Here is a 56,213-nt window from a genome sequence, read left to right on the forward strand (position 1 = left end):
GGACGTCGCCAAGCAACTAAACACGAGTCAAATGACTCGTGTTTTTTCGTGTTTTCTTTTATAATCCATAGTAATTAAAAAAATGTGCTTAAATAATTACTATTTTGATTAAATGCAGGGGAATGTGGCTAGGATAGTGAATAAGCAAAAGAGTTGCAAATTTTATTAATACGTATATAATTAAAGTCAAAGATAGTCAAAGTCAATAAAGGTGGCGGATAAATGAGAAATATATCTGATATCATTGAGCAATATCTAAAGCAAGTTATTGACTTAAGTAATAATAATGTGATTGAAATCAAAAGAAATGAGATTGCGGATCGATTCGAGTGCGTACCATCTCAAATCAATTATGTAATCAATACCCGTTTTACATTAGAAAGAGGATTTATAGTAGAAAGTAAACGTGGTGGAGGAGGTTACATTCGCATTATAAAAGTCAAACTGCATGATGATATAGACATTATTGATCAAATGCTTCATATGATTGATCATAGCGTTGCACAAGGGAATGCAGAGAGTATGATTATACGTTTATTAGAAGAGGGAATCATAACAGGCCGTGAAGCAAAACTAATGTTAAGTGTACTAGATCGTTCTGTATTATCAATGGATATTCCTTCTCGAGATGAACTTAGGGCTCGAATATTATGCGCAATGTTAAGAACACTGAAATATAAATAAATACAGCTTTTGTAAAAGAATGATAATTAAGATAGGGCAGTTAAATATTGTAGAAGTTTTGAAAAAGAGCATGTACTTTTATCTAAATGGATTAAGGAAAGAGGACAATCTAGTAATGTATGAAAAGTATCATGAGGTAGATCGTTCCTGTTGTAAAGGTGGGGATATTGATGACTTGTCAAAACTGTAATATAAGACCAGCAACTTTACATTATACAAAAGTAATCAACGAGAAGAAGGCGGAAGTTCATCTTTGTGAGCAATGTGCAGAGCAAAGTGGCTATACGTCTTTCTTTCAATCATCACAGTCTAACTTTTCATTTCATGATGTATTTGCTGGTTTATTACACGGTGAATCAACAATGTTTGGAGAAGGAAAAAACGGGTTTTCAAATACAAATACAATAAGATGTCCAGGTTGTAAGATGACATACGAACATTTTACAAAGGTGGGACGCCTTGGTTGTGCTTCTTGTTACGATACATTTAAAGGACACTTAAACCCATTGTTAAAACGACTTCATGGTGGACATACAGAACATTGTGGAAAAATTCCGGAACGAATGGAAGGAAATATCCACTTAAAGAAAGAATTAGATGAACTAAAACTTATTCTGAAACAATATGTACAGAATGAGGAGTTTGAGAAAGCTGCTGAGGTAAGAGATGAAATTCGAGGGCTTGAAACTCAGCTTAGTGAGCATAGAGAGGGGGAGTAGTTCTATGTCACTGGACAAAATTATGAATGAAGCGATTAGTCCATGGATGAAGGGGGATGGCCCTGATTCTGATATTGTTTTAAGTAGTCGAATTCGTTTGGCTCGTAATTTTAAGCAATATCAATTTTCTACTATGCAAAACGAAGAGGAAGCTCAAAAGGTTCAAGAATTATTTAAAAAGAAATTTATAAATAAAGCGGTAGAGCCCTTTGGGAAGTTTGGACTATTAAAAATGAATGAATTAACGCCTCTTCAAAGGAGAGTTTTAGTCGAAAAGCATTTAATTAGTCCAAATCTAGCAGGGACTGAATATGGAGCATGTCTGTTATCAGAAAGCGAACACATTAGTGTGATGCTTAATGAGGAAGACCACATTAGGATTCAGTGCCTATTTCCAGGACTACAGTTATCAAAGGCGCTTCAAAGCGCCAATCAAATAGATAATTGGATTGAGAAAGAGGTTGAATATGCTTTTGATGAATCACTTGGATATATTACGAGTTGTCCTACTAACGTTGGTACAGGATTAAGAGCTTCTGTAATGATTCATTTACCAGGGCTGGTTTTAACAAAAAGAATTAGCCGTATTATACAAGTAATTCAAAAATTAGGTTTAGTAGTAAGAGGAATATACGGTGAAGGTAGCGAAGCGTTAGGTAATATATTTCAAGTATCAAATCAAATGACGCTAGGGAAATCCGAAGAAGATATTATTGCAGATTTAAAGAGTGTCATGCAGCAAATTATACAACAAGAAAAATTGGCCAGAGAATTAATTGTACAAAATTCGAGTATTGAGCTTGAAGATAAGGTTTATCGTTCTTACGGTATACTAGCAAATAGTCGTTTAATTCAATCTGCAGAAGCGGCAACTTGCTTATCGGATGTACGACTTGGTATTGATCTAGGATATATAAAAGGTATATCGAGAAATATTTTGACTGAGCTAATGGTTCTTACGCAACCTGGTATTTTACAACAATACGCAGGAGGACCTTTAGGACCAGAAGAAAGAGATTATCGAAGAGCAACCTTAATCCGTGAGCGATTACGTATTGAAAAAAACTAAGCGCAAGTAGGAGGCGATTTCTATGATGTTTGGAAGATTTACAGAAAGAGCACAGAAAGTATTAGCTTTATCTCAAGAGGAAGCAATTCGCATTGGGCATAATAACATTGGAACAGAACATATTTTACTTGGGCTTGTACGCGAAGGTGAAGGAATTGCAGCAAAAGCGTTAATTGCTCTTGGATTGAGCCCGGAGAAAGTGCAAAAAGAGGTAGAAGCGTTAATTGGACGTGGAACAGAAGCTTCTCAAACTGTACATTATACACCTCGTGCTAAAAAAGTTATTGAATTGTCTATGGATGAAGCGCGTAAGCTAGGACATTCTTACGTTGGAACAGAACATATTTTACTTGGCTTAATCCGTGAAGGTGAAGGTGTAGCGGCACGTGTTTTAAATAATTTAGGCGTAAGCCTCAACAAAGCAAGACAACAAGTGTTACAACTTCTTGGAAGTAACGAAGCAAGTTCAGGTCACCAAGGTGGTTCATCGACAAATGCAAATACACCGACACTAGACAGTTTAGCGCGCGACTTAACAGTTGTTGCACGTGAGAATCGTTTGGATCCTGTTATTGGACGTAGTAAAGAAATTCAACGTGTAATTGAAGTGTTAAGCCGTAGAACAAAAAACAATCCAGTGTTAATTGGAGAGCCTGGTGTAGGTAAAACAGCAATTGCTGAAGGGTTAGCACAGCAAATCGTAAATAATGAAGTTCCTGAAACGTTAAGAGATAAGCGTGTTATGACACTGGATATGGGAACAGTGGTAGCTGGGACGAAATATCGTGGTGAGTTTGAAGATCGTTTAAAGAAAGTAATGGATGAAATACGTCAAGCAGGGAATATTATTCTATTTATTGATGAACTTCATACATTAATCGGTGCAGGTGGAGCAGAAGGTGCAATCGATGCATCAAATATTTTAAAACCATCTTTAGCACGCGGAGAATTACAATGTATTGGTGCGACAACTTTAGATGAGTATCGTAAATATATTGAAAAGGATGCAGCTTTAGAGAGACGTTTCCAGCCAATTCATGTTGATGAGCCGAGTCTAGAAGAATCAACTCAAATCTTGAAAGGTTTACGCGATCGTTATGAGGCCCATCACCGTGTGTCTATTACAGATGATGCAATTGATGCAGCTGTGAAACTTTCAGATCGTTATATTACAGATCGTTTCTTACCAGATAAAGCAATTGATTTAATTGATGAAGCTGCTTCAAAGGTTCGCTTACGTTCTTATACAACACCACCAAACTTAAAAGAGCTTGAAGTGAAGCTTGAGGAAATTCGAAAAGAAAAAGATGCGGCTGTACAAAGTCAAGAGTTTGAAAAGGCTGCTTCCTTACGTGATATGGAACAACGCTTACGTGAGAAATTGGAAGATACAAAGCGTCAGTGGAAAGAACAACAAGGAAAAGAAAATTCAGAGGTTACGGTAGAAGATATTGCAAATGTCGTTTCTACATGGACACGTATCCCTGTTTCTAAACTTGCACAAACAGAGACTGATAAATTATTAAACTTAGAATCCATTCTTCATGATCGTGTCATCGGCCAGGATGAAGCGGTAGTGGCTGTAGCGAAAGCTGTTCGTCGTGCAAGAGCAGGACTGAAAGATCCGAAACGTCCAATTGGTTCATTTATTTTCTTAGGACCAACAGGTGTAGGTAAAACAGAATTAGCAAGAGCGTTGGCAGAATCTATGTTCGGTGATGAGGATGCAATGATTCGCATTGATATGTCTGAGTATATGGAGAAACATTCAACTTCTCGCTTAGTTGGTTCTCCTCCAGGATATGTTGGGTATGAAGAAGGCGGACAATTAACAGAGAAGGTTCGTCGTAAGCCGTATTCAGTTGTCCTATTAGATGAAGTAGAGAAGGCGCATCCTGATGTATTTAATATTTTACTACAGGTATTGGAAGATGGTCGTTTAACTGATTCTAAAGGACGTACAGTTGACTTCCGTAATACGATTGTTATTATGACGTCTAACGTTGGTGCTGAGGCGTTAAAACGTAACAAACATCTTGGATTTAACGTACAAGATGAAAGCCGTGATTATTCGGATATGAAAGGTAAAGTAATGGATGAGCTGAAAAAGGCATTTCGTCCAGAATTCTTAAACCGTATTGATGAAATTATCGTATTCCATATGCTTGAGAAAAAACATATTCAAGAAATTGTGACTCTTATGGTAAATCAGTTAGTGAATCGCTTAAAAGAACAAGAAATTGAATTGCAATTAACAGAAGGGGCGATTGCAGCTATTGCTGATAAAGGGTTTGATCGTGAATATGGTGCTCGTCCACTACGTAGAGCAATTCAGAAGCATGTAGAAGATAGACTATCGGAAGAACTTTTAAAAGGTGCTATTGAGAAAGGACAAAAAGTTATCTTTGATGTAGAAGGGGAAACATTTGTCATTCATAGTGCTGAAAAGGTAAAATAAGTATAGACAAACTAAGAGGGCTACGAGATAGCCCTCTTTCTTGTACGAGAAGGTCAAATGTTTATAGATGAAAGCGAAGTGAAATATAAAAAGATATGGCTAAAAAGAAAACAAAATTCACATGTCAAGAGTGTGGTTATCAATCACCAAAATATATGGGTAAATGTCCAGGGTGTGGTCAATGGAATTCGCTTGTTGAAGAGATGGAACCCGTTGTATCATCCAGACGCCTAAATTATGCAAATGCAATTCAAACAGAAGTAACAAAACCAAGACGTCTTACAGAAGTAGAAACAAAGTCTGAGGCACGTATTGAAACAAAATTTCAGGAGTTTAACCGTGTACTAGGTGGCGGAATTGTAGATGGATCTTTAGTACTTATTGGTGGGGACCCTGGGATTGGAAAATCAACGTTATTATTACAGATTTCCTCGCAATTAGCAGATGCTTCATATGATGTATTGTATATATCAGGTGAGGAGTCAGCAAAGCAGATTAAACTTCGTGCAGATCGTTTACATGTAAATGGTAGTAATCTATTTGTTGTATCAGAGACAGATTTACAGCGTATTGCAGCACATATTGAAGAGATGAATCCTGCTTTTGTTGTTATTGATTCTATTCAAACGATACATTTACCTGAAGTGACATCAGCTCCTGGTAGTGTGGCGCAAGTACGTGAATGTACAGCAGAATTAATGAAACTTGCAAAAACAAAGGGAATCCCAATTTTCATCGTAGGGCATGTGACAAAAGAAGGTGCAATTGCGGGACCGCGTATGCTAGAACATATGGTCGATGCAGTTCTTTACTTTGAAGGAGATCGACACCATACATATCGTATTTTACGAGCTGTAAAGAATCGTTTTGGTTCTACGAATGAAATGGGTATCTTTGAAATGAAAGAACTTGGCCTTGCAGAAGTCTTAAATCCTTCTGAAATTTTCCTTGAGGAAAGACCAGTTGGAGTTGCAGGTTCAACAGTAGTTGCCTCAATGGAAGGAACAAGACCAGTTTTAGTAGAAATACAGGCATTAATTTCCCCTACTAGTTTTGGAAATCCTCGAAGAATGGCGACAGGAATTGATCATAATCGTGTCTCGCTTATTATGGCGGTACTAGAGAAAAGAACAGGTTTACTATTACAAAATCAAGATGCGTATTTAAAAGTAGCTGGTGGTTTGAAATTAGATGAACCGGCAATTGATTTAGCTGTTGCCTTAAGTATAGCTTCAAGTTTTAGAGATAAATCTACGGCACCAACTGATGCGGTAATAGGAGAAGTTGGATTAACTGGAGAAATAAGAAGAGTATCAAGAATCGAACAACGTGTACAAGAAGCAGCTAAATTAGGATTTCAACGTGCTATCATTCCTAGAAAAAATTTAGGGGGGTGGACAATTCCAGAGGGGATTGAGGTTGTAGGTGTTTCTAATTTAGGAGAAGCGCTTCGTTTGACATTAGGAGGCTAGGCTATGGAAGAAAATAAGCAACGTGTCAAAAGTATAATTAATATTTTACAGCTCGTGGCCCCGGGAACACCACTGCGCGAAGGGATAGATAATGTACTTCGTGCACAAACAGGGGGACTAATTGTTCTTGGGTATAATGAGCAGATTAAAAGCATTGTTGATGGTGGTTTTCATATTAATTGCGCATTCTCTCCTGCTAGTTTATATGAATTAGCAAAAATGGATGGAGCACTTATTTTAAATGAAACTGGAAGTAAAATTTTAATTGCAAACGCACAGTTAGTTCCGGATTCATCTATTGATTCTATTGAAACAGGTATGCGTCACCGAACAGCAGAGCGTGTAGCAAAGCAGACGGGCAGCCTTGTTGTGGCCATTTCACAAAGACGTAATGTAATTACGCTATATCAAGGGAACTTACGTTATACATTAAAAGATATAGGTGTCATTTTAACAAAAGCAAATCAAGCAATTCAAACGCTAGAAAAATATAAGGCTGTATGGAATGACGGCATTACGAATTTGGGTATTCTAGAATTTGAAGAGGTCGTTACAATGTCCGAGGTGGTTCACGTTTTACATAGTGTTGAAATGGTGCTGCGTATAAAAAATGAAATATTGAGCTATATTCATGAGTTAGGAACAGAAGGTAGGTTAATTCGTTTACAGCTTACAGAATTACTAGCTGATTTAGAGGCAGAGGCAGCATTGTTAATTAAAGATTATCACCAGGAGAAAACACAAGACCATCATCAAATCTTGAAAAAGTTACAAGATCTTGCAAATACACAACTTTTAGAGGATAGTGATTTAGTTAAATTACTTGGCTATCCAGGACAAACAAGCTTAGAAGAAAGTGTGACACCTAGAGGGTACCGAATCACAAGCAAGATTTCTCGTGTTCCGCCACTTATTATCGAGAATTTAATTAATCGATTTAAAACATTGCAAGGTGTTTGCCGAGCAACTATTAATGAATTGGATGATGTGGAAGGAATTGGAGAAGTGAGAGCGAAGAAAATACGAGAAGGTCTAAAAAGAATTCAAGAGCATCTCTATATGAGTAGACACAATTAAGAATATTACATTGATTCTATAATATAACGACACTAGAACATTTTTGGTATATGATATGATATATTGGTAAATAAAACTATTTACAAAAAAACACGTCCGCTTTTGCATTCGGCGTTTTGATTAGCGAAACAATGGTTAATAATGAGTAGGAGGTGGTTGGATGTTAAAACGGATTGTACAGCTCTTCTTTTTAGTGATCGGGGGAGCGTTAGGGATTTACTTAATCCCAAAAATTATTAATGTATTAGATATCGGTGCGGTTCCTTTGTTGGAAGGATCGTATGTTCGTGCAATTATTGGTGCAATTATTTTATTTTTAACAACATTTTGGCTTGTAGATTATATTGTTCAACTTATTAAGCATATTGAAGAGGCTCTTGTAAAGGCGCCTGTAGCAGATGTTTTATTTGGTACATTAGGATTAATCTCTGGTCTTATTGTTGCATATTTAATTTTGATACCAATTCGTGAATTTACAATTCCAGTTATTAGTACGGTGTTGCAAGTGTTCTTCACCCTTTTACTTGGATATTTAGGATTCCAAGTAGGATTTAAAAAGAGGAATGAATTGCTAGGATTATTTACATTACCCCAACGCGGAGGTAAGAAGAAAAACAATAGTGAGAATGAAGAGGTAGAGGTCGAAGCAGAAAAATCTACGACTCATTGGAAAATTCTCGATACGAGTGTAATTATTGACGGACGTATTGCAGATATTTGCCAAACAAAGTTTTTAGAAGGAACAATTGTCATTCCGCAATTCGTATTAGAAGAGCTTCAGCATATTGCCGATTCTTCAGATGCTTTAAAGCGTAATCGTGGCCGCAGAGGGCTAGACATTTTAAATCGTATTCAAAAGGAGATGCCAATTCCGGTAGAAATTTATGAAGGCGATTTCGATGATATCCAAGAAGTAGATAGCAAGCTTGTAAAGTTGGCAAAAATCACTGGTGGAACTGTAGTAACAAACGATTTCAATTTAAACAAAGTTTCTGAATTACAAGGGGTTACGGTGTTAAACATTAATGATTTAGCTAATGCGATTAAACCAGTCGTACTCCCTGGTGAAGAATTAAGTGTTTATGTTGTGAAAGATGGTAAAGAACAAAATCAAGGTGTTGCATACTTAGATGATGGTACGATGATTGTAGTAGAAGATGGTAGAGAGTATGTGGGTTCACAACTTGACGTACTTGTTACTAGCGTATTACAAACATCGGCTGGTCGTATGATTTTTGCAAAACGTAAATTGCTAGAAAAAGCATTATAAGTAGAGGATTATTAATATGTATACATTAATTATTCCGGCAGCGGGCCAAGGAAAACGAATGGGTGCTGGTAAAAATAAGTTATTTTTACTTATAGATGAAGTACCAATTATTGTGCACACATTGCGTGCTTTTGAAAAAGATAAAGCGTGCAAAAGTATTATTATGGCAATTAACGAAGAAGAACGCCCGTATTTTGAAGAGTTAATGCAGAAGTACCAGATTGAAAAGCACGTACAATTTATTCAGGGTGGAGCCGAAAGACAAGATAGCGTATATAACGCACTTCAGTATGCGAGTGGTGTCGAATATGTTCTTGTGCATGACGGGGCGCGCCCGTTCGTAACGAATAAAGTGATTCGCGATGTATTAATTGCAGCAGAAAAATATGGAGCTTCCATTTGTGCAGTGCCAGTAAAAGATACTGTTAAGAAAGTAGAGCAGGGTGTTGTTGTAGAAACGGTAGAGCGATCTCAACTTAACGCTGTACAAACACCACAAGGATTCTCTGTTTCTCTTTTGCTAGAAGCTCATAGAAGCGCAAAGCAAAGTTGTTTTCTTGGCACAGATGATGCAAGTCTCGTAGAACGTGTTGGGAAGCAAGTAGGTGTAGTAGAGGGGAGTTACTATAATATTAAAGTGACGACTCCGGAAGATCTATTAATTGCTGAAAGTTTCCTACGTGTTCAGAAGAAATAATGTTGATGATGTGTTAATAAAGAAAAGCTCGGCAACAGCCGGGCTTTTCTTTATAAGGATAGCGATATAATATAGAGTCATAAAGCTCAGTAGTTTAGCTTAAGGAGGAAGTAAGGATGTTTCGAATTGGACAAGGTTTTGATGTACATGAATTTGCGGAAGGGCGCCCGTTGATTATCGGTGGAATTACAATTCCACACGAGAAAGGATTAATCGGTCATTCAGATGCAGATGTATTGTTACATACGATTGCTGATGCATGTTTAGGTGCGATTGCAGCAGGAGATATCGGAAAGCACTTTCCTGATACAGACCCAGCTTTTAAAGATGCAGATTCAGCTGTATTGTTACAAAAAGTTTGGGAATTTGTGCGTGAACAAGGTTACGAGTTAGGAAATTTAGATTGTACAATTATTGCTCAACAACCAAAAATGGCACCACATATTGAGAGCATGCGTAAGCGCATTAGTGAACTGTTAGAAACGTCTATCGATAACATTAATGTAAAGGCAACAACAACAGAAAAATTAGGATTTACAGGTAGAGAAGAAGGGATTGCTTCTCAAGCGGTTGTTTTATTACAGAAAAAATGATGGTTTTTAATTCGTAAGATGGATAATCACATTTTTTTGGTGTACAATTATAGAATGTGTTGACATTAAGGATGGAAGGTGTACCAATTATGGAAAAGCAAGTGAGAGTACGCTACGCGCCAAGTCCAACAGGACACTTACATATCGGAAATGCGCGTACGGCATTATTTAATTATTTATTTGCTCGTCATTTAGATGGCAAATTTATTATTCGTATTGAAGATACTGATGTAAAACGTAACGTGGCTGGTGGAGAAGAAAGCCAATTAAAATACTTGAAATGGCTCGGTATGGACTGGGATGAAGGTGTTGATGTTGGTGGTGAATTTGGACCATATCGCCAAACAGAGCGTTTAGATATTTATAAAAAATTATATGAAGATTTATTAGAGCGTGGTCTAGCTTATAAATGTTATATGACAGAAGAAGAGCTAGAAGCAGAGCGTGAAGGACAAATCGCTCGCGGTGAAACACCTCGTTACGCAGGTAACCACCGTGAATTAACTGAAGAACAAGTGAAAGAATTTGAAGCTGAGGGACGTATTCCAAGTATTCGTTTCCGTGTACCAGCTGATCGTGACTACACATTCAAAGATATTGTAAAAGATGAAGTTGCGTTCCATTCAAATGATTTCGGTGATTTTGTTATTGTGAAAAAAGATGGAATTCCAACTTATAACTTTGCAGTAGCAGTAGATGATCATCTAATGGAAATTACACATGTACTTCGTGGTGATGATCATATTTCAAATACACCGAAACAAATGATGATTTATGAAGCTTTCGGCTGGGATATTCCACAATTCGGTCATATGACTCTAATTGTTAATGAAAGTCGTAAAAAGTTAAGTAAGCGTGATGAATCTATTATTCAATTTATTGAGCAATATAAAGAGCTTGGGTATCTTCCAGAAGCAATCTTTAACTTTATTGCACTACTAGGTTGGTCTCCGGTAGGAGAAGAAGAAATCTTCTCTAAAGATGAGTTTATCAAAATGTTCGATGCAGCTCGTTTATCAAAATCACCTGCATTATTTGATTCTCAAAAACTAAAATGGATGAACAACCAGTATATGAAAAAGCAAGATTTAGATACGGTTGTAGAGTTAAGCTTACCGCATTTAGTGAAAGCTGGACGTGTGGGAGAAACTTTAAGCGAACAAGACCAAGCTTGGATTCGTGATGTAATTGCTTTATACCATGAACAAATGAGTTTTGGAGCTGAAATTGTAGAGCTTTCTGAAATGTTCTTTAAAGATCATGTTGATTATGAAGAAGAAGGACAAGAAGTATTAAATGGTGAACAAGTACCTGAAGTACTTCGTGCATTTGCTGGTCAAATAGAAGCTCTAGAAGCAATGGAGCCAGCAGCAATTAAGGCAGCGATTAAAGCAGTTCAAAAGGAAACAGGACATAAAGGTAAAAATTTATTTATGCCAATCCGTGTTGCAACTACAGGACAAACGCATGGTCCAGAGCTTCCGAATGCTATTGCACTTCTTGGAAAAGAAAAAGTTTTAAATCGTCTTCAAAAAGTAATTGGTTAACATTTTCTAGGTTTAGAAATATAATAAGTATACCTAAAACCTAATAAGGAAAAGCGACGAGAAGGAGAAGTAGAAAATCAGGCTTTTTACAGAGAGAACCACCTTTAGGCTGGGAGTGGTTTATAAGCGGATTTTTGAAATGCCCCTTCGAGTCTTCTGCTGAACAGCGAATTGCTTCGTGGGATGTCTTAGGCCGCAAAGTAAGCAGAAGCGGTGTACACCGTTATCATGGATGAGTTTGAGGCTTTTTTAAGCCTAAACAGAGTGGAACCGCGCTTAAAAGGCGTCTCTGTCAATATGACAGAGACGCCTTTTTTTTTATACCGTGTAAATAGGTATGAATATAGAATTTATCTCCTTATATAAAGAATTAGGGGAGAAGTGATGAGTTAGGGGAGTTAGTTCGTTCGACAAAAAAGCAGCCCATAAAGGGGAGGGAACACCGATGTTTAAGAGGCTTCGGGAAGATATTGAAGTCGTTTTTGAACAGGATCCAGCGGCAAGAGGTTATTTCGAAGTCATTTTAACTTACTCTGGATTACATGCAGTTTGGGCCCATCGAATTGCACATGCTTTTTATAAAAGAAATTTTTTCTTTCTTGCACGTTTTGTTTCACAAGTGAGCCGCTTTTTTACTGGCATTGAGATCCATCCAGGAGCAACTATTGGTCGACGCTTTTTTATAGATCATGGAATGGGAGTTGTAATTGGAGAAACTTGTGAAATTGGTGATAATGTAACGATTTATCAAGGGGTTACATTAGGTGGTACAGGAAAAGAAAAAGGGAAGAGGCACCCAACAATTCAGGATAATGTATTAATTGCGACGGGTGCTAAAGTTCTTGGGTCTATTACTGTGGGAGAGAATTCTAAAATCGGAGCAGGGTCTGTCGTATTAAAAGAAGTTCCTGCACATTCTACAGTTGTAGGTATACCTGGCCGTGTCGTTATTCAAAATGGAGTAAAGATTGGTCAAGAATTAAATCACTCTGACCTTCCAGATCCGATTTTTGATAAATTAAAGGCTATGGAAGTAGAACTTGATAAATTGAAGAAACAATTGGAATTAAAGGTAGAAAGGAAGGATAAAAATGACTATTCACATTTATAATACGTTAACACGTCAAAAAGAAGAGTTTGTTCCATTAGAAGAAAATAAGGTAAAGATGTATGTATGCGGACCTACAGTTTATAACTACATTCATATTGGGAATGCAAGACCTCCTATGGTATTCGATACAGTGCGTCGTTATTTAGAATACAAAGGATACGATGTGCAGTATGTATCTAACTTTACGGACGTAGATGATAAATTAATTAAAGCGGCAAATGAATTAGGTGAAGATGTACCAACGATTGCTGATCGTTTTGTTGAAGCGTACTTTGAAGATGTAACAGCACTAGGTTGCAAACACGCAACAGTTCATCCTCGTGTAACAGAAAATATGGATATCATTATTGAATTTATTCAAGAACTTGTGAATAAAGGGTATGCATATGAATCAGAGGGTGATGTGTACTTTAAGACGAAGGAATTCGAAGGTTACGGTAAATTATCACATCAACCAATCGCAGATTTACGTCACGGTGCTCGTATTGAGGTAGGGGAAAAGAAACAAGACCCTCTTGATTTTGCTTTATGGAAAGCTGCGAAAGAAGGAGAAATCTTCTGGGAAAGCCCTTGGGGGCAAGGACGTCCAGGATGGCATATTGAATGCTCAGCAATGGCGCGTAAGTACTTAGGGGATACAATTGACATTCATGCTGGTGGGCAAGACTTGGCGTTCCCGCATCATGAAAATGAAATTGCGCAGTCAGAGGCATTGACTGGAAAAACGTTTGCACGTTACTGGATGCATAATGGATATATTAATATTAACAATGAGAAGATGTCTAAATCGCTGGGTAACTTTATTTTAGTTCACGATATTATTAAGCAATACGACCCGCAGTTAATTAGATTCTTTATGTTATCAGTACACTATCGTCACCCGATTAACTTTAGTGAAGAGTTATTACAAAGTACGAATAATGGGCTGGAAAGAATTAAAACAGCTTATGGAAACTTAAAGCATCGTATGGAGAGTAGTACGGATTTAACGGACCATAATGAGAAATGGTTAGCTGAAATAGAGAAATTCCAGACTGCATTTGAAGAGGCAATGAATGATGACTTTAACACTGCAAATGCAATTACCGAATTATACAACGTAGCAAATCATGCAAATCAATATTTACTTGAAGAGCATACATCTAAAGTTGTGATTGAAGCATACGTAAAACAACTGGAAACGTTATTTGATATTTTAGGATTAGAATTATCAAAAGAAGAATTACTGGATGAAGAAATTGAAGAGCTTATCCAAAAGCGCATTGAAGCTCGTAAAAATCGCGATTTCGCATTGTCTGATCAAATTCGTGACGATTTAAAAGAACGTAATATTATTTTAGAAGATACCGCTCAAGGTACAAGATGGAAAAGAGGATAAGGATGATTGATGCAAAGCAATTAAACAGCTTGGCGTTAGCGTATATGGGTGATGCGGTATATGAACAATATATCCGCTATCACCTCCTTCAAAAAGGAAAAGTTCGCCCTAATCAATTACATCGCTTAGGGACGAGCTTTGTTTCAGCAAAAGCACAGGCGAAAGTTGTTTATCATTTATTAGAGACGGCATTTTTGACAGAGGAAGAAGAGGCGGTATTAAGAAGAGGGCGTAATGCAAATTCAGGTACAGTTCCGAAAAATACGGATGTACAAACATATCGACATAGTACAGCCTTTGAAGCACTAATTGGTTATCATCATTTATTAAATAATCGTGAAAGATTAGACGAAATTGTATATAAGGCAATTGCAGTTTTAGAAGAAAAGGAAGGGGGCACATCATCATGACTAGTGAATATATTATCGGACGTAACCCTGTAATTGAAGCGTTAAGATCAGGGAGAGATATTAATAAAATTTGGATCGCAGAAGGTGCTGCCAAAGGACAAGTACAAATTGTACTAGCGTTAGCGAAAGAAAATAAGATTATTTTACAACATGCACCAAAGAAAAAGTTAGATCAATTAGTTGAGGGTAATCATCAAGGTGTAATTGCTCAAGTAGCTGCATATCAGTATGCAGAGTTAGAAGATTTATTCAAAGTGGCAGAAAAACGTAATGAAGATCCGTTCTTCTTGATTTTAGATGAGATTGAAGATCCGCATAACCTAGGTTCTATTATGCGTACTGCTGATGCAACAGGAGCTCATGGAATTATTATTCCGAAGAGAAGAGCTGTGGGACTTACCGCATCAGTTGCGAAAGCATCAACAGGAGCGATTGAATACATTCCTGTTGCGCGCGTAACAAACTTATCTCGTACAATTGATGAATTAAAAGAGCGTGGACTTTGGATTGCTGGTACAGATGCCAAAGGGAAAACGGATTACCGTAATTTAGATGGTACAATGCCGATTGGATTAGTAATTGGTAGTGAAGGAAAAGGTATGAGTCGTATTATTGGTGAAAAGTGTGATTTCTTAATCACTCTACCGATGGTTGGTAAAGTTACATCCTTAAATGCTTCAGTAGCCGCAAGTTTGTTAATGTATGAGGTATATCGTAAACGTCACGAAATTGGTAAATAAAAAATGAACGATATTTTAATCGTTGACGGCTACAACATTATCGGAGCTTGGGGAGATTTGAAGAAACTGCGGGATGTAGATTTACAATCATCAAGAGATGCGCTTATTGATAAGATGGCGGATTATCAAGGTTATACAGGCACAAAAGTGATGATAGTCTTTGATGCCTATACAGTCCATGGTATTGAAAAAAAGATGAAACAATCTCGTGTAGAAGTAATATTCACACGAAAGAATCAAACTGCAGACGAAAAGATAGAGCAACTTGCGATAGAGCTTAGAAATATAAATACACAAATATATGTTGCGACTTCTGATTATACAGAACAATGGGTTATATTTGCGCAAGGTGCCCTTCGAAAATCTGCGCGTGAATTAGAGTTGGAAGTACAAGCAATGGAACAACAAGTAAGAAGGCGTACAAAAGACGCGAAAGAACAGCAGCCCGCCATGCGAAAGATATTTAGTAAGGATATTACAGAAAAATTAGAAAAATTAAGAAGAGGAGAGCGTTGAAGCATTGACGCTCTTTATCTTTTTACTGTATAATATTGCTAAATAAATAGCGGTCGGAGGGATCAAGGTGGAAGCAGGCTTCGTAAGTATAGGCGACGTTACATTTCGTGATTTAGAGGATGAGGCAATCGTTGAGTTAGTTCGAAAAGGTAATACTGACGCTCTAGAATATTTAATTCACAAGTATAAGAACTTTGTTCGTGCGAAATCAAGATCTTACTTTTTAGTGGGTGCCGATCGAGAAGACATTGTTCAAGAAGGTATGATAGGGTTGTTTAAAGCAATTCGTGATTATAAAGAGGACAAGCTGTCTTCATTCAAAGCATTTGCTGAACTATGTATCACTCGACAAATTATTACCGCTATTAAAACGGCAACAAGACAAAAACATATTCCTTTAAATTCGTATGTGTCTTTAGATAAGCCGATTTACGATGAGGAATCTGATCGAACGTTATTGGATGTTATTTCTGAAGCGAAGGTGACTGATCCTGAAGAGATGATCATTAGCCAGGAAGAATATACAGACATAGAATCAAAAATATCTGAATTATTAAGCGATTTAGAAAGAAAAGTGCTTTCTTTATATTTAGATGGTCGTTCTTATCAAGAGATTTCAGAACAGTTAAACAGGCATGTGAAATCTATTGATAACGCTTTACAAAGAGTAAAGAGGAAATTGGAACGATATATGGAAATGAGAGAAAGTACAACTTTAAATTCATAAGAAGTAACAAGTGCTGCAGGTGTAAAATAAATCACCTGTTTTCTTTTATAGAGAGTACAAAATGCATGTCATTGACATTGTCTTTTATTGTATGATACATTTTTAGGGACATAATGTTACAAGGTTGGTGTAACTAATGAGGAAAAAAGTTGTACTCTCATGTGAAGAGTGTAAAAATCGAAACTACTCTACTATGAAAGATACGAGCTCAATAGAGCGACTTGAAATAAAAAAGTTTTGTAAAACATGCAATCAGCATACAGTTCACAAGGAAACAAAATAAATAATTGAAATAATACACTGGAGGTCCCGCAGATGCGTTTAACGAACTTTTTCGGCGATGTAGGTCGCGAAATGAAAAAAGTAAGTTGGCCTAAGAAAGATGAATTACTCCGCTCAACAGCGACTGTTGTTGCTACAGTTGTGTTCTTTGCGATTTTCTTCGCAGTAGTTGATATGGGCATTTCTTCTTTAATTCGGTTAATTCTTGGTTAATTCTTGAATAAGAAGCACTTATCCATGATATAATGTTATTTATAAGAACTGTGTAAAAGCCCGGTGAACGGGTTTTTTCATTTGCGCAAAAAAATGTACGTCAGGGAGGGAAGGACGCTCGTCCTAAATGAATGGAAAAAAGTTGGTATGTTGTCCATACTTATTCTGGATATGAAAATAAAGTAAAAGCAAACCTAGAGAAACGTGTAGAATCAATGGGTATGCAAGATAAAATTTTCCGTGTTGTTGTCCCGGAAGAAGTAGAAGTAGAAATGAAAAACGGAAAAGAAAAATTAATGAAAAGAAAAGTGTTCCCAGGTTATGTATTAGTAGAATTAATCATGACTGATGACTCTTGGTATGTTGTACGTAACACGCCGGGTGTAACTGGGTTCGTTGGTTCTTCTGGTTCTGGATCTAAACCATCACCTCTATTAGAAGAGGAAGTTGTTACCATTATGAAACATATGGGAATGGACAACGAAGTGGTTGATTTCGACTTTGAACTTCATGAGACAGTACGTGTAAATGAGGGGCCATTCGCAGATTATACAGGTGCTATTGAAGAAATTGATGTGGAGAAGAAAAAGGTTAGCGTGCTTGTGGACATGTTTGGTCGCGAGACTCCAGTTGAACTTGACTTCCATCAAATTGAAAAATTATAAAATGAAACTTGAAATGAATTGTAAAAAGTGATAATATCTTTTAAGTCAGTACGTCTTCGTTATCGGAGACGTTTTTTGAAAGATTTTATCCTTACAGATAAAATATGACGTGGGAGGGCAAATCACTGTCCAATTGACCACATCACGGACTTAAGGAGGTGTGTCTCGTGGCTAAAAAGGTAATTAAAATGGTAAAGCTTCAAATTCCTGCAGGTAAAGCTAACCCAGCTCCACCAGTTGGTCCAGCATTAGGACAAGCAGGTGTTAACATCATGGGCTTCTGTAAAGAGTTTAACGCTCGTACAGCAGATCAAGCTGGTCTTATCATCCCTGTTGAAATTACGGTATTTGAGGACCGTTCATTCACTTTCATTACTAAAACTCCTCCTGCTGCTGTTCTTCTTAAGAAAGTAGCTGGTATTGAGTCTGGTTCTGGTGAACCAAACCGTAATAAAGTGGCAACTGTTAAGCGTGATAAAGTACGCGAAATCGCTGAAACTAAAATGCCTGACCTAAACGCTGCTAGCGTAGAAGCTGCAATGCGTATGGTTGAAGGTACTGCACGCAGTATGGGCATCGTTATCGAAGACTAATTCGATTTGTTTTTAAAAAAGGTTGCGGGTCTGGAATTCCAATTCGCAACCTTTATTATCGTAAATGATTATCGTTTTTAAATAAATGGATGGCGCTCATCCTCAGGTTATACCTGAAAACAGGCGTAAACGTGGGAGGTTATTCCGCTAAAACCACATTCGAGGAGGAAATAAAAATGGCTAAAAGAGGTAAAAAGTACGTAGAAGCTGCAAAGCTTGTTGATCGTGCAGCTGCTTACTCTGCAACAGAAGCAGTAGAATTAGTAAAGAAAACAAACACAGCTAAATTTGATGCAACTGTAGAAGCTGCATTCCGTTTAGGTGTTGACCCTAAGAAAGCTGACCAACAAATCCGTGGTGCAGTTGTTCTTCCACACGGTACTGGTAAAGTACAACGTGTATTAGTATTTGCTAAAGGTGAAAAAGCTAAAGAAGCTGAAGCTGCTGGAGCTGACTTCGTAGGCGATACTGATTACATCGGTAAAATCCAACAAGGTTGGTTCGATTTCGATGTAGTAGTAGCAACTCCTGACATGATGGGTGAAGTTGGTAAACTTGGTCGCGTATTAGGACCTAAAGGTTTAATGCCAAACCCTAAAACTGGAACAGTTACTTTCGATGTAACTAAAGCTGTTAACGAAATCAAAGCTGGTAAAGTTGAATACCGCGTTGATAAAGCTGGTAACATCCACGTTCCAATCGGTAAAGTATCTTTCGAAGATGCTAAATTAGTAGAGAACTTCAAAACAATTGCTGACACTTTACAAAAAGTTAAGCCAGCTGCTGCAAAAGGTACTTACATGAAGAACGTAACAGTTGCTTCTACAATGGGACCTGGCGTACGTGTAGACGTTTCTACATTAGCGTAAATTTTGGAAGTTGACTTCATAAAGAAGTTTTAATATAATCATTTATGTTGTGAATTTAATTAGTGTACCGTAGACAGTAGGTGTCAATAGACTTAATTTCCTACCTAGGTGTTAATATACGAAGCGGAATCTTTTTTCTGTGACTATATGCCTCCATGTCTACAAGTTGGGCATGGAGGTTTTTAGTGCACTTTCGGTACATCTTCTATATAATCTACAGGAGGTGTAATAACATGAGCAAAGTAATCGAAACTAAACAACAAGTTGTAACTGAAATCGCGGACAAACTTCGCGCTAGTAAATCTACAATCGTTGTTGACTACCGTGGTTTAACAGTTTCTGAAGCAACAGAATTACGTAAGCAATTACGTGAAGCTGGCGTTGAGTTCAAAGTTTACAAAAACTCTCTAACTCGTCGTGCTGCAGAATCTGCTGAAATGGCTGAGTTAAATGAATTCTTAACAGGACCAAACGCAATCGCGTTCAGTAACGAGGATGTAGTTGCTCCTGCGAAAGTATTAAACGACTTCGCTAAAGATCATGAAGCTTTAGAAATTAAAGCGGGCGTAATCGAAGGTAAACTTGTAACACTTGATGAGGTTAAAGCAATTGCTACTCTTCCATCACGTGAAGGCTTACTTTCTATGCTTCTTAGCGTTCTTCAAGCTCCAATCCGTAACCTTGCACTTGCTACTAAAGCAGTTGCAGACCAAAAGGAAGAGCAAGGCGCTTAATTTTTTAAAAGATAATTACGTATTATCGATAAAACAATACAAACCTATTTAAGGGAGGATATTTACAATGACTAAAGAACAAATCATTGAAGCAGTTAAATCTATGACTGTATTAGAACTTAACGACTTAGTAAAAGCTATCGAGGAAGAATTCGGCGTAACTGCTGCTGCTCCTGTAGCTGTTGCTGGTGGCGCTGGAGAAGCTGCTGCTGAGAAAACTGAATTTGATGTGGAACTAACTAGCGCTGGTGCACAAAAAATCAAAGTTATCAAAGTTGTTCGTGAAATCACTGGTCTTGGCTTAAAAGAAGCTAAAGAATTAGTTGACAACACTCCAAAAGTAATCAAAGAAGCTGCTGCTAAAGAAGAAGCTGAAGAAATCAAAGCTAAACTTGAAGAAGTTGGCGCTGCTGTAGAAGTTAAGTAATTAACTTTTGATGCTTTAAAAAAAGCTCGCTCTCATGCGAGCTTTTTTTTTAACTGTAAAGAAAAGAGGTGGCCATATGGCAGACCATTATTTTTCTAACGACCCTTCTAGTAAAAGTGATCGTAAGCGATGGGAGTTTGCCCTTCGTGGATCTCGATTCACTTTCTTATCTGACCATGGGGTGTTCTCGAAAAACGAAGTGGACTTTGGTTCCCGTCTTTTAATTGAAGCGTTTCAAATGCCAGATATTAAAGGTGATATATTAGACGTAGGTTGCGGATACGGTCCTATTGGTTTGTCGTTAGCGAAAGAGTTTCAAGGTCGTGAAGTTCACATGGTGGATGTGAACGAGAGGGCACTTGGGCTTGCGAAAGAAAACGCCGCTAATAACAAAATCGAGAATATACGTATTTTTCAAAGTAGCGTCTATGAAAATGTAGATGGTAAGTATGCTGCTATTCTATCTAACCCTCCAATTCGTGCGGGTAAAGATATCGTACATGAGATTTTAGAAAAAGCTGTGGAGTATTTAGTTCCAGATGGAGAGCTTTGGATTGTTATTCAAAAGAAACAAGGTGCACCGTCTGCGCTAAAAAAACTAGAAGAAGTATTTTCTGAAGTTGAGGTTGTAGAAAAGAAAAAAGGATATTATATCATAAAATCAAAAAAACGTTGACGGTTATTTTTGGCTATGTTAACATTATACAATGCCAATATATGATTTTCTGCGTTGAGAAAGATGTATATTTTTGTTTCTCTTGGAAAAGATAGTAAAATCAGCAGATTATGAAACAGAATGATGGTTTTCTTATAGAAGCCATTTTTCTTTTTTGAGCAGGTAGAAAGACTCAACGTATTTATCTTTAAGAGAAAGAGACTACGCTAATAGCAGTAGTTGTATTTATTTGTGATTTTGCACAAATTTTTTTGTGCATTTATAATACTCATGATTTGAGGGGTGAAGCAGTTGACAGGTCAACTAGTTCAATACGGACGCCACCGCCAACGAAGAAGTTATGCCCGTATTAGTGAAGTATTAGAGTTACCAAATCTTATCGAAATTCAAACCTCTTCTTATCAGTGGTTTCTTGATGAGGGTTTGCGAGAAATGTTCCAAGACATTTCTCCGATTGAAGACTTTACGGGAAATCTATCGCTTGAATTTATCGACTACAGCTTAGGTGAACCTAAATACTCTGTAGACGAATGCAAAGAGCGTGATGTGACGTATGCAGCACCACTTCGTGTAAAAGTGCGTCTAATCAACAAGGAAACTGGTGAAGTAAAAGAACAAGATGTGTTCATGGGAGATTTCCCACTCATGACAGAGACTGGAACATTCGTAATTAACGGTGCAGAACGTGTTATCGTTTCCCAGTTAGTTCGCTCTCCAAGCGTATACTATAGTGGCAAAGTGGATAAAAACGGAAAACGTGGTTTTACTGCTACTGTAATTCCAAACCGCGGAGCTTGGTTAGAGTATGAGACAGATGCTAAGGATGTTGTATATGTGCGTATTGACCGTACGCGTAAACTTCCTGTAACTGTTTTGTTACGCGCATTAGGGTTTGGCTCTGATCAAGAAATCACCGAGCTTTTAGGTGATAACGAATACTTAAGCAACACATTAGAAAAAGACAACACAGATAGCACAGAAAAAGCATTGCTTGAAATTTATGAGCGTCTACGTCCTGGTGAACCACCAACAGTAGAAAATGCTAAGAGCTTACTTGTGTCTCGTTTCTTCGATCCAAAGCGCTACGATTTAGCAAATGTAGGTCGCTATAAGATCAACAAGAAGTTACACATTAAAAACAGATTGTTTAATCAACGTTTAGCTGAAACATTAGTGGATCCAGAAACTGGTGAAATTTTAGCGGCAGAAGGAACAATCTTAGATCGTCGTACACTTGATCGCATTTTACCTTACTTAGAGAAAAACATTGGATTCAAAACAGCGAAACCAATGGGTGGAGTGGTAGAAGGCGATGTTGAGCTGCAATCTATTAAGATTTATGCTCCTGAGTCGGAAGGCGAACGCGTAATTAATGTAATTGGTAATGCAAACATTACTCGTGATGTGAAACACATCACACCAGGTGATATCCTTGCTTCTATCAGTTACTTCTTCAACCTACTATACAAAGTAGGGGATACAGATGATATTGACCATTTAGGAAACCGTCGTCTGCGTTCTGTTGGAGAACTATTACAAAATCAATTCCGTATCGGTCTTTCTCGTATGGAACGTGTTGTTCGTGAGAGAATGTCGATCCAAGATACAAATGCGATTACACCACAGGCACTAATTAATATTCGTCCTGTTATTGCATCTATTAAAGAGTTCTTCGGAAGTTCTCAGTTATCTCAGTTTATGGACCAAACAAACCCATTAGCAGAGTTAACTCACAAACGAAGACTATCTGCATTAGGACCTGGTGGTTTAACGCGTGAGCGCGCAGGCTTTGAAGTGCGTGACGTTCATTACTCTCACTACGGTCGTATGTGTCCGATTGAAACACCAGAGGGACCAAACATCGGTTTGATTAACTCATTATCTTCGTTCGCGAAAGTAAATGAGTTTGGTTTCATTGAAACACCATACCGTCGTGTTGACCCAGAAACTGGTCTTGTAACAGGGCATGTTGATTACTTAACAGCAGATGAAGAAGATAATTATGTTGTAGCCCAAGCGAATATGAAATTATCTGACGAAGGTGAATTCCTAAGTGAAGATATCGTAGCTCGTTTCCGTGGTGAAAACATTGTCACAAATAGAGAACGCATCGACTACATGGATGTATCTCCAAAACAAGTAGTGTCGGCAGCGACAGCTTGTATTCCGTTCTTAGAAAACGATGACTCTAACCGCGCACTTATGGGAGCGAACATGCAACGTCAGGCGGTTCCGTTAATGAATCCGGAATCTCCGATTGTAGGTACAGGTATGGAGTACGTATCAGCAAAAGACTCAGGTGCTGCAGTAATCTGTAAACATCCTGGTGTTGTTGAGCGCGTAGAAGCACGTGAAGTTTGGGTACGTCGCTATGTAGAAGTTGACGGTCAAACAGTAAAAGGCGACTTAGATCGCTACAAAATGCAAAAATTCATTCGTTCTAACCAAGGAACTTGTTACAACCAACGTCCAATCGTAAGTGTTGGAAATGAAGTTGTAAAAGGTGAAATCCTTGCGGATGGTCCTTCTATGGAATTAGGTGAACTAGCACTTGGACGTAACGTGCTTGTTGGCTTCATGACTTGGGACGGTTATAACTACGAGGATGCGATCATCATGAGTGAGCGCCTTGTAAAAGATGATGTGTACACTTCTATTCATATTGAAGAATATGAATCAGAAGCTCGTGATACGAAGCTTGGACCAGAAGAAATTACACGTGACATTCCAAACGTTGGGGAAGACGCATTACGTAACCTTGACGAGCGCGGTATCATTCGCGTTGGTGCTGAAGTAAAAGATGGAGATTTACTTGTTGGTAAAGTAACACCTAAAGGTGTAACAGAATTAACAGCTGAAGAACGTCTATTACATGCTATCTTTGGAGAAAAAGCGCGTGAAGTACGTGATACATCACTACGTGTACCACACGGTGGTGGCGGTATTATCTTAGACGTAAAAGTATTCAACCGTGAAGATGGCGATGAATTGCCACCAGGCGTGAATCAACTTGTACGTGCATATATCGTTCAAAAACGTAAAATTTCTGAAGGTGACAAGATGGCCGGACGTCACGGTAACAAAGGTGTTATTTCTCGTATTTTACCAGAAGAAGATATGCCTTACTTACCAGACGGTACGCCAATCGATATCATGTTAAACCCATTAGGGGTACCATCTCGTATGAATATCGGTCAGGTATTAGAGCTTCATCTTGGTATGGCAGCAAGATACCTTGGCATTCACATTGCAACACCAGTATTCGATGGTGCTCGTGAGGAAGATGTTTGGGGCACAATTGAAGAAGCTGGTATGGCAAATGACGCGAAAACAATCCTGTATGACGGACGTACTGGTGAACCATTCGATAACCGCGTATCTGTTGGTGTCATGTATATGATCAAACTTGCGCACATGGTTGACGATAAACTTCATGCTCGTTCTACTGGACCATACTCACTTGTAACGCAGCAACCTCTTGGAGGTAAAGCTCAGTTCGGTGGACAGCGTTTCGGTGAGATGGAGGTTTGGGCACTTGAAGCTTACGGTGCTGCTTATACTCTTCAAGAAATCTTAACAGTGAAGTCTGATGATGTTGTTGGACGTGTTAAGACTTATGAAGCAATTGTTAAAGGCGAAAATGTTCCAGAACCAGGCGTTCCTGAATCATTCAAAGTATTGATTAAAGAGCTGCAAAGTTTAGGTATGGACGTTAAAATGATGTCTAGCGACGATACAGAAATTGAAATGCGTGATACAGAAGATGACGATGATCATCAATCAGCAGATAAATTGAATGTCGAAGTTGAGACAACTAAGGAATAATTGGGATAACCTGTAGACTAAAAGGGAGGTAGGCCCCTTGATAGATGTAAATAACTTTGAATATATGAAGATTGGACTTGCTTCACCTGACAAGATTCGTTCTTGGTCATACGGTGAAGTTAAGAAACCAGAAACTATTAACTATCGTACGTTAAAGCCTGAAAAAGATGGCTTGTTCTGTGAGCGTATTTTCGGACCACAAAAGGACTGGGAATGTCATTGCGGAAAATACAAACGTGTACGTTATAAAGGTGTAGTTTGTGATCGATGTGGCGTTGAAGTAACGCGTGCAAAAGTACGTCGTGAACGTATGGGTCATATCGAATTAGCTGCTCCTGTATCTCATATTTGGTATTTCAAAGGTATCCCGAGCCGCATGGGACTTGTCTTAGACATGTCCCCTCGCGCGCTTGAAGAAGTAATTTATTTCGCTTCTTATGTTGTAACAGAAAGTGGAGATACACCACTTGATAAGAAGCAATTACTTTCTGAAAAAGAATACCGTGCATATCGTGATCGATATGGTAGCACATTCCAAGCTGCTATGGGTGCAGAAGCAATTAAAAAGCTACTACAAGACATCGATTTAGATAAAGAAGTAGACTTCTTAAAAGAAGAATTAAAAACAGCACAAGGACAACGCCGTACTCGTGCTATTAAACGTCTAGAAGTATTAGAAGCATTCCGTAACTCTGGAAATGAACCGTCTTGGATGATCTTAGATGTTCTACCAGTAATCCCACCAGAACTACGCCCAATGGTACAGTTAGACGGTGGACGTTTTGCTACTTCTGACTTAAACGACTTATACCGTCGTGTAATTAACCGTAACAACCGTTTAAAACGTCTATTGGACTTAGGTGCACCAAGCATCATCGTTCAAAACGAAAAACGTATGTTACAAGAAGCTGTAGACGCATTAATCGATAATGGTCGTCGTGGCCGTCCAGTTACTGGGCCAGGTAACCGTCCATTAAAATCACTATCTCACATGCTTAAAGGTAAACAAGGACGTTTCCGTCAAAACTTATTAGGTAAACGTGTTGACTACTCTGGTCGTTCTGTAATCGTTGTAGGACCGAACTTAAAGATGTATCAATGTGGATTGCCAAAAGAAATGGCGCTTGAACTGTTCAAACCTTTCGTAATGAAAGAGTTAGTTGAAAAAGGATTAGCACATAACATTAAGAGTGCGAAACGTAAAATCGAGCGTGTACAACCTGAAGTTTGGGACGTTTTAGAGTCTGTGATTAAAGAACATCCAGTACTTCTAAACCGCGCACCAACACTTCACCGTCTTGGTATCCAGGCGTTTGAACCTACATTAGTAGAAGGTCGCGCAATCCGTCTTCACCCACTTGTATGTACTGCATACAACGCGGACTTTGACGGTGACCAAATGGCCGTTCACGTACCTTTATCATCAGAAGCTCAAGCTGAAGCTCGTCTTCTTATGTTAGCGGCACAAAACATCTTGAACCCGAAAGACGGTAAACCAGTTGTTACTCCATCTCAGGATATGGTATTAGGTAACTATTACTTAACACTTGAGCGTGAAGGTGCAATCGGTGAAGGTATGGTCTTCAAAGATGCAAACGAAGCATTGCTTGCATATCAAAATGGATATGTTCATCTTCATACACGTGTTGCAGTAGCTGCAAGTGCAGTAAACAACGCAACATTTACTGAAGAGCAAAAGAGTATGCTTCTATTAACAACAGTTGGTAAATTAATATTTAACGAAATCTTACCAGAGTCGTTCCCTTATATTAATGAACCAACAAATTCAAACCTTGAAAAAGAAACACCAGCGAAATATTTCGTTGAAAAAGGTGCGAACATTAAAGAAATTATTGCTAGTCGCGAAGAAGTGGCGCCATTTAGCAAGAAGATCCTTGGTAACATCATTGCGGAAGTGTTCAAACGTTTCCAAATTACAGAAACGTCTCGTATGCTTGACCGTATGAAAAACTTAGGATTCAAGTACTCTACAAAAGCTGGTATTACAGTTGGGGTATCTGACATTCTTGTATTAGGCGAAAAAGATGAAATTCTCCACGAAGCACAAGCAAAAGTAGATAATGTAATTAAACAATTCCGTCGCGGTTTAATCACGGAAGAAGAACGTTACGATCGCGTTATCTCTATTTGGAGTAATGCAAAAGATGTTATCCAAGGAAAACTGATGAAATCCTTGAATAAACGCAACCCAATCTTCATGATGAGTGACTCAGGTGCCCGTGGTAACGCATCTAACTTTACTCAGCTTGCTGGTATGCGTGGTCTTATGGCCAATCCATCTGGTCGTATCATCGAACTTCCAATCAAATCGAGTTTCCGTGAAGGTTTAACAGTACTTGAGTACTTCATCTCTACGCACGGTGCGCGTAAAGGTCTTGCCGATACAGCACTTAAAACTGCCGATTCTGGTTACTTAACACGTCGTCTTGTTGACGTTGCACAAGATGTAATTGTTCGTGAAGATGATTGTGGAACAGATCGCGGTTTATTAATTGGTGCGATTAAAGAGGGTAATGAAGTTATCGAGTCATTATATGATCGTCTTGTTGGACGTTTTGCAAGAAAAACTGTAAAACATCCTGAAACAGGTGAAGTATTAGTTGCTGAAAATCAATTAATTACTGAAGATATCGCTCATATCGTTGAAAATTCGGGTGTTGAAACTGTAAACATTCGTTCAGCGTTTACGTGTAACACTCGCCACGGTGTATGTAAGAAGTGTTACGGTCGTAACTTAGCAACTGGAACAGACGTAGAAGTAGGAGAAGCGGTAGGTATTATCGCAGCTCAATCTATCGGTGAGCCAGGTACACAGTTAACGATGCGTACATTCCATACAGGTGGGGTTGCCGGAGATGATATCACTCAAGGTTTACCTCGTATCCAAGAGATCTTCGAAGCTCGTAATCCGAAAGGTCAGGCAGTTATCAGTGAAATCGACGGTGTTATCGCAGCGATCAACGACGTTAAAGATCGCCAAGAAGTAGTTGTACAGGGTGAAGTTGAAGCTCGTACGTATGCTATTCCTTACGGTGCTCGTCTGAAAGTAACTCCAGGACAGCCAATTAGCCACGGTAAAGAGTTAACAGAAGGTTCTATTGATCCGAAAGAATTACTAAAAGTAACGGACATTACGGCGGTTCAAGAATACTTATTACGTGAAGTTCAAAAAGTATACCGTATGCAAGGGGTAGAAATTGGTGACAAACACGTAGAAGTAATGGTACGTCAAATGTTACGTAAAGTTCGTGTAAGTGATGCAGGTGAAACAGATGTATTACCAGGAACATTACTAGATATCCATCAGTTCACTGATGCGAATGCTAAGGTCTTACTGCAAGGTAAGCAACCAGCAACAGCTAGACCTGTTCTACTTGGTATTACAAAAGCTTCACTTGAAACAGATTCATTCTTATCTGCAGCATCGTTCCAAGAAACAACTCGTGTCTTAACTGATGCAGCAATTAAGGGTAAACGCGATGAACTTCTAGGATTAAAAGAAAATGTTATTATCGGTAAACTTGTTCCTGCTGGAACAGGTATGAATCGTTATCGCAAAGTGGATCTTGTAAAAACAACACAAGATGACATGAATGTAGAAAACGATGAGGTTTATGTGGAACAGTAAAATTTTCCGGCATAAATTTTGTATAAAAACAATTAATCTTAGTTGACATTGTATGAGTCAAAATGTTACTATAATCAAGGTTGCTCCTGAACGATGCTTTGGAGGATATTTATATGTCTTATCAAAAAGTATCAACTGCTGAAAATGTAGTCGTTGGTCATAAACGCACATTGGAGGCAATTAAAAATGGTACAGTTAAAGAAGTTGTCATCGCAGAGGATGCTGACATGCGGTTAACCCATGCTATCATTCGTGTTGCAATGCAATATAACGTGCCCATAACAAAAGTTGAATCAGTTCGTAAGCTTGGTAAAGCTTCGGGGATTCAAGTGGGAGCTTCAGCAATAGGAATAATAAGTTAAAACTGTTTTTGTGAGGAGAGAGCATTTGCTCTTCCTTGCAAAAACTTTGTTTTCAACTAATAATGAACCACCTGGATATGTGGTCATACAAACATGCGAAGGGAGGATAATCAAATGCCTACTATTAACCAATTAGTGAGAAATGGTCGTACTGATAAAGTATGGAAATCTAAATCACCTGCGTTAAACAAAGGTTTTAACTCTTTAAAGAAAAAATCAACTGATATCTCTGCACCTCAAAAACGTGGTGTATGTACTCGTGTTGGTACAATGACTCCAAAGAAACCTAACTCAGCGTTACGTAAATACGCTCGTGTACGTTTAACAAACGGTATCGAGGTTACAGCTTACATCCCAGGTATCGGTCATAACCTACAAGAGCATAGCGTAGTATTAATTCGCGGTGGTCGTGTAAAGGATTTACCGGGGGTACGTTACCACATCGTTCGTGGTGCGCTTGACACAGCTGGTGTTGACAAACGTATGCAAGGACGTTCTAAATATGGTACTAAGAGACCAAAACCTGCTAAAAAATAATAACTTTAAAATGAAAGGAGGAACTCAATATGCCTCGTAAAGGACCTGTTGCGAAACGTGACGTGTTACCAGATCCAATGTACAATTCGAAGCTAGTAACACGCCTTATCAACAAAATGATGGTTGACGGTAAAAAAGGTAAATCTCAAACAATTCTTTATAATGCGTTCGATATCGTAAACGAACGTACTGGTAAAGAGCCAATGGAAGTATTCGAGCAAGCTCTTAAGAACATCATGCCTGTTCTTGAAGTACGCGCTCGTCGTGTTGGTGGTGCTAACTACCAAGTTCCAGTTGAGGTTCGTCCAGAACGCCGTACAACTTTAGGTCTTCGTTGGTTAGTAAACTACGCTCGTCTTCGTGGTGAAAAAACTATGGAAGAGCGTCTTGCTAACGAAATCTTAGATGCAGCTAACAACGCTGGTGCATCTGTTAAGAAACGTGAAGACACTCATAAAATGGCAGAAGCTAACAAAGCATTTGCTCATTACCGTTGGTAGGATTCAACGTAAAATAAATGTAAGCATAAACCGCTTTATTTGTCGCTTATGGAAGTGTGGAGAGGGAGAATGCCTCTCCCTTTCATCGGGCGCTCGTTTTACATAATGAGAGTACTGGACATACTGACATGTGTAACAATATAAAGTGGCTTTTTTGCTACTTAAAATAAAAAATCCAATCCATATATGGAAGGAGCAAGACACCAAATGGCAAGAGAGTTCTCTTTAGAAAACACTCGTAATATTGGTATCATGGCTCACATCGATGCTGGTAAAACAACAGCAACTGAGCGTATTCTGTACTACACAGGACGTATTCATAAAATCGGTGAAACTCACGAAGGTGCATCTCAGATGGACTGGATGGAGCAAGAGCAAGAGCGTGGTATCACAATTACTTCTGCTGCAACTACAGCACAATGGAAAGGTCATCGTGTAAACATCATTGATACTCCAGGACACGTAGATTTCACAGTAGAAGTAGAACGTTCTTTACGCGTACTTGATGGCGCTGTAGCAGTACTTGATGCGCAATCTGGTGTAGAACCACAAACAGAAACTGTTTGGCGTCAGGCTACTACTTACGGCGTACCTCGTATCGTATTCGTTAACAAAATGGATAAGATCGGTGCAGATTTCTTATACTCTGTAGGAACAATCCACGATCGTTTACAAGCAAACGCACATCCAATTCAGTTACCAATCGGTGCTGAAGATGAGTTCAATGGTATCATTGACCTTGTTGAAGAGTGTGCTTACATGTACGGTAACGATTTAGGAACAGACATCGAGCGTGTTGAAATTCCTGAAGAGCACAAAGAATTAGCTGAAGAATACCGTGGAAAACTTATTGAAGCGGTAGCTGAGCTTGATGAAGAAATGATGATGAAGTACCTAGAAGGTGAAGAAATCACTGTAGAAGAGCTTAAAGCTGGTATCCGTAAGGCTACAACTTCTGTAGAATTCTTCCCAGTAATCTGTGGTTCTGCATTCAAAAACAAAGGTGTTCAAATTCTGTTAGACGCAGTTATCGACTACCTTCCATCTCCACTAGATGTACCTGCTATTAAAGGTACTCTACCGGATACAGATGAAGAAGTAGAACGTAAGTCTAGCGATGAAGAACCATTCGCAGCTTTAGCATTCAAAATCATGACTGACCCTTATGTTGGTAAGTTAACGTTCTTCCGTGTGTACTCTGGTGTGTTAAACTCTGGATCATACGTGAAAAACTCAACTAAAGGTAAGCGTGAGCGTGTAGGTCGTATCCTACAAATGCACGCTAACAGCCGTGAAGAGATTTCAACAGTTTACGCTGGTGATATCGCTGCTGCTGTAGGTTTAAAAGATACTACTACTGGTGATACTCTTTGTGACGAGAAGAGCCTTGTTATCCTTGAGTCTATGGAATTCCCAGAGCCAGTTATCTCTGTAGCTATCGAACCAAAATCTAAAGCTGACCAAGATAAAATGGGTACAGCATTATCTAAGCTTTCTGAAGAAGATCCAACATTCCGTGCTCACACTGACCAAGAAACTGGCCAAACTATCATCGCTGGTATGGGTGAACTTCACCTTGATATCATCGTTGACCGTATGCGTCGTGAATTCAAAGTGGAAGCAAACGTTGGTGCTCCTCAGGTAGCATACCGTGAGACTTTCCGCGCTGCTGCGAAAGTTGAAGGTAAGTTCGCTCGTCAATCTGGTGGTCGTGGCCAATTCGGTCACGTTTGGATTGAGTTTGAACCTAACGAAGAAGGTAAAGGATTCGAATTCGAAAACAAGATCGTCGGTGGTGTAGTTCCTCGTGAATACATCCCAGCTGTTGGAGCAGGTCTTGAAGATGCACTTAAAAATGGTGTACTAGCTGGTTATCCACTAGTTGACATTAAAGCTGCATTAGTTGACGGATCTTACCATGATGTCGATTCATCTGAGATGGCGTTCAAAATCGCTGCATCTATGGCACTTAAAGCTGCGGTTTCTAAATGTAGCCCAGTAATTCTTGAGCCAATGATGAAAGTTGAAGTTGTAATTCCTGAAGAGTACATGGGTGACATTATGGGTGACGTAACATCTCGTCGTGGACGTGTAGAAGGTATGGAAGCTCGCGGTAACGCACAAGTTGTTCGCGCTATGGTTCCACTTTCTGAAATGTTCGGTTATGCAACGTCATTACGTTCTAACACTCAAGGACGCGGAACATTCTCTATGGTGTTTGACCACTATGAAGAAGTACCAAAGTCTGTTTCTGAAGAAATTATCAAAAAAAATAAAGGTGAATAATTGATTTTTATCGATTGTTCAAGTATAACTACTTATGTAAGCTTAGAAAGTGGGACGTAAGTTTCACTTTCTAGTCTAAATATAAAATAACCTATATAAACTAAGGAGGAATTTAGAATGGCTAAAGCTAAATTCGAACGTTCTAAACCCCATGTTAACATCGGTACAATCGGCCACGTTGACCATGGTAAAACTACATTAACTGCTGCGATCACTACAGTTCTTGCAAAAGCTGGTGGTGCTGAAGCACGCGGATACGATCAAATCGATGCTGCTCCAGAAGAAAGAGAGCGCGGTATCACAATCTCAACTGCACACGTTGAGTACGAAACTGAAACTCGTCACTATGCACACGTTGACTGCCCAGGTCACGCTGACTATGTTAAAAACATGATCACTGGTGCTGCTCAAATGGACGGCGGTATCTTAGTAGTATCTGCTGCTGATGGCCCAATGCCTCAAACACGTGAGCACATCCTTCTTTCTCGTCAAGTAGGTGTTCCTTACATCGTTGTATTCTTAAACAAATGCGACATGGTAGATGACGAAGAATTATTAGAATTAGTAGAAATGGAAGTTCGCGACCTATTATCTGAATACGGATTCCCAGGCGACGACATTCCTGTAATCAAAGGTTCTGCTCTTAAAGCTCTTCAAGGAGAAGCTGATTGGGAAGCAAAAATCATTGAATTAATGGCTGAAGTTGATGCTTACATCCCAACTCCAGAACGTGAAACTGACAAACCATTCTTAATGCCTGTAGAGGACGTATTCTCTATCACAGGTCGTGGTACAGTTGCTACTGGTCGTGTTGAGCGCGGTATCGTTAAAGTTGGTGACGTAGTAGAAATCATCGGTCTTGCTGAAGAAAATGCTTCTACAACTGTAACTGGTGTAGAGATGTTCCGTAAACTTCTTGACCAAGCTCAAGCTGGAGACAACATCGGTGCTTTACTTCGTGGGGTTGCTCGTGAAGACATCCAACGTGGACAAGTACTTGCAAAAAGCGGTTCTGTAAAAGCTCACGCTAAATTCAAAGCTGAAGTTTTCGTATTATCTAAAGAAGAAGGTGGACGTCACACTCCATTCTTCGCTAACTACCGTCCTCAGTTCTACTTCCGTACAACTGACGTAACTGGTATCATCCAATTACCAGAAGGTACTGAAATGGTAATGCCTGGTGACAACATCGAAATGACTATCGAACTTATCGCTCCAATCGCTATCGAAGAGGGAACTAAATTCTCTATTCGTGAAGGTGGACGTACAGTAGGTTACGGTGTAGTTGCTACTATCGTTGAGTAATCTTAACTGATATAAAAAAACCTAAGGGATTTTCCCTTAGGTTTTTTGTTTGCGTTTATATAAGGGAGAAGAGAGTGTTTTTTTGTTTTGACGAGTTTCTTCTATAGTAATATAAAAACAACAAAAGATAATCCAGAAACTGTAAAATGAATTCTGTTAGATGAAAACTTGAAATTCTTTAAAGTGCCATGTATAATAGCAAAAGTAGAGAAAAGCAGATGCAAACAAAAAGATGCTTGCATCTAGACGAATAACATTGTATAATAGACAATGTTGGTCTTTGACTGCGATGAAGTGGAAGGTTGCTGACACACCCGGCCGCTTTGCCATGGCATGGTGTGGGGAAATTTCCATGGAGAAGGTCTATTTTAGAAATAGGCGAACGAAGGAGGGAAAATAATGGCAAAAGAAAAAATTCGTATCCGTTTAAAAGCTTACGATCACCGTATTCTTGATCAGTCAGCTGAGAAAATTGTAGAAACAGCTAAGCGTTCTGGGGCAACAGTTTCTGGTCCGATCCCATTACCAACTGAAAAAACTGTTTACACAATTCTTCGTGCTGTTCATAAGTACAAAGATTCTCGTGAGCAATTCGAAATGCGCACGCACAAACGTCTAATCGACATCGTGAGTCCTACTCCACAAACAGTAGATTCATTAATGCGTTTAGACTTACCATCTGGTGTAGATATCGAAATCAAACTATAATTTATATAACTTAAAAATGTAGGAGGTGTAACTCATGACCAAAGGAATCTTAGGAAGAAAGATCGGTATGACTCAAGTATTTGCTGAGAACGGTGAGTTAATCCCAGTAACAGTTATCGCTGCTAATCCAAACGTTGTTCTTCAAAAGAAAACAACTGAAACTGATGGCTACAATGCAATCCAGTTAGGATTTGAAGATAAACGTGAAAAGTTAACTAACAAACCTGAACAAGGCCACACTGCTAAAGCATCTACAACTCCTAAGCGCTTCATTCGCGAAATCCGCGATGCAGACGTGGACGGATTAGAGGTTGGTCAAGAGGTAAAAGTTGACGTATTCGCTACAGGTGAAATCGTTGATGTAACAGGAATTTCTAAAGGTAAAGGTTTCCAAGGTGTTATCAAACGCCACGGACAATCTCGCGGACCTATGTCTCATGGTTCTCGCTATCACCGTCGTCCAGGTTCAATGGGCCCAGTTGCTCCGAACCGTGTATTCAAAGGCAAAAAACTTGCTGGACGTATGGGTGGAGACCAAGTTACTATCCAAAACTTAGAAATCGTTCAAGTTGACACTGAGCGCAACTTATTACTAGTAAAAGGTAACGTTCCAGGTGCTAAGAAATCTCTTGTAGTTGTTCAAGGCGCTGTGAAGGTTAGCAAATAATTCACAATAGGAAGGAGGAATTCCAATGCCAAAAGTTACTGTATATAACCAAACTGGTTCACAGGTTGGTGAAATCGAATTAGCTGAAGCTATTTTCGGTATCGAACCAAATGAAGCTGTACTTTTCGAAGCTGTAATGATGCAACGTGCATCTTTACGTCAAGGTACACACAAAGTAAAAACTCGCTCTGAAGTTCGCGGTGGTGGTCGTAAACCATGGCGTCAAAAAGGAACTGGACGTGCTCGTCAAGGGTCTATCCGCTCTCCTCAATGGCGTGGTGGTGGTACGGTATTCGGACCTACACCAAGAAGCTATGCGTACAAACTTCCTAAGAAAGTTCGTCGTTTAGCAATCAAATCTGCATTAGCTACTAAAGTAGTTGAGAACAACATTGTAGTTCTTGAAGACCTAGTGTTAAATGCACCAAAAACAAAAGATATGCTAGCAGTACTTAAAGGATTAACTGTTGAGAAGAAAGCTCTTATCGTAACTGCTGATGCAAACGAATCTGTAGAGTTATCTGCTCGCAATATCCCTGGAGTAACAGTAATCACTGCTGATGGCGTAAACGTTTTAGACGTGCTTCATCATGATAAGCTAATCATGACAAAAGCGGCAGTGGAAAAAGTAGAGGAGGTGCTTGCATAATGAGAGATCCTCGTGATATCATTAAGCGCCCAGTTATCACTGAACGTTCTATGGAAATGATGGCTGAAAAAAAATACACGTTCGATGTGGACGTTAAATCTAATAAAACAGAAGTTAAAGATGCTCTTGAAGCGATCTTTGGTGTTAAAGTAGAAAAAGTGAACATCATGAACTACAAGCCGAAAGCAAAACGCGTTGGTCGTCACGCTGGTTTTACTAGCCGTCGTCGTAAAGCAATCGTTAAGCTAACTGCTGACAGCAAAGAAATCGAAATCTTCCAAGGCGTTTAATTCTTACTAAAGAAGGAGGGAAATTGAGATGGGAATCAAAAAGTATAATCCAACTACTAACGGTCGTCGTAATATGACTACGAATGATTTCGCTGAAATCACGACTGATAGACCCGAAAAGTCATTACTTGCTCCTTTAAGCAAGAAGGCTGGTCGTAATAACCAAGGTAAAATCACTGTACGTCATCAAGGTGGCGGACATAAGCGTCAATACCGTATCATCGACTTTAAGCGTAACAAAGATGGAATTCCAGGACGCGTTGCTACGATCGAATACGATCCAAACCGCTCTGCGAATATCGCATTAATTAACTACGTTGACGGTGAAAAACGTTACATTCTTGCTCCTAAATCTTTAGAAGTAGGTATGGAAGTTATGTCTGGCCCAGAAGCTGACATTAAAATCGGTAACGCATTACCATTAATCAACATTCCAGTAGGTACTGTTGTTCATAACATCGAGCTTAAGCCTGGTCGTGGCGGACAATTAGTTCGTTCTGCTGGTACATCTGCTCAAGTACTTGGTAAAGAAGGTAAATACGTACTTGTACGTTTAACTTCTGGTGAAGTACGTCTTGTATTATCTGCTTGTCGCGCTTCAATCGGTCAAGTAGGTAACGAACAACACGAACTTATCAAAATCGGTAAAGCAGGTCGCTCTCGCTGGTTAGGTAAACGCCCAACAGTTCGTGGTTCTGTAATGAACCCGGTTGATCACCCACACGGTGGTGGTGAAGGACGTTCTCCAATCGGACGTAAGTCTCCAATGTCTCCATGGGGTAAACCAACTCTTGGATTCAAGACTCGTAAGAAAAACAAAGCGTCTGACAAATTCATCGTTCGTCGTCGTAAAAAATAATGGGATTGTAGTACGGTTCATTTCTAGAACCGTACGCCAATCACGAAGGGAGGCACCAAAATGGCTCGTAGCTTAAAAAAAGGACCATTTGTCGATGATCACTTAATGAGCAAAATGGAAAAATTAGTTGCATCTGAGCAAAAACAAGTTGTTAAAACTTGGTCTCGCCGTTCAACAATCTTCCCTCAGTTCATCGGACACACAATCGCTGTATATGATGGTCGTAAACACGTACCTGTGTACATCACTGAGGATATGGTTGGCCATAAGTTAGGTGAATTCGCACCAACTCGTACGTACAAAGGTCACCTTGCTGACGATAAGAAAACTAGAAGATAATGAGAGGAGGCACTTCAATGCAAGCTAAAGCAGTAGCGAGAACAGTTCGTATTGCTCCTCGTAAAGTTCGTTTAGTAGTAGACTTAATCCGAGGTAAGCAAGTGGGTGAAGCGATTGCTATCCTTAACCACACACCAAAAACTGCTTCTCCAGTTGTAGAAAAAGTTTTAAAATCTGCAATCGCAAATGCAGAGCACAATTATGAGATGGACATTAACAACCTAGTTGTTGAAAAAGTTTTCGTTGACGAAGGTCCAACGTTAAAACGTTTCCGTCCACGTGCAATGGGTCGTGCAAGCCAAATTAACAAACGCACAAGCCACATCACAGTTGTGGTATCAGAAAAGAAGGAGGGATAATCGATGGGTCAAAAGGTTAATCCAATTGGTCTTCGTGTCGGCGTTATCCGTGACTGGGAATCTCGTTGGTTCGCTGAGAAAGATTACGCTACATTATTACATGAAGACATCAAAATCCGTGAGTACATTAATGTACGCTTAAAAGATTCTGCTGTTGCTAAAGTAGAAATCGAACGTGCAGCAAATCGTGTAAATGTTACAATTCACACTGCAAAACCTGGTATGGTAATTGGTAAAGGTGGTACTGAAGTTGAAGCACTTCGTAAAGCTCTTAACCAATTAACAGGCAAGCGTGTACACATCAACATTTTAGAAGTTAAGAGAGCTGATCTTAACGCTAAATTAGTAGGCGAAAACATCGCTCGTCAATTAGAAAACCGTGTATCATTCCGTCGTGCACAAAAGCAAGTTATTCAACGTGCTATGCGTGCAGGTGCTAAAGGTATTAAAACACAGGTTTCTGGTCGTCTTGGCGGAGCTGATATCGCTCGTGCAGAATCTTACAGTGAAGGAACTGTTCCACTTCATACACTTCGCGCTGATATTGACTATGCAGCAGTTGAAGCTGATACAACATACGGTAAATTAGGCGTAAAAGTATGGATCTACCGTGGAGAAGTCCTTCCTACAAAAAAGAAAGCTTCTGAGGAAGGAGGAAAATAATATGTTAATGCCAAAACGCGTAAAATATCGTAGAGAGCATCGTGGTAAAATGCGTGGTCGTGCTAAAGGTGGAACTGAAATTGCTTTCGGTGAATTCGGTTTACAAGCACAAGCTGCTTCATGGATTACAAACCGTCAAATCGAAGCTGCTCGTCGTGCAATGACTCGTTACATGAAACGTGGCGGTAAAGTATGGATTAAAATTTTCCCTTCTAAACCTTACACTGCAAAACCTCTAGAAGTACGTATGGGTTCCGGTAAAGGGGCACCAGAAGGCTGGGTAGCAGTAGTAAAACCTGGGAAAATTATGTTCGAAATCGCGGGTGTATCTGAAGAGGTAGCACGCGAAGCATTACGTCTTGCAGCTCACAAGTTACCTGTGAAATGTAAATTCGTAAAACGTGAAGAAAATGGTGGTGAATCTAATGAAAACTAATGATATTCGTGAATTAACCACTGCCGAAATCGAAACAAAAGTTAAAGCTTTAAAGGAAGAGTTGTTTAATCTTCGCTTCCAACTTGCTACAGGACAATTAGAGAATCCAACTCGCATTCGTGAAGTGCGTAAAGCAATTGCTCGTATGAAAACTGTAGTTCGTGAAAGAGAGATCGGAATTAATCGATAAATTGAGGGGAGGTTTGCATAGTGAGCGAACGTAACCAACGCAAAGTTTATACTGGTCGTGTAGTGTCTGACAAAATGGACAAAACGATTACAGTTTTAGTTGAAACTTACAAAACTCATTCCTTGTACGGAAAACGTGTTAAGTATTCTAAGAAGTACAAAGCCCATGATGAGCAAAACCAAGCGAAACTTGGCGATATCGTTAAAATCATGGAAACTCGCCCGCTTTCTGCTACTAAGCGTTTCCGTTTAGTTGAAATCGTTGAAGAAGCGGTTATTATCTAAATAGACGAATCGGAATTTTTAGTCCGAAGGGAGGTTTCATAACATGATCCAACAAGAATCTCGTTTGAAAGTTGCTGACAACTCTGGTGCACGTGAACTTTTAACAATTAAAGTATTAGGCGGCTCTGGTCGTAAATATGCTAACATTGGTGACATTATCGTTGCTACGGTAAAACAAGCAACACCAGGTGGCGTTGTTAAAAAAGGTGACGTTGTTAAAGCAGTAGTGGTACGTACGAAGAGCGGAGCTCGTCGTCCGGACGGTTCTTACATCAAATTTGATGAAAACGCAGCGGTTATCATTAAAGACGATAAGAGCCCACGTGGTACTCGTATCTTCGGACCAGTAGCTCGTGAATTACGTGATAGCAACTTCATGAAGATCGTTTCTTTAGCTCCAGAAGTTCTATAATTTAAGGTATTGCCTTGCTAAGGAGGTGCAGAATTAAGATGCATGTAAAAAAAGGTGATAAAGTACAGGTAATCACTGGTAAAGACAAAGGAAAACAAGGCGTTATCCTTGTGGCTTTCCCAAAGCAAAACCGTGTTATCGTTGAGGGTGTCAATATCGTTAAGAAGCACTCTAAGCCATCTCAATTAAATCCACAAGGTGGAATTATTACTAAAGAAGCACCTATTCACGTTTCTAACGTTATGATTTTAGATCCGAAAACAGGTGAACCTACTCGTGTAGGCTTCAAAGTAGAAGATGGTAAAAAAGTTCGTATTGCAAAAAAATCTGGTGAATTATTAGATAAATAATTTTCTTAAGAAAGGAGGTCACTTCATTGAATCGCCTTAAAGAGAAGTTCCAAAAGGAAATTACTCCTGCTCTAGTGAGCAAGTTTAACTATAAATCTGTAATGCAGGTACCAAAAATCGAAAAGATCGTAATCAACACTGGTGTTGGTGACGCGGTATCTAACTCAAAAGCGTTAGACAACGCAGTAGAAGAATTAACACAAATCACAGGTCAAAAACCTGTTGTAACTCGTGCTAAAAAATCAATCGCTGGTTTCCGTCTTCGTGAAGGTATGCCAATCGGTGCGAAAGTAACTTTACGCGGCGAGCAAATGTATGAGTTCTTCGACAAATTAGTATCAGTTTCTTTACCACGTGTACGTGATTTCCGTGGTGTTTCTAAGAAATCATTCGATGGTCGTGGAAACTATACATTAGGTGTTAAAGAGCAACTTATTTTCCCTGAGATTGATTATGATAAAGTAAGCAAAGTCCGCGGTATGGACATCGTAATCGTTACTACAGCGAAAACTGATGAAGAAGCTCGTGAACTTTTAACACAATTCGGTATGCCATTCCAAAAATAATGGAAGCCAACGCTAAGTAGAGGAGGCGAAAACGTGGCTAAAAAATCTATGATAGCGAAACAAAAGCGTACTCCTAAGTTTAAAGTACAAGAGTATACACGTTGCGAACGCTGCGGTCGTCCGCATTCTGTATACCGCAAATTTAAACTTTGCCGTATTTGTTTCCGTGAACTTGCATATAAAGGTCAAATTCCTGGTGTTAAAAAAGCTAGTTGGTAAAACCCACAAATGGGAAGGAGGTAAAACACATGGTGATGACAGATCCAATTGCAGACATGCTTACTCGCATCCGTAATGCGAACATGGTACGTCATGAGAAATTAGAGGTTCCTGCTTCTAAAATCAAAAAAGAGATCGCTGAACTTTTAAAACGTGAAGGTTTCATTCGTGATGTAGAATACATCGAGGATAACAAACAAGGTATCCTTCGTATTTTCCTGAAATATGGTGCAAACAATGAACGTGTAATCACTGGATTAAAACGTATCAGTAAACCTGGCTTACGCGTTTACGCTAAAGCTGACGAAGTACCACGTGTACTTAACGGATTAGGTATCGCTCTTGTTTCTACATCTAAGGGAGTAATGACAGACAAAGACGCTCGTCAATTACAAACTGGTGGAGAAGTAGTAGCATACGTTTGGTAATATATATTTAAAACGAACGGAGGTGTGACCACATGTCTCGTATTGGTAAAAAGATTCTTGAAATCCCTGCAGGTGTTACTATTACAGTTGCAGAAGACAATACTGTAACAGTAAAAGGCCCTAAAGGTGAATTAACTCGTACTTTCAATGCTGATATGCTTATCAAAATTGAAGAGAATACATTAACAGTTGAGCGTCCATCTGAACAGAAGGAACACCGTGCATTACACGGTACAACTCGTGCTTTAATCGGAAACATGGTTGAAGGTGTAACTGAAGGTTTCGCACGCGGACTTGAATTAGTCGGTGTTGGTTACCGTGCTCAAAAACAAGGTGATAAACTTGTATTAAGCGTAGGTTATTCTCATCCAGTAGAAATGACTCCGGAAGCAGGTCTTGAAGTTGAAGTACCTGCACCAACTAAGATCGTAATTAAAGGTATCGACAAGCAACGTGTTGGCGAATTCGCTGCTAACATCCGTGCTGTACGTGCTCCTGAGCCTTACAAAGGTAAAGGTATTCGTTACGAAGGCGAAGTTGTTCGTCGTAAAGAAGGTAAAACTGCTAAGTAAACCCGTTAGGTGAGAGAAAGGAGTGACAAGAATGATCACTAAAGCTGATAAAAATGCGACTCGTAAGAAAAGACATGCACGTGTACGTGCTAAACTTACTGGTACTGCAGAGCGTCCACGTTTAAACGTGTTCCGTTCTAACCAACATATTTACGCTCAAGTTATTGATGATGTGAATGGTGTAACGTTAGTAAGTGCATCTACTCTTGATAAAGACCTTGCTCTTAACGGTACTAGCAATATTGAAGCTGCTACGAAAGTTGGAGAATCAGTTGCTAAGCGTGCTGTAGAGAAAGGCGTTAAAGAAGTAGTATTTGATCGCGGTGGTTACTTATACCATGGCCGTGTTAAAGCTCTAGCTGAAGCTGCTCGTGAGGCTGGATTACAATTTTAATGGTCAAAGGAGGGAAAATTGATGCATCGCATTGACCCAAGTAAATTAGAACTTGAAGAACGTGTAGTTACGATAAATCGTGTCGCGAAAGTTGTTAAGGGTGGTCGTCGTTTCCGCTTTGCTGCACTAGTTGTAGTTGGCGATAAAAACGGTCATGTTGGATTCGGTACTGGTAAAGCACAAGAGGTACCAGACGCAATCCGTAAAGCTATCGAAGACGCTAAGAAAAACTTAATCGCTGTACCATTAGTTGGTACAACAATTCCACACACAATCAACGGTCATTTTGGCGCTGGTGAAGTATTCTTAAAACCTGCTGCTGAGGGTACTGGTGTTATTGCTGGTGGACCTGTTCGTGCGGTCCTTGAATTAGCTGGTGTACAAGATATTCTTTCGAAATCTCTTGGTTCTAACACACCAATCAACATGATTCGCGCTACTGTGAACGGATTAAGCGAACTTAAGCGCGCTGAAGATGTTGCAAAATTACGCGGTAAATCTGTAGAAGAGCTACTAGGTTAAGGAGGGAAAACAAATGGCGAAAAAGTTAGAAATTACCCTCACTCGTAGTGTAATTGGTCGTCCACAAGATCAACGTGCGACGGTAGAAGCTTTAGGTCTTAAAAAGTTGAATTCAACTGTAGTTAAGGAAGAAACTCCTGCTATTCTTGGTATGATCAACAAAGTTTCTCACCTTGTAACTGTAAAAGAAGCTTAAGGATAACTCATTAATATAAGGAGGTGCCTGGGAATGAAACTTCATGAATTAAAACCTGCAGAAGGTTCTCGTAAAGTACGTAACCGTGTCGGTCGTGGTATCGGTTCTGGTAACGGTAAAACTGCTGGTAAAGGTCATAAAGGACAAAACGCACGTTCTGGCGGCGGTGTTCGTCTTGGCTTCGAAGGTGGTCAAACTCCATTATTCCGTCGTTTACCAAAACGCGGCTTCACAAACATTAACCGTAAAGAGTTTGCTATTGTAAACTTATCAACGTTAAATCGTTTTGAAGATGGTACAGAAGTAACACCTGAATTATTGCTGGAAACTGGCGTTATCAGCAAGTTAAACGACGGTGTTAAAGTTCTTGCAAGCGGAGCAGTAGAGAAAAAACTAACTGTTAAAGCGCACAAGTTCTCTTCAAGTGCTAAAGAAGCAATTGAAGCAGCTGGCGGATCAGTTGAGGTGATCTAATGTTTCGTACAATCTCCAACTTTATGCGCGTTGCTGAGATAAGACGTAAAATATTATTCACTTTAGCGATGTTAATCGTATTCAGGATTGGCACGTTTATCCCCGTGCCATTTACAAATGGAGACGTACTGAAGGCACAAGATCAATTAAATGCTTTAGGTATTCTAAATACATTTGGCGGTGGAGCCTTGAAAAACTTCTCCATCTTTGCGATGGGAATCATGCCGTATATTACAGCATCCATCATCGTGCAATTATTGCAGATGGATGTTGTTCCTAAATTTTCGGAATGGTCGAAGCAAGGTGAAATGGGCCGTCGTAAATTAACGCAATTCACGCGTTACTTTACAATTGTTCTTGCGTTTATTCAGGGGTTTGGTATGTCAATCGGTTTTAACGGTATGGTAGGTGGACAATTAATTTTGAATCCAGGTTGGAGCACTTATTTATACATTGCTACGGTACTGACTGCTGGTACTGCATTTTTAATGTGGTTAGGTGAACAGATTACAGCTAAAGGTGTAGGTAATGGTATTTCCATCCTTATCTTTGGCGGTATTGCCGCAGCGATCCCAAGTGTTATATCTCAAGTGTATCAGCAACAGTTTCAAAATATCGGAGATCAATTGTTCATGAGTATCGTTAAAGTTGCATTGATTTTACTAGCTGTGCTAGCAGTTATTGTGGGTGTTATTTTCATTCAACAGGCTGTTAGAAAGATCCCAATTCAATATGCGAAGCGTGTAACAGGAGGAAATGGTGGTTATGCTGGAGCACAAAACACACATTTACCGCTTAAGGTAAATAGTGCTGGTGTTATTCCAGTAATTTTTGCTGTTTCATTCTTAATTACGCCTCCGACTATTGCACAGTTCTTCCCGAAACATGATGTATCGCAGTGGATTATTGCAAACTTTAACTATTCTCACCCAGTGGGAATGATCATATATGTTGCGCTCATTGTAGCCTTCACATATTTCTATGCATTTGTTCAGGTTAATCCAGAGCAAATGTCAGAGAATCTAAACAAGCAAGGTGGATATGTTCCAGGTATTCGTCCGGGTAAGAATACGGAACAATATCTAACAAAAATCTTGTATCGTTTGACCTTTGTAGGATCAATTTTCCTAGCAGCGATTGCAATCTTACCAGTTATCTTTACGAAATTGGGAAATCTTCCTCCATCTGCACAGATCGGTGGAACGAGTATGTTAATCGTTGTCGGCGTTGCTTTAGAAACAATGAAGCAGCTAGAAAGCCAACTGGTAAAACGCCATTACAAAGGGTTTATCAAGCAGTGAGTAAGTGGGAAGAATTGTCTTCCCTACATGCTCATGTACTCTGAGGGGGAACAAGGATGAACTTAATTTTAATGGGGCTTCCTGGTGCTGGTAAAGGTACACAAGCCGAACAGATTGTTGCCAAGTATAACATCCCTCACATTTCAACAGGAGACATGTTCCGTGCAGCTATGAAGGCTGAAACTGAAATGGGTCTACAAGCAAAATCTTTTATTGATAAAGGTGCACTTGTTCCAGATGAAGTTACGATCGGAATCGTGCGTGAACGTTTAAGTCAAGACGACTGCGTAAGAGGTTTCTTACTAGACGGTTTCCCACGAACTGTTGCACAAGCATCAGCTCTTGAAGAAATTATGAAAGATCTTGGCAAAAAAATCGACTATGTTTTAAACATTAATGTGGATTCAGGGTTGTTATTAAAACGCCTTACAGGCCGTCGCATTTGTAAAGAGTGCGGTGCGACTTACCACTTAGAATTCAATCCACCAGCAAAAGCTGATGTGTGCGATAAATGTGGTGGCGAATTATATCAACGCTCTGATGACAATGAAGAAACTGTAGCAAATCGTTTAGATGTAAATATTAAGCAAACAAAACCTTTGCTTGATTTCTACGAAGAGCTTGGTTACTTACAAAGCATTAATGGTGAGCAAGATATCAATAAAGTATTTGCTGATATCGATGTTCTCATCGGAGGCTTAGCGTAATGATAATCTGCAAAACTCCTCGCGAGATAGAAATCATGCGAGAAGCTGGCAGGATCGTTGCTTTGACTCATCAAGAGTTGAAACAGCACATTACTCCAGGAATTACAACGAAAGAGCTCGATCAAATAGCGGAAAAGACGATTCAAAAATATGGTGCTACGCCATCTTTTAAAGGATACAACGGATTTCCGGGGAGCATATGTGCTTCTGTAAATGAAGAGCTTGTACACGGAATTCCAGGGAAGCGCAAGCTCAAAGAGGGCGATATCATCAGTATCGATATTGGTGCGAAATACAATGGGTACCATGGAGATTCTGCATGGACGTATCCAGTTGGAAACATTTCTGAATCTGTTCAAAAGCTACTTGATGTCACAGAAAAATCGTTGTATCTTGGTCTAGAACAAGTAAAACCAGGCGAGAGATTATCAAATATCTCACATGCGGTTCAAACCCATGCTGAAGAGAATGGATTCTCGATCGTTAGGGAGTATGTTGGTCACGGAATCGGGCAAGACTTACATGAGGACCCTCAAATCCCGCACTATGGTCCACCAAATAGAGGCCCTAGATTAAAGCCGGGAATGGTCATCTGTGTTGAGCCGATGGTGAATCAAGGAAGACGATATGTAAAAACACTATCTGATGACTGGACAGTGGTAACGGTAGATGGTAAATGGTGTGCCCATTTTGAGCACACGATTGCTCTTACAGAAGCAGGATACGAAATCCTTACCACTTTATAAGTAGCTGGCTCTCCGGGATTTCAGAGCAGTGTAAAATGTTACTGATTTGAAGAAGGGAGAACTATTGAATGGCTAAAGATGATGTAATTGAAGTCGAAGGTACCGTTCTTGAAACGTTGCCAAATGCTATGTTCAAAGTAGAATTAGAGAATGGGCATGTCGTATTGGCTCACGTTTCTGGTAAAATCCGTATGAACTTCATTCGTATTTTACCAGGAGACAAAGTTACGGTAGAATTATCTCCGTACGATTTAAATCGTGGTCGTATTACGTACCGTTTTAAATAATATAGCACTCCGTAATCTTTAAGGAGGTTCGAGACATGAAAGTAAGACCGTCAGTTAAACCAATCTGCGAAAAATGTAAAGTTATTCGTAGACGTGGAAAAGTAATGGTTATTTGTGAAAACCCTAAACATAAACAAAAACAAGGTTAATCAGAAGGAGGTGCATTCGTAATGGCACGTATCGCAGGTGTAGATATTCCTCGAGACAAACGCGTTGTTATTTCTTTAACTTACGTATTCGGCATTGGTCGCACAACTGCTGAAAAAATTCTTGCTGAAGCAGGTATTTCTGAAGAAACACGAGTTCGTGATTTAACGGAAGACGAATTAGGACGTATCCGTGATATCATCGATCGTATTAAAGTTGAGGGAGACCTTCGTCGTGAAGTATCTCTTAACATCAAACGTCTAATGGAGATCGGTTCTTACCGTGGTCTTCGTCACCGTCGTGGTTTACCAGTTCGTGGTCAAAACTCTAAAAACAATGCTCGTACACGTAAAGGTCCACGTCGTACAGTAGCAAATAAAAAGAAATAATAAGTAAAGGAGGTTGAACTAACAATGGCACGTAAAACAAACACTCGTAAAAAACGTGTGAAAAAGAATATTGAAGCTGGTATAGCTCATATTCGTTCTACTTTCAACAACACAATCGTAACACTTACAGATACTCACGGTAACGCACTTTCTTGGTCTAGTGCTGGTGCACTTGGTTTCCGTGGATCTCGTAAATCTACTCCATTCGCTGCGCAAATGGCTGCTGAAACTGCTGCTAAAGCTGCAATGGAACACGGTTTAAAAACTTTAGAGGTTACTGTTAAAGGTCCTGGTGCTGGTCGTGAAGCTGCAATTCGTGCTCTTCAAGCTGCAGGTCTAGAAGTAACAGCAATTAGAGATGTTACTCCAGTTCCTCATAATGGATGTCGTCCACCAAAACGTCGTCGTGTGTAATTTTTCTGTATAGAATTTTCCCTTTTGTCTATAATGGATATGATGCATTATCGAGAAATTTCGTACAGAAACATCGCTTGTTGTGCACAATCGGGAACTGCCTAAGGGGGACTTTCGGTTAGACAGGGGTTATACCTTTGTTTAACCGGGGTTTCGACGTTTTGAAGGAGGGTTTAGTTAATGATTGAAATCGAAAAGCCGAAAATCGAAACGGTTGAACTTAACGAAGATGCTAAATATGGTAAATTCGTAATTGAACCGCTTGAGCGTGGATATGGTACTACTTTGGGTAACTCCTTACGTCGTATTCTTTTATCCTCACTCCCTGGTGCCGCTGTTACTGCTATCCAAATCGATGGCGTATTACATGAATTTTCAACAGTTGAGGGCGTAGTAGAAGACGTTACGACGATCATCTTAAACTTGAAAAAGTTAGCTCTTAAAATCTACTCTGAAGAAGAGAAGACGTTGGAAATTGATGTACAGGGCGAAGGTATTGTCACAGCTGCTGATATTACTCACGATAGTGATGTAGAAATCTTAAATCCAGATTTACACATTGCAACGTTAGCAAAAGATGCGCATTTCCGCGTGCGTTTAACTGCAAAGCGTGGCCGTGGGTATACGCCAGCTGATGCAAATAAAAGCGAAGATCAACCAATAGGAGTAATTCCTATTGATTCTATTTATACTCCAGTATCACGTGTGACTTACCAAGTGGAAAAGACACGTGTCGGACAAGTGGCTAATTATGATAAGCTTACGCTTGATGTATGGACGGATGGAAGCATCGGGCCAAAAGAAGCTATCTCTTTAGGTGCCAAAATCTTAACTGAGCATTTAAATATCTTTGTTGGTTTAACTGATGAAGCACAAAATGCTGAGATTATGGTCGAGAAGGAAGAAGATCAAAAAGAGAAAGTTCTTGAGATGACTATCGAAGAACTAGACCTTTCTGTTCGTTCTTATAATTGCCTAAAACGTGCAGGAATTAATACTGTACAAGAGCTTGCGAACAAAACAGAAGAAGATATGATGAAAGTTCGTAACTTAGGACGTAAATCCTTAGAAGAAGTTAAACATAAACTTGAGGAATTAGGTTTAGGTTTACGTAAAGACGACTGAGGATTTAAACCCATCAACAAAGGAGGGAACTACGAATGGCATACAGAAAATTAGGCCGTACAAGTGCGCAACGTAAAGCTATGTTACGTGATTTAGCTACTGATTTAATTATCAACGAGCGCATCCAAACGACAGAAACTCGTGCAAAAGAACTTCGTTCTGTAGTGGAAAAAATGATCACTTTAGGTAAACGCGGAGATCTTCATGCTCGTCGTCAAGCAGCAGCTTTCATTCGCAATGAAGTAGCTAACGCTGAGACTGGTCAAGATGCACTTCAAAAACTATTCGCTGATGTAGCTCCACGCTATGCTGAGCGCCAAGGCGGATACACTCGTATTGCAAAAATTGGTCCACGTCGCGGAGACGCAGCACCAATGGTAATTATCGAGTTAGTATAATGATAATTAAAAGGGCAGGACAGTTCTTTTCAAGAAACTGGTCATGGCCCTTTTTTTTAAATATAAAAATAGGCTAACTGTGCGAAGGAAAGGGTGCCTTCTATTGAAAAAAGAGAAACTTCGGATAGAAAATATATCATTTCAATATCCTGGGGCAGCCACTTATGCATTAAAAGATGTTTCATTTTCCTTATATGAGGGAGAATGGGTATCTATTATTGGACAAAACGGTTCAGGAAAGTCTACACTTGCAAAATTATTGAATGGTTTGTTTTTGCCAGAAGCAGGGACTATTACAGTAAATGATACAATGGTTTTATCAGAGGAAACGGTATGGGATGTTCGAAAACAAATTGGAATGGTATTTCAAAATCCAGATAATCAATTTGTTGGAACAACAGTGCAAGATGATGTTGTATTTGGCTTAGAGAATATCGGAATGCCAAGAGAACAAATGATTGAAAGATTAGAACAGGCCTTGCGACTTGTCCGTATGGAAGATTTTCTTAATGATGAGCCTCATTCCTTATCTGGTGGGCAAAAGCAGCGAGTGGCAATAGCAGGCGTTTTAGCACTTCAACCATCTATTTTAATATTAGATGAAGCAACGTCAATGTTAGACCCTCAAGGGAGACGTGAAGTAGTAGAAACGGTTAGACAACTTGTTACTCAAAAAGGTATTACCGTGTTATCGATTACGCACGATTTAGAAGAAGCGGCACAGTCAGATCGTGTCATTATTTTAAATAAGGGAGAAATATTAGAGGAAGGGACTCCAGAAAAAATTTTCAAATCCTCTCATATGCTCCAAGAAATTGGCTTAGATGTACCGTTTTCAGTGAAAATAGCAGAATTATTAAAAAGAAATGAAATTCTCTTGCAAAATACGCATCTTACAATGGAAAGCTTGGTGAACGAACTTTGGAGATTACATTCCAAAAAGTAGAGCATCGTTATCAATATAAAACTCCATTTGAAAGACGCGCACTTTATGATGTAGATGTGTCGTTTCCAAGTGGGGGCTATTATGCCATTATTGGTCATACTGGTTCAGGTAAGTCAACGATGATTCAACATTTAAATGGTTTATTGCAGCCGACAAATGGTACAGTTCAAATTGGTGAACATTTGATTTCGGCAGGAAAGAAAGAAAAAAAGTTAAAGCCACTACGTAAAAAAGTAGGGGTTGTCTTTCAATTCCCAGAACATCAGTTGTTTGAAGAGACTGTGGAGAAAGATATTTGTTTCGGCCCTACTAATTTTGGAGTATCTGTAGACGAAGCAAGGCAAAAGGCTAGAAAGGCAATTGAACTTGTAGGGCTAGAACCGGAACTGTTAACACGTTCTCCGTTCGAATTAAGTGGTGGACAAATGAGACGTGTTGCTATAGCGGGTGTACTGGCGATGGAACCTGAAGTGCTTGTATTAGATGAACCTACAGCAGGACTAGATCCAAAAGGGCAGAACGAACTTATGGAGATGTTTTATAAGCTGCACAAGGAAAAGGGGCTTACAGTTATCCTTGTAACGCATAATATGGAGGATGCTGCTCAGTATGCGGAGCAGATTGTAGTTATGCATAAAGGAACGGTCTTTTTGCAAGGAAGTGCAGAGGAAGTATTTTCACATGCCGATGAACTAGAGAAAATTGGTGTGGATCTTCCTATGTCATTAAAGTATAAACGTGCAATTGAAGAGAAGTTTGGTATTTCAATTCCAAAGGCTACCTTATCTTTAGAGGATCTTACTCATGAAGTTGTGCAGGTGTTACGAAAAGGTGGTCATGAATCATGCAGCAGTTGATTATTGGGAGATATATCCCGGGGAATTCACTTATTCATCAACTTGATCCACGTACGAAGCTGCTGATTGTCTTTTTATATGTATTTGTTGTTTTCTTAGCAAATAATGCGATTTCATATGGATTTTTATTTTTATATGCACTCATTGCTTTATTTTTTGCAAAAGTGCCGATTCGTTATGTACTTTCGGGCTTAAAACCAATTTTATGGATTTTTCTTTTTACATTTTTCCTGCATATTTTTACAAATAAGGAGGGGGATGTACTATTCCAGCTTGGTTGGTTTTCGATATATGAAAAAGGATTAGAGCAAGGGATATACATTTCTGTACGATTCTTCGTTATTATTTTAATGACGACATTATTAACGTTAACGACGACACCTATTGAAATTACAGATGGTTTGGAGACGTTATTAAAGCCGTTGAAGCGTATAAAGGTTCCTGTTCATGAAATCGCATTAATGATGTCAATTTCTCTTCGTTTTATCCCGACATTAATGGATGAAACGAGTAAAATAATGAAAGCACAAGCGTCACGTGGTATTGATTTTGCCGGGGGACCGATAAAAGATAGAATGAAAGCTATTATTTCACTGCTCGTTCCTCTGTTTATCAGTGCTTTTAAGCGTGCAGAGGACTTAGCCATTGCGATGGAAGCTCGTGGATATCAAAGTGGTGAAGGACGTACTAAATTTAGGCAACTACGCTGGAAAACAAGCGATACAGTAACGATTGTCAGCTTATTTTGTTTAGCTTGTATTTTGGCATGGGTGCGATCGTAATGGAGAATAGAGAAATGGATAGAATAAAATGTACGGTTGCATATGATGGCATGCATTTTTGTGGTTATCAAATTCAGCCGAACCATCGTACTGTTCAACAGGAGATAGAAAAAGCATTGCAGAAATTGCATAAGGGAGAACTTGTTCGTGTTCAGGCATCTGGTAGAACAGATTCTACAGTTCATGCAAAAGGACAAGTAATACACTTTGATACTCCTTTGTCTCTTGAAGAGTGGCAATGGATTAATGCTTTAAACACAATGTTGCCAGATGATATTGTTATTAGGCAAGTAGAGAAAAAAACAGAAGAATTTCATGCACGTTACGGTGTTGAGAAAAAAGAATATCGTTATCGTGTATTATTATCAAAGACTGCGGATGTATTCCGTAGAAATTACGTATATCAATATCCATATCCGCTCGAAATCAACTCTATAAGAAAAGCAATTCCTTATTTTATTGGAACACATGATTTCACTTCTTTTTGTTCGGCAAAAACTGACAAAAAAGATAAAGTGCGAACAATTTATGAAATCGAGTTAATTGAACAAAATGATGAAATAATTTTTCGTTTTGTAGGTAATGGATTTTTATATAATATGGTCAGAATTATTGTTGGTACGTTACTTAGCGTAGGGCAAGGAAAGCTTGATCCTGATAGCATTCCAGAGATTTTAGCGAAACAAAATCGTCAGTTTGCTGGAAAGATGGCTCCAGGTCATGGGCTTTACTTATGGGAGGTAAACTATAACAACTAATCCTGGTGTAACATTTGCTTGACATTAGAAACTCAAAAGTATATCATAACATATGGTATTGTTTCTAAAACCACGATTAGCCCCGGAAGGAAATCGTGTTTAAGATAAACAATAGATTTTTTCTATGGAAAAGATAACGAGGAGGGAAACACATGCGTACGACTTTTATGGCAAAAGCTAACGAAGTTGAGCGTAAATGGTATGTGGTTGATGCTGAAGGTCAAACTTTAGGTCGCCTTGCTAGTGAAGTAGCATCCATTTTACGTGGTAAAAACAAACCTACATTTACACCACACGTTGACACGGGTGATCATGTAATTATTATTAACGCTGAGAAAATTCATTTAACAGGTAATAAATTAAACGATAAAATTTACTACCGTCACACTAACCACCCAGGTGGACTTAAGCAAAGAACAGCTCTTGAAATGCGTACAAACTACCCTGTACAAATGTTAGAGCTTGCAATTAAAGGCATGCTTCCAAAAGGACGCTTAGGCCGTCAAGTTTCTAAGAAACTTAACGTGTATGCTGGAGCAGAGCATCCACACCAAGCACAAAAACCAGAAGTTTACGAACTTCGCGGATAATTAATTAAAGGAGGGCTTACTTTGGCACAGGTTCAATACTATGGCACTGGACGTCGTAAGAGTTCAGTAGCGCGCGTACGCCTAGTTCCAGGCGAAGGACGCGTTATCATTAACGGTCGTGATTTTGAAAACTATATCCCATTTGCTGCATTACGTGAAGTAGTGAAACAACCTCTAGTTGCAACAGAAACTTTAGGTAACTACGATGTACTTGTAAACGTAAATGGTGGTGGATACACTGGTCAAGCTGGTGCTATTCGTCACGGTATTTCTCGCGCTTTATTAAAAGCTGATCCAGAATACCGTCTAACACTAAAACGTGCAGGTCTATTAACTCGTGACGCACGTATGAAAGAGCGTAAAAAATACGGTCTTAAAGGCGCACGTCGTGCACCTCAGTTCTCAAAACGTTAATTTTTGCGAACTACAAACCCCAACCATTTTGGTTGGGGTTTTTTTTATGTTTCATTCCTCTTTTGCAATTTTTATAGCTTGGAATATTTTAGTGCTACCGCCATGCGTATGCTTCTTCTTTAGAAGTTTAGACTAATACGTATTAGGGAGGTTTATAAGTACTATGAATGTCATTGTCAGCTTACAAGAAAAACAAAAAGAAAAGCAGTTAAAATACGAGCGGAAGATGTTGCGGGAATTATCATTAAAAACATTGCGTTCAAATATTCGTGATGCCTTTCAAATGCAAGAGCTTCATCGTCAGTATGAAGATTACTGTATTGAATTAGGGATAGAATCTTATTTATTAGGAGCGAGATACAGTAAATTTGGTTATTATGGTGAATCGTTTTTTGATGTGAAATATAGAGCTTTAGAAGAAGAACAACAATTAACTGAAACGCTATTTCAATTTTTAACGAGTATGACTATGCGAGAAATAAAGTTGAAAGATGAGGAATTACTTTTTGAATCTTGTCAGCAGTTTATAGGATTGTGGTGGCAAGAAGGGTATGAAAAAGGTGAAAGAAGATATCGATTAAAGCTTCATTAAGACAAGCATAAACTTTCCTCTTGTCCCATATAAGTAATTAGAGGGACTAGCTGGAGGAGGAAAGGTATGAAGAGAATTCGAATTATCTCTTTTGCACTCGCTGCGGTTGTATTGTTTTTTTTAGTTAAACAAGAATTTCAAATTACAAAATCGTGGCGAGCTTGGAATTTACCCTTATCAGGGAAAGTAATTGTATTAGATGCTGGGCATGGTGGACCAGATGGAGGGGCTGTTGGTGGAAAGGATATTATAGAAAAGGATATTACGCTTGAAATTACAAAAAAGGTACAAGACTATTTACAAGAACAAGGTGCACTAGTTATTTTAACGCGTGAGGGAGATTATGATTTAGCTAACAAAGATACAAAGTCATATAGTAGACGTAAAGCAGAGGATTTAAAAAAACGTGTAGAAATCATCAATAAACCTGATGTAGACTTTTTTGCAAGTATTCATTTAAATGCTTTAACTAGTAGTGGATCGAAAGGCGCACAAACGTTCTATTACCGCTCTTCGATTGAAAATGAACGTGCTGCAAAATTTATACAGGCTGAATTGAGAACAAGTTTAGAAAACACGAATCGTTCTGCTAAGACAATTTCGCATGTATATTTATTAAAGTATTCTAAAACACCAGGTGCTTTAATTGAAGCTGGCTTTTTATCGAATGTGAACGAAAGGTATATGTTAAATTCGGAGAAATATCAGCAAAAGGTAGCAGCTGCAATATACCGTGGTATATTACGTTATTTCACGGAAAAAGGAAATCCTCCAGAATAAGGAGGATTTTTTTGAGCTTCTCTCGTTAACGAAGTTTTCGGAAAATATGTTATACTGGAAATGTAAACGCATTTATTTCAAGGATAAGCAGAGATAAATTCAATTAACATTACGTTATTTTTCATACAGGGGGCTGGGCTAATTATGATAACGAAAGAGCAAGTGGTTGAAGCGTTAGAAGGGATTATAGATCCGTTTTTACATAAAACATTAAAAGAAACAAGTGCAATTAAAGAGGTAACAGTCAAGCCAGAGAAGGAACATGTGAGTGTCAAAATTGCAATCGTAAAAACCGGTACAGCGGAACAAATGCAGTTGCAGTCTGGAATTGTAAAGTTAGTAAAAGAACTTGGGGCAGCAACAGTTGGACTTCGTTTTGCAGAATTTACAGAAGAGGAATTAGCTCAGTTTGCACCGGAACAAGAAGAAGAGCAAAGTGAATCTTTATTGTCACCTAATTCAAAAACAACATTCTTAGCAGTAGCGAGTGGAAAAGGTGGCGTGGGAAAATCAACTGTTTCCGTTAACCTTGCAGTTGCTTTAGCTCGTTTAGGAAAAAAAGTTGGTATTATTGATGCGGACATTTACGGTTTTAGTGTGCCGGACATGATGGGGATAGAAAAACGTCCTATTGTAAGAGGTGACAAGATAATTCCGGTGGAACGTTTAGGTGTAAAGGTAATCTCAATGGGCTTCTTTGTAGAGGATAATGCACCAGTTATTTGGAGAGGACCTATGCTTGGGAAAATGTTAAACCACTTCTTCACAGAAGTAGAATGGGGCGATTTAGATTATTTAGTACTAGATTTGCCACCAGGCACAGGTGATGTTGCGTTAGATGTGCACTCAATGTTGCCATCTTGCAAAGAGATTATTGTAACGACGCCTCATCCAACAGCTGCGTTTGTAGCAGCGCGTGCTGGAGCGATGGCATTGCGCACTGAACATAGTATTCTTGGTGTTGTTGAGAATATGGCATATTTTGAAAGTAAGGTAACTGGTGAGAAAGAATATGTATTTGGAAAAGGCGGGGGAGATAAGTTAGCTACCGAATTACAAACGAATGTTCTTGGTCGCATTCCGCTACAACAACCCGATTGGAATAAAGAAGACTTTGCTCCTTCAGTATATGAAGATACACATACAACGGGCATTATTTATAGTAAAATAGCTGAAACAGTAATTGATAGAACAGCTGTTACACAAAAATAAAGTGAAACTTTAATCAGTGGGGTTCACCTGTTACTGACAACAATAAGGCTTTTGTTGCTAGTAAACCTTTCGCTTAACTAGAGGGGGCCATTTCGTCTGTTAATAGCAAGATAAAGTAATAACGAGTGAACAATGTATAAATTGTCCACTCGTTATTATAGTTATTATTTTTTACTATTCTTCCTTCTTCCCGCCTTGAGAACCACCGTCACCGCCTGCTTCTTTCTTACCAGATCCGCCTTTTTCAGCTTTTTGCACACCTTTACTAATGATATCAATCATCTTGGCTTGGAAGAGTGGACTTTCAGCAGTTTCTGTTAGTACTTGTTGTAGATATTGACGGTATTCTTTACTCTTCATTGTTTGTAACATCATTTTTTCTACTTCAGGATTTTTCATAATTTCTATAACGCCTGCTTGGTATTCAGGGTCTTTTAATAAGGTTTTCATTAATTGGGTTTGTTCTTTCCCCATACTTTTAGCGAACTTCGATGAGAACTCAGGATCTTTAAAGAGCTTTTCCCAGAATTGTTGCCCTTTATCGGATACCATGGCATCTTCAATCGTTTTCTTTACTACTGTTTCATCTAGTATGAGTGCTTGTTTCATTTTTTCATCAGTTAATACATCTTGAATAGCTTTCTTACCTTGATCTGTTTTTAAAATATCAACAATCATTTTCTTTGTTTGATCGTAATCTAGTTCGGATTTCGTTTCTTTTCCTTGTGCGCATGCTGCAAGTGCGATAAGTAGAAAAGAAGAAACGAAAATGAATAGCATCCGTTTCATAAGTTGGAACT

71 protein-coding genes and 2 other annotated features are annotated in these 56,213 nt (G+C 39.1%); of the genes, 70 read left to right on the top strand and 1 reads right to left on the bottom strand.

From position 1 onward, the window contains the following. Window positions 1–222 precede the first annotated feature (222 nt). From ctsR to ABWK52_RS04100, 70 genes are all read left to right on the top strand, one after another. Window positions 223–684, top strand: a complete 462-nt coding sequence (gene ctsR / locus ABWK52_RS03755) for a transcriptional regulator CtsR (protein ID WP_001244558.1) — start codon at window positions 223–225, stop codon at window positions 682–684. A gap of 170 nt (window positions 685–854) precedes the next feature. Beyond that, window positions 855–1,403 (top strand): UvrB/UvrC motif-containing protein, encoded by a 549-nt coding sequence (locus tag ABWK52_RS03760; protein WP_000128398.1) that lies wholly within the window; start codon window positions 855–857, stop codon window positions 1,401–1,403. Window positions 1,404–1,407: 4 nt separating this feature from the next. Then, a complete protein-coding gene (locus ABWK52_RS03765; protein ID WP_000050842.1) occupies window positions 1,408–2,472 on the top strand; it encodes a protein arginine kinase in 1,065 nt (354 codons plus the stop codon). Between the two features lie 22 nt (window positions 2,473–2,494). Continuing rightward, complete coding sequence (clpC, locus tag ABWK52_RS03770) at window positions 2,495–4,930, top strand: ATP-dependent protease ATP-binding subunit ClpC (RefSeq protein WP_000971184.1); 2,436 nt, start codon at window positions 2,495–2,497, stop codon at window positions 4,928–4,930. Window positions 4,931–5,025: 95 nt separating this feature from the next. After that, on the top strand, window positions 5,026–6,402 hold the full coding sequence (radA, locus tag ABWK52_RS03775) for a DNA repair protein RadA (protein ID WP_001085202.1): 1,377 nt from the start codon (window positions 5,026–5,028) through the stop codon (window positions 6,400–6,402). A 3-nt stretch (window positions 6,403–6,405) separates the two neighbouring features. Beyond that, window positions 6,406–7,479: a DNA integrity scanning diadenylate cyclase DisA gene (gene disA, locus ABWK52_RS03780; protein ID WP_000392158.1), complete on the top strand. Its 1,074-nt coding sequence runs from the start codon at window positions 6,406–6,408 to the stop codon at window positions 7,477–7,479. 160 nt (window positions 7,480–7,639) lie between these two features. Continuing rightward, entirely contained in the window at window positions 7,640–8,749 is a 1,110-nt protein-coding gene (locus ABWK52_RS03785) for a PIN/TRAM domain-containing protein (protein WP_000919677.1), read from the top strand. A gap of 16 nt (window positions 8,750–8,765) precedes the next feature. After that, entirely contained in the window at window positions 8,766–9,446 is a 681-nt protein-coding gene (gene ispD, locus ABWK52_RS03790) for a 2-C-methyl-D-erythritol 4-phosphate cytidylyltransferase (protein WP_000288282.1), read from the top strand. Between the two features lie 116 nt (window positions 9,447–9,562). Next, entirely contained in the window at window positions 9,563–10,039 is a 477-nt protein-coding gene (gene ispF, locus ABWK52_RS03795; RefSeq protein ID WP_000488391.1) for a 2-C-methyl-D-erythritol 2,4-cyclodiphosphate synthase, read from the top strand. A gap of 89 nt (window positions 10,040–10,128) precedes the next feature. After that, complete coding sequence (gltX, locus tag ABWK52_RS03800) at window positions 10,129–11,586, top strand: glutamate--tRNA ligase (RefSeq protein WP_000415143.1); 1,458 nt, start codon at window positions 10,129–10,131, stop codon at window positions 11,584–11,586. Window positions 11,587–11,633: 47 nt separating this feature from the next. Beyond that, window positions 11,634–11,880 (top strand) — a binding site (T-box leader). Between the two features lie 151 nt (window positions 11,881–12,031). Beyond that, window positions 12,032–12,697, top strand: a complete 666-nt coding sequence (cysE, locus tag ABWK52_RS03805) for a serine O-acetyltransferase (RefSeq protein ID WP_000476497.1) — start codon at window positions 12,032–12,034, stop codon at window positions 12,695–12,697. After that, window positions 12,678–14,075, top strand: coding sequence for a cysteine--tRNA ligase (gene cysS, locus ABWK52_RS03810; RefSeq protein WP_000152276.1), 1,398 nt, complete (start codon window positions 12,678–12,680; stop codon window positions 14,073–14,075). The genes cysE and cysS overlap by 20 nt, the downstream gene beginning before the upstream one ends. Window positions 14,076–14,077: 2 nt before the next feature. Further along, window positions 14,078–14,485, top strand: a complete 408-nt coding sequence (locus ABWK52_RS03815) for a Mini-ribonuclease 3 (protein ID WP_000564261.1) — start codon at window positions 14,078–14,080, stop codon at window positions 14,483–14,485. Continuing rightward, entirely contained in the window at window positions 14,482–15,225 is a 744-nt protein-coding gene (gene rlmB / locus ABWK52_RS03820; protein WP_000200237.1) for a 23S rRNA (guanosine(2251)-2'-O)-methyltransferase RlmB, read from the top strand. Before ABWK52_RS03815 ends, rlmB begins: the two co-directional genes overlap by 4 nt. Before the next feature lie 3 nt (window positions 15,226–15,228). Continuing rightward, window positions 15,229–15,741 carry an NYN domain-containing protein gene (locus ABWK52_RS03825; RefSeq protein ID WP_000997880.1) on the top strand — a complete coding sequence of 171 codons (513 nt, stop codon included), beginning with the start codon at window positions 15,229–15,231 and terminating at the stop codon, window positions 15,739–15,741. Window positions 15,742–15,808: 67 nt separating this feature from the next. Next, window positions 15,809–16,468, top strand: coding sequence for an RNA polymerase sporulation sigma factor SigH (locus ABWK52_RS03830; protein WP_000387193.1), 660 nt, complete (start codon window positions 15,809–15,811; stop codon window positions 16,466–16,468). A 136-nt stretch (window positions 16,469–16,604) separates the two neighbouring features. Beyond that, entirely contained in the window at window positions 16,605–16,751 is a 147-nt protein-coding gene (gene rpmG / locus ABWK52_RS03835; protein ID WP_014481927.1) for a 50S ribosomal protein L33, read from the top strand. A 32-nt stretch (window positions 16,752–16,783) separates the two neighbouring features. After that, complete coding sequence (secE, locus tag ABWK52_RS03840) at window positions 16,784–16,963, top strand: preprotein translocase subunit SecE (RefSeq protein WP_001241323.1); 180 nt, start codon at window positions 16,784–16,786, stop codon at window positions 16,961–16,963. 131 nt (window positions 16,964–17,094) lie between these two features. After that, window positions 17,095–17,628: a transcription termination/antitermination protein NusG gene (gene nusG, locus ABWK52_RS03845; RefSeq protein ID WP_000415794.1), complete on the top strand. Its 534-nt coding sequence runs from the start codon at window positions 17,095–17,097 to the stop codon at window positions 17,626–17,628. Window positions 17,629–17,795: 167 nt separating this feature from the next. Then, the gene (rplK, locus tag ABWK52_RS03850; protein WP_001085872.1) at window positions 17,796–18,221 is read left to right on the top strand and encodes a 50S ribosomal protein L11; all 426 of its coding nucleotides are present in this window, start codon (window positions 17,796–17,798) and stop codon (window positions 18,219–18,221) included. Window positions 18,222–18,397: 176 nt separating this feature from the next. Next, window positions 18,398–19,090: a 50S ribosomal protein L1 gene (gene rplA / locus ABWK52_RS03855; protein ID WP_001987630.1), complete on the top strand. Its 693-nt coding sequence runs from the start codon at window positions 18,398–18,400 to the stop codon at window positions 19,088–19,090. A 49-nt stretch (window positions 19,091–19,139) separates the two neighbouring features. Then, window positions 19,140–19,284, top strand: a sequence feature (ribosomal protein L10 leader region). 39 nt (window positions 19,285–19,323) lie between these two features. Continuing rightward, the gene (gene rplJ, locus ABWK52_RS03860; RefSeq protein ID WP_000048716.1) at window positions 19,324–19,824 is read left to right on the top strand and encodes a 50S ribosomal protein L10; all 501 of its coding nucleotides are present in this window, start codon (window positions 19,324–19,326) and stop codon (window positions 19,822–19,824) included. A gap of 67 nt (window positions 19,825–19,891) precedes the next feature. Then, window positions 19,892–20,251: a 50S ribosomal protein L7/L12 gene (gene rplL, locus ABWK52_RS03865; protein ID WP_000159736.1), complete on the top strand. Its 360-nt coding sequence runs from the start codon at window positions 19,892–19,894 to the stop codon at window positions 20,249–20,251. Between the two features lie 76 nt (window positions 20,252–20,327). Continuing rightward, the gene (locus tag ABWK52_RS03870; protein ID WP_000763262.1) at window positions 20,328–20,927 is read left to right on the top strand and encodes a class I SAM-dependent methyltransferase; all 600 of its coding nucleotides are present in this window, start codon (window positions 20,328–20,330) and stop codon (window positions 20,925–20,927) included. A 291-nt stretch (window positions 20,928–21,218) separates the two neighbouring features. Then, window positions 21,219–24,752 carry a DNA-directed RNA polymerase subunit beta gene (gene rpoB / locus ABWK52_RS03875; RefSeq protein ID WP_000147553.1) on the top strand — a complete coding sequence of 1,178 codons (3,534 nt, stop codon included), beginning with the start codon at window positions 21,219–21,221 and terminating at the stop codon, window positions 24,750–24,752. A gap of 37 nt (window positions 24,753–24,789) precedes the next feature. Further along, window positions 24,790–28,401: a DNA-directed RNA polymerase subunit beta' gene (gene rpoC, locus ABWK52_RS03880; protein ID WP_000567939.1), complete on the top strand. Its 3,612-nt coding sequence runs from the start codon at window positions 24,790–24,792 to the stop codon at window positions 28,399–28,401. A 113-nt stretch (window positions 28,402–28,514) separates the two neighbouring features. After that, window positions 28,515–28,763, top strand: a complete 249-nt coding sequence (locus tag ABWK52_RS03885; RefSeq protein ID WP_000121837.1) for a 50S ribosomal protein L7ae-like protein — start codon at window positions 28,515–28,517, stop codon at window positions 28,761–28,763. A gap of 114 nt (window positions 28,764–28,877) precedes the next feature. Next, entirely contained in the window at window positions 28,878–29,300 is a 423-nt protein-coding gene (gene rpsL, locus ABWK52_RS03890) for a 30S ribosomal protein S12 (protein WP_001142341.1), read from the top strand. Between the two features lie 29 nt (window positions 29,301–29,329). After that, a complete protein-coding gene (rpsG, locus tag ABWK52_RS03895; protein WP_001137491.1) occupies window positions 29,330–29,800 on the top strand; it encodes a 30S ribosomal protein S7 in 471 nt (156 codons plus the stop codon). A 207-nt stretch (window positions 29,801–30,007) separates the two neighbouring features. After that, on the top strand, window positions 30,008–32,086 hold the full coding sequence (gene fusA / locus ABWK52_RS03900) for an elongation factor G (RefSeq protein WP_098508947.1): 2,079 nt from the start codon (window positions 30,008–30,010) through the stop codon (window positions 32,084–32,086). A 117-nt stretch (window positions 32,087–32,203) separates the two neighbouring features. Continuing rightward, a complete protein-coding gene (gene tuf, locus ABWK52_RS03905) occupies window positions 32,204–33,391 on the top strand; it encodes an elongation factor Tu (protein ID WP_001029614.1) in 1,188 nt (395 codons plus the stop codon). 399 nt (window positions 33,392–33,790) lie between these two features. Then, window positions 33,791–34,099, top strand: a complete 309-nt coding sequence (gene rpsJ, locus ABWK52_RS03910; RefSeq protein ID WP_001040596.1) for a 30S ribosomal protein S10 — start codon at window positions 33,791–33,793, stop codon at window positions 34,097–34,099. A gap of 34 nt (window positions 34,100–34,133) precedes the next feature. Next, complete coding sequence (gene rplC, locus ABWK52_RS03915; RefSeq protein ID WP_000160207.1) at window positions 34,134–34,766, top strand: 50S ribosomal protein L3; 633 nt, start codon at window positions 34,134–34,136, stop codon at window positions 34,764–34,766. 25 nt (window positions 34,767–34,791) lie between these two features. Next, complete coding sequence (gene rplD / locus ABWK52_RS03920) at window positions 34,792–35,415, top strand: 50S ribosomal protein L4 (protein WP_001127258.1); 624 nt, start codon at window positions 34,792–34,794, stop codon at window positions 35,413–35,415. Then, the gene (rplW, locus tag ABWK52_RS03925) at window positions 35,415–35,705 is read left to right on the top strand and encodes a 50S ribosomal protein L23 (RefSeq protein ID WP_001205558.1); all 291 of its coding nucleotides are present in this window, start codon (window positions 35,415–35,417) and stop codon (window positions 35,703–35,705) included. The genes rplD and rplW overlap by 1 nt, the downstream gene beginning before the upstream one ends. Before the next feature lie 28 nt (window positions 35,706–35,733). Continuing rightward, complete coding sequence (rplB, locus tag ABWK52_RS03930; RefSeq protein WP_000511583.1) at window positions 35,734–36,564, top strand: 50S ribosomal protein L2; 831 nt, start codon at window positions 35,734–35,736, stop codon at window positions 36,562–36,564. Between the two features lie 60 nt (window positions 36,565–36,624). Beyond that, a complete protein-coding gene (gene rpsS / locus ABWK52_RS03935) occupies window positions 36,625–36,903 on the top strand; it encodes a 30S ribosomal protein S19 (RefSeq protein ID WP_000124454.1) in 279 nt (92 codons plus the stop codon). Window positions 36,904–36,920: 17 nt separating this feature from the next. Further along, window positions 36,921–37,262 carry a 50S ribosomal protein L22 gene (gene rplV / locus ABWK52_RS03940; protein WP_001148024.1) on the top strand — a complete coding sequence of 114 codons (342 nt, stop codon included), beginning with the start codon at window positions 36,921–36,923 and terminating at the stop codon, window positions 37,260–37,262. Between the two features lie 3 nt (window positions 37,263–37,265). Beyond that, window positions 37,266–37,925 carry a 30S ribosomal protein S3 gene (gene rpsC / locus ABWK52_RS03945; RefSeq protein ID WP_000529956.1) on the top strand — a complete coding sequence of 220 codons (660 nt, stop codon included), beginning with the start codon at window positions 37,266–37,268 and terminating at the stop codon, window positions 37,923–37,925. A gap of 1 nt (window position 37,926) precedes the next feature. Then, the gene (gene rplP / locus ABWK52_RS03950; protein ID WP_000928969.1) at window positions 37,927–38,361 is read left to right on the top strand and encodes a 50S ribosomal protein L16; all 435 of its coding nucleotides are present in this window, start codon (window positions 37,927–37,929) and stop codon (window positions 38,359–38,361) included. Further along, window positions 38,351–38,551 carry a 50S ribosomal protein L29 gene (gene rpmC / locus ABWK52_RS03955; protein WP_000855718.1) on the top strand — a complete coding sequence of 67 codons (201 nt, stop codon included), beginning with the start codon at window positions 38,351–38,353 and terminating at the stop codon, window positions 38,549–38,551. The genes rplP and rpmC overlap by 11 nt, the downstream gene beginning before the upstream one ends. A gap of 20 nt (window positions 38,552–38,571) precedes the next feature. Then, a complete protein-coding gene (gene rpsQ / locus ABWK52_RS03960) occupies window positions 38,572–38,835 on the top strand; it encodes a 30S ribosomal protein S17 (RefSeq protein ID WP_000004106.1) in 264 nt (87 codons plus the stop codon). Between the two features lie 43 nt (window positions 38,836–38,878). Next, a complete protein-coding gene (gene rplN, locus ABWK52_RS03965; protein WP_000615912.1) occupies window positions 38,879–39,247 on the top strand; it encodes a 50S ribosomal protein L14 in 369 nt (122 codons plus the stop codon). Window positions 39,248–39,285: 38 nt separating this feature from the next. Further along, complete coding sequence (gene rplX / locus ABWK52_RS03970; protein WP_000558200.1) at window positions 39,286–39,597, top strand: 50S ribosomal protein L24; 312 nt, start codon at window positions 39,286–39,288, stop codon at window positions 39,595–39,597. Window positions 39,598–39,623: 26 nt separating this feature from the next. After that, on the top strand, window positions 39,624–40,163 hold the full coding sequence (rplE, locus tag ABWK52_RS03975) for a 50S ribosomal protein L5 (RefSeq protein WP_001080831.1): 540 nt from the start codon (window positions 39,624–39,626) through the stop codon (window positions 40,161–40,163). A gap of 33 nt (window positions 40,164–40,196) precedes the next feature. Further along, window positions 40,197–40,382, top strand: a complete 186-nt coding sequence (gene rpsN / locus ABWK52_RS03980; RefSeq protein ID WP_001085700.1) for a 30S ribosomal protein S14 — start codon at window positions 40,197–40,199, stop codon at window positions 40,380–40,382. A gap of 29 nt (window positions 40,383–40,411) precedes the next feature. After that, complete coding sequence (rpsH, locus tag ABWK52_RS03985) at window positions 40,412–40,810, top strand: 30S ribosomal protein S8 (protein WP_000245511.1); 399 nt, start codon at window positions 40,412–40,414, stop codon at window positions 40,808–40,810. Window positions 40,811–40,842: 32 nt separating this feature from the next. Beyond that, window positions 40,843–41,382: a 50S ribosomal protein L6 gene (gene rplF / locus ABWK52_RS03990; protein ID WP_000086558.1), complete on the top strand. Its 540-nt coding sequence runs from the start codon at window positions 40,843–40,845 to the stop codon at window positions 41,380–41,382. A gap of 31 nt (window positions 41,383–41,413) precedes the next feature. Next, a complete protein-coding gene (gene rplR / locus ABWK52_RS03995) occupies window positions 41,414–41,776 on the top strand; it encodes a 50S ribosomal protein L18 (RefSeq protein WP_000628816.1) in 363 nt (120 codons plus the stop codon). Window positions 41,777–41,797: 21 nt separating this feature from the next. Next, window positions 41,798–42,298, top strand: a complete 501-nt coding sequence (gene rpsE / locus ABWK52_RS04000; RefSeq protein WP_000554646.1) for a 30S ribosomal protein S5 — start codon at window positions 41,798–41,800, stop codon at window positions 42,296–42,298. Between the two features lie 13 nt (window positions 42,299–42,311). Next, window positions 42,312–42,494, top strand: coding sequence for a 50S ribosomal protein L30 (gene rpmD / locus ABWK52_RS04005; protein ID WP_001085234.1), 183 nt, complete (start codon window positions 42,312–42,314; stop codon window positions 42,492–42,494). A gap of 33 nt (window positions 42,495–42,527) precedes the next feature. Continuing rightward, window positions 42,528–42,968, top strand: a complete 441-nt coding sequence (rplO, locus tag ABWK52_RS04010) for a 50S ribosomal protein L15 (protein ID WP_000766081.1) — start codon at window positions 42,528–42,530, stop codon at window positions 42,966–42,968. Further along, window positions 42,968–44,269, top strand: a complete 1,302-nt coding sequence (gene secY, locus ABWK52_RS04015; RefSeq protein WP_000490117.1) for a preprotein translocase subunit SecY — start codon at window positions 42,968–42,970, stop codon at window positions 44,267–44,269. Before rplO ends, secY begins: the two co-directional genes overlap by 1 nt. Window positions 44,270–44,325: 56 nt before the next feature. Beyond that, complete coding sequence (locus tag ABWK52_RS04020; protein ID WP_001048989.1) at window positions 44,326–44,976, top strand: adenylate kinase; 651 nt, start codon at window positions 44,326–44,328, stop codon at window positions 44,974–44,976. Continuing rightward, a complete protein-coding gene (map, locus tag ABWK52_RS04025; protein ID WP_000582539.1) occupies window positions 44,976–45,722 on the top strand; it encodes a type I methionyl aminopeptidase in 747 nt (248 codons plus the stop codon). Before ABWK52_RS04020 ends, map begins: the two co-directional genes overlap by 1 nt. 68 nt (window positions 45,723–45,790) lie before the next feature. Then, window positions 45,791–46,009, top strand: coding sequence for a translation initiation factor IF-1 (gene infA, locus ABWK52_RS04030; protein WP_001029884.1), 219 nt, complete (start codon window positions 45,791–45,793; stop codon window positions 46,007–46,009). 35 nt (window positions 46,010–46,044) lie between these two features. After that, window positions 46,045–46,158 (top strand): 50S ribosomal protein L36, encoded by a 114-nt coding sequence (gene rpmJ / locus ABWK52_RS04035; RefSeq protein ID WP_000868344.1) that lies wholly within the window; start codon window positions 46,045–46,047, stop codon window positions 46,156–46,158. Between the two features lie 21 nt (window positions 46,159–46,179). Further along, window positions 46,180–46,545 carry a 30S ribosomal protein S13 gene (gene rpsM / locus ABWK52_RS04040; protein ID WP_000090788.1) on the top strand — a complete coding sequence of 122 codons (366 nt, stop codon included), beginning with the start codon at window positions 46,180–46,182 and terminating at the stop codon, window positions 46,543–46,545. A gap of 24 nt (window positions 46,546–46,569) precedes the next feature. Then, entirely contained in the window at window positions 46,570–46,959 is a 390-nt protein-coding gene (rpsK, locus tag ABWK52_RS04045) for a 30S ribosomal protein S11 (RefSeq protein WP_000101798.1), read from the top strand. 180 nt (window positions 46,960–47,139) lie between these two features. Next, window positions 47,140–48,084 carry a DNA-directed RNA polymerase subunit alpha gene (locus ABWK52_RS04050; protein ID WP_000569643.1) on the top strand — a complete coding sequence of 315 codons (945 nt, stop codon included), beginning with the start codon at window positions 47,140–47,142 and terminating at the stop codon, window positions 48,082–48,084. A 35-nt stretch (window positions 48,085–48,119) separates the two neighbouring features. Further along, entirely contained in the window at window positions 48,120–48,482 is a 363-nt protein-coding gene (gene rplQ / locus ABWK52_RS04055; RefSeq protein ID WP_000331490.1) for a 50S ribosomal protein L17, read from the top strand. A 103-nt stretch (window positions 48,483–48,585) separates the two neighbouring features. Further along, window positions 48,586–49,428 (top strand): energy-coupling factor ABC transporter ATP-binding protein, encoded by an 843-nt coding sequence (locus ABWK52_RS04060; protein ID WP_000711759.1) that lies wholly within the window; start codon window positions 48,586–48,588, stop codon window positions 49,426–49,428. After that, a complete protein-coding gene (locus ABWK52_RS04065; RefSeq protein ID WP_000406535.1) occupies window positions 49,404–50,285 on the top strand; it encodes an energy-coupling factor ABC transporter ATP-binding protein in 882 nt (293 codons plus the stop codon). The genes ABWK52_RS04060 and ABWK52_RS04065 overlap by 25 nt, the downstream gene beginning before the upstream one ends. Next, window positions 50,273–51,067 carry an energy-coupling factor transporter transmembrane component T family protein gene (locus tag ABWK52_RS04070; RefSeq protein WP_001186526.1) on the top strand — a complete coding sequence of 265 codons (795 nt, stop codon included), beginning with the start codon at window positions 50,273–50,275 and terminating at the stop codon, window positions 51,065–51,067. The genes ABWK52_RS04065 and ABWK52_RS04070 overlap by 13 nt, the downstream gene beginning before the upstream one ends. 14 nt (window positions 51,068–51,081) lie before the next feature. After that, window positions 51,082–51,825, top strand: coding sequence for a tRNA pseudouridine(38-40) synthase TruA (gene truA / locus ABWK52_RS04075; RefSeq protein WP_002098927.1), 744 nt, complete (start codon window positions 51,082–51,084; stop codon window positions 51,823–51,825). A gap of 152 nt (window positions 51,826–51,977) precedes the next feature. Beyond that, window positions 51,978–52,415 (top strand): 50S ribosomal protein L13, encoded by a 438-nt coding sequence (gene rplM / locus ABWK52_RS04080; protein WP_001260793.1) that lies wholly within the window; start codon window positions 51,978–51,980, stop codon window positions 52,413–52,415. 21 nt (window positions 52,416–52,436) lie between these two features. After that, window positions 52,437–52,829: a 30S ribosomal protein S9 gene (gene rpsI / locus ABWK52_RS04085; RefSeq protein WP_000079986.1), complete on the top strand. Its 393-nt coding sequence runs from the start codon at window positions 52,437–52,439 to the stop codon at window positions 52,827–52,829. Between the two features lie 163 nt (window positions 52,830–52,992). Continuing rightward, complete coding sequence (locus tag ABWK52_RS04090; RefSeq protein ID WP_001101005.1) at window positions 52,993–53,421, top strand: DUF2521 family protein; 429 nt, start codon at window positions 52,993–52,995, stop codon at window positions 53,419–53,421. A gap of 66 nt (window positions 53,422–53,487) precedes the next feature. Continuing rightward, window positions 53,488–54,201 carry an N-acetylmuramoyl-L-alanine amidase CwlD gene (gene cwlD / locus ABWK52_RS04095; protein ID WP_000822439.1) on the top strand — a complete coding sequence of 238 codons (714 nt, stop codon included), beginning with the start codon at window positions 53,488–53,490 and terminating at the stop codon, window positions 54,199–54,201. A gap of 144 nt (window positions 54,202–54,345) precedes the next feature. Then, window positions 54,346–55,413 carry an Mrp/NBP35 family ATP-binding protein gene (locus ABWK52_RS04100; RefSeq protein ID WP_098542420.1) on the top strand — a complete coding sequence of 356 codons (1,068 nt, stop codon included), beginning with the start codon at window positions 54,346–54,348 and terminating at the stop codon, window positions 55,411–55,413. Window positions 55,414–55,587: 174 nt separating this feature from the next. On the opposite strand, the gene gerD is transcribed toward ABWK52_RS04100, so the two are convergent. Further along, a complete protein-coding gene (gerD, locus tag ABWK52_RS04105) occupies window positions 55,588–56,202 on the bottom strand; it encodes a spore germination lipoprotein GerD (RefSeq protein WP_000827296.1) in 615 nt (204 codons plus the stop codon). Window positions 56,203–56,213 lie beyond the last annotated feature (11 nt).

Origin of the sequence: Bacillus sp. AP50, assembly GCF_040492675.1 — a bacterium.
GTDB classification, from domain to species: domain Bacteria; phylum Bacillota; class Bacilli; order Bacillales; family Bacillaceae_G; genus Bacillus_A; species Bacillus_A cereus.

Coding starts and splice junctions, on each gene's coding strand:
- ctsR (WP_001244558.1), top strand. CDS start 223: ATGAGAAATATATCTGATATCATTGAGCAATATCTAAAGCAAGTTATT.
- ABWK52_RS03760 (WP_000128398.1), top strand. CDS start 855: ATGACTTGTCAAAACTGTAATATAAGACCAGCAACTTTACATTATACA.
- ABWK52_RS03765 (WP_000050842.1), top strand. CDS start 1,408: ATGTCACTGGACAAAATTATGAATGAAGCGATTAGTCCATGGATGAAG.
- clpC (WP_000971184.1), top strand. CDS start 2,495: ATGATGTTTGGAAGATTTACAGAAAGAGCACAGAAAGTATTAGCTTTA.
- radA (WP_001085202.1), top strand. CDS start 5,026: ATGGCTAAAAAGAAAACAAAATTCACATGTCAAGAGTGTGGTTATCAA.
- disA (WP_000392158.1), top strand. CDS start 6,406: ATGGAAGAAAATAAGCAACGTGTCAAAAGTATAATTAATATTTTACAG.
- ABWK52_RS03785 (WP_000919677.1), top strand. CDS start 7,640: ATGTTAAAACGGATTGTACAGCTCTTCTTTTTAGTGATCGGGGGAGCG.
- ispD (WP_000288282.1), top strand. CDS start 8,766: ATGTATACATTAATTATTCCGGCAGCGGGCCAAGGAAAACGAATGGGT.
- ispF (WP_000488391.1), top strand. CDS start 9,563: ATGTTTCGAATTGGACAAGGTTTTGATGTACATGAATTTGCGGAAGGG.
- gltX (WP_000415143.1), top strand. CDS start 10,129: ATGGAAAAGCAAGTGAGAGTACGCTACGCGCCAAGTCCAACAGGACAC.
- cysE (WP_000476497.1), top strand. CDS start 12,032: ATGTTTAAGAGGCTTCGGGAAGATATTGAAGTCGTTTTTGAACAGGAT.
- cysS (WP_000152276.1), top strand. CDS start 12,678: ATGACTATTCACATTTATAATACGTTAACACGTCAAAAAGAAGAGTTT.
- ABWK52_RS03815 (WP_000564261.1), top strand. CDS start 14,078: ATGATTGATGCAAAGCAATTAAACAGCTTGGCGTTAGCGTATATGGGT.
- rlmB (WP_000200237.1), top strand. CDS start 14,482: ATGACTAGTGAATATATTATCGGACGTAACCCTGTAATTGAAGCGTTA.
- ABWK52_RS03825 (WP_000997880.1), top strand. CDS start 15,229: ATGAACGATATTTTAATCGTTGACGGCTACAACATTATCGGAGCTTGG.
- rpmG (WP_014481927.1), top strand. CDS start 16,605: ATGAGGAAAAAAGTTGTACTCTCATGTGAAGAGTGTAAAAATCGAAAC.
- secE (WP_001241323.1), top strand. CDS start 16,784: ATGCGTTTAACGAACTTTTTCGGCGATGTAGGTCGCGAAATGAAAAAA.
- nusG (WP_000415794.1), top strand. CDS start 17,095: ATGGAAAAAAGTTGGTATGTTGTCCATACTTATTCTGGATATGAAAAT.
- rplA (WP_001987630.1), top strand. CDS start 18,398: ATGGCTAAAAGAGGTAAAAAGTACGTAGAAGCTGCAAAGCTTGTTGAT.
- rplJ (WP_000048716.1), top strand. CDS start 19,324: ATGAGCAAAGTAATCGAAACTAAACAACAAGTTGTAACTGAAATCGCG.
- rplL (WP_000159736.1), top strand. CDS start 19,892: ATGACTAAAGAACAAATCATTGAAGCAGTTAAATCTATGACTGTATTA.
- ABWK52_RS03870 (WP_000763262.1), top strand. CDS start 20,328: ATGGCAGACCATTATTTTTCTAACGACCCTTCTAGTAAAAGTGATCGT.
- ABWK52_RS03885 (WP_000121837.1), top strand. CDS start 28,515: ATGTCTTATCAAAAAGTATCAACTGCTGAAAATGTAGTCGTTGGTCAT.
- rpsL (WP_001142341.1), top strand. CDS start 28,878: ATGCCTACTATTAACCAATTAGTGAGAAATGGTCGTACTGATAAAGTA.
- rpsG (WP_001137491.1), top strand. CDS start 29,330: ATGCCTCGTAAAGGACCTGTTGCGAAACGTGACGTGTTACCAGATCCA.
- fusA (WP_098508947.1), top strand. CDS start 30,008: ATGGCAAGAGAGTTCTCTTTAGAAAACACTCGTAATATTGGTATCATG.
- tuf (WP_001029614.1), top strand. CDS start 32,204: ATGGCTAAAGCTAAATTCGAACGTTCTAAACCCCATGTTAACATCGGT.
- rpsJ (WP_001040596.1), top strand. CDS start 33,791: ATGGCAAAAGAAAAAATTCGTATCCGTTTAAAAGCTTACGATCACCGT.
- rplC (WP_000160207.1), top strand. CDS start 34,134: ATGACCAAAGGAATCTTAGGAAGAAAGATCGGTATGACTCAAGTATTT.
- rplD (WP_001127258.1), top strand. CDS start 34,792: ATGCCAAAAGTTACTGTATATAACCAAACTGGTTCACAGGTTGGTGAA.
- rplW (WP_001205558.1), top strand. CDS start 35,415: ATGAGAGATCCTCGTGATATCATTAAGCGCCCAGTTATCACTGAACGT.
- rplB (WP_000511583.1), top strand. CDS start 35,734: ATGGGAATCAAAAAGTATAATCCAACTACTAACGGTCGTCGTAATATG.
- rpsS (WP_000124454.1), top strand. CDS start 36,625: ATGGCTCGTAGCTTAAAAAAAGGACCATTTGTCGATGATCACTTAATG.
- rplV (WP_001148024.1), top strand. CDS start 36,921: ATGCAAGCTAAAGCAGTAGCGAGAACAGTTCGTATTGCTCCTCGTAAA.
- rpsC (WP_000529956.1), top strand. CDS start 37,266: ATGGGTCAAAAGGTTAATCCAATTGGTCTTCGTGTCGGCGTTATCCGT.
- rplP (WP_000928969.1), top strand. CDS start 37,927: ATGTTAATGCCAAAACGCGTAAAATATCGTAGAGAGCATCGTGGTAAA.
- rpmC (WP_000855718.1), top strand. CDS start 38,351: ATGAAAACTAATGATATTCGTGAATTAACCACTGCCGAAATCGAAACA.
- rplN (WP_000615912.1), top strand. CDS start 38,879: ATGATCCAACAAGAATCTCGTTTGAAAGTTGCTGACAACTCTGGTGCA.
- rplX (WP_000558200.1), top strand. CDS start 39,286: ATGCATGTAAAAAAAGGTGATAAAGTACAGGTAATCACTGGTAAAGAC.
- rpsH (WP_000245511.1), top strand. CDS start 40,412: ATGGTGATGACAGATCCAATTGCAGACATGCTTACTCGCATCCGTAAT.
- rplF (WP_000086558.1), top strand. CDS start 40,843: ATGTCTCGTATTGGTAAAAAGATTCTTGAAATCCCTGCAGGTGTTACT.
- rplR (WP_000628816.1), top strand. CDS start 41,414: ATGATCACTAAAGCTGATAAAAATGCGACTCGTAAGAAAAGACATGCA.
- rpsE (WP_000554646.1), top strand. CDS start 41,798: ATGCATCGCATTGACCCAAGTAAATTAGAACTTGAAGAACGTGTAGTT.
- rpmD (WP_001085234.1), top strand. CDS start 42,312: ATGGCGAAAAAGTTAGAAATTACCCTCACTCGTAGTGTAATTGGTCGT.
- rplO (WP_000766081.1), top strand. CDS start 42,528: ATGAAACTTCATGAATTAAAACCTGCAGAAGGTTCTCGTAAAGTACGT.
- secY (WP_000490117.1), top strand. CDS start 42,968: ATGTTTCGTACAATCTCCAACTTTATGCGCGTTGCTGAGATAAGACGT.
- ABWK52_RS04020 (WP_001048989.1), top strand. CDS start 44,326: ATGAACTTAATTTTAATGGGGCTTCCTGGTGCTGGTAAAGGTACACAA.
- map (WP_000582539.1), top strand. CDS start 44,976: ATGATAATCTGCAAAACTCCTCGCGAGATAGAAATCATGCGAGAAGCT.
- infA (WP_001029884.1), top strand. CDS start 45,791: ATGGCTAAAGATGATGTAATTGAAGTCGAAGGTACCGTTCTTGAAACG.
- rpmJ (WP_000868344.1), top strand. CDS start 46,045: ATGAAAGTAAGACCGTCAGTTAAACCAATCTGCGAAAAATGTAAAGTT.
- rpsM (WP_000090788.1), top strand. CDS start 46,180: ATGGCACGTATCGCAGGTGTAGATATTCCTCGAGACAAACGCGTTGTT.
- rpsK (WP_000101798.1), top strand. CDS start 46,570: ATGGCACGTAAAACAAACACTCGTAAAAAACGTGTGAAAAAGAATATT.
- ABWK52_RS04050 (WP_000569643.1), top strand. CDS start 47,140: ATGATTGAAATCGAAAAGCCGAAAATCGAAACGGTTGAACTTAACGAA.
- rplQ (WP_000331490.1), top strand. CDS start 48,120: ATGGCATACAGAAAATTAGGCCGTACAAGTGCGCAACGTAAAGCTATG.
- ABWK52_RS04070 (WP_001186526.1), top strand. CDS start 50,273: ATGCAGCAGTTGATTATTGGGAGATATATCCCGGGGAATTCACTTATT.
- truA (WP_002098927.1), top strand. CDS start 51,082: ATGGATAGAATAAAATGTACGGTTGCATATGATGGCATGCATTTTTGT.
- rplM (WP_001260793.1), top strand. CDS start 51,978: ATGCGTACGACTTTTATGGCAAAAGCTAACGAAGTTGAGCGTAAATGG.
- ABWK52_RS04090 (WP_001101005.1), top strand. CDS start 52,993: ATGAATGTCATTGTCAGCTTACAAGAAAAACAAAAAGAAAAGCAGTTA.
- cwlD (WP_000822439.1), top strand. CDS start 53,488: ATGAAGAGAATTCGAATTATCTCTTTTGCACTCGCTGCGGTTGTATTG.
- ABWK52_RS04100 (WP_098542420.1), top strand. CDS start 54,346: ATGATAACGAAAGAGCAAGTGGTTGAAGCGTTAGAAGGGATTATAGAT.
- gerD (WP_000827296.1), bottom strand. CDS start 56,202: ATGAAACGGATGCTATTCATTTTCGTTTCTTCTTTTCTACTTATCGCA.